42 protein-coding genes (2 of these 42 only partly in view) are annotated in these 57,671 nt (G+C 50.8%); 23 read left to right on the top strand and 19 right to left on the bottom strand.

The window, feature by feature from the left end:
• The 5 genes from JOD20_RS06695 to JOD20_RS06675 form a co-directional block, all read left to right on the top strand.
• On the top strand, positions 1-1,257 hold the 3' portion of the coding sequence (locus JOD20_RS06695; protein WP_204754517.1) for an FHA domain-containing protein. Its footprint begins 1,095 nt before the window's first position; 1,257 of the gene's 2,352 nt are visible here — the last part of the coding sequence; its start codon lies beyond the left edge, outside the window; the stop codon is at positions 1,255-1,257.
• Positions 1,258-1,503: 246 nt separating this feature from the next.
• Positions 1,504-2,478 (top strand): thiamine pyrophosphate-dependent dehydrogenase E1 component subunit alpha, encoded by a 975-nt coding sequence (locus JOD20_RS06690; RefSeq protein ID WP_204754516.1) that lies wholly within the window; start codon positions 1,504-1,506, stop codon positions 2,476-2,478.
• A 49-nt stretch (positions 2,479-2,527) separates the two neighbouring features.
• Complete coding sequence (locus JOD20_RS06685; protein ID WP_204754515.1) at positions 2,528-3,511, top strand: pyruvate dehydrogenase complex E1 component subunit beta; 984 nt, start codon at positions 2,528-2,530, stop codon at positions 3,509-3,511.
• 106 nt (positions 3,512-3,617) lie between these two features.
• Positions 3,618-4,934 (top strand): dihydrolipoamide acetyltransferase family protein, encoded by a 1,317-nt coding sequence (locus JOD20_RS06680; protein ID WP_204754514.1) that lies wholly within the window; start codon positions 3,618-3,620, stop codon positions 4,932-4,934.
• Between the two features lie 132 nt (positions 4,935-5,066).
• A complete protein-coding gene (locus JOD20_RS06675) occupies positions 5,067-5,282 on the top strand; it encodes a hypothetical protein (protein WP_204754513.1) in 216 nt (71 codons plus the stop codon).
• A gap of 90 nt (positions 5,283-5,372) precedes the next feature.
• On the opposite strand, the gene JOD20_RS06670 is transcribed toward JOD20_RS06675, so the two are convergent.
• Positions 5,373-5,957, bottom strand: a complete 585-nt coding sequence (locus JOD20_RS06670; protein ID WP_204754512.1) for a TetR/AcrR family transcriptional regulator — start codon at positions 5,955-5,957, stop codon at positions 5,373-5,375.
• Between the two features lie 66 nt (positions 5,958-6,023).
• Complete coding sequence (locus tag JOD20_RS06665; protein ID WP_204754511.1) at positions 6,024-7,019, bottom strand: aldo/keto reductase; 996 nt, start codon at positions 7,017-7,019, stop codon at positions 6,024-6,026.
• Between the two features lie 149 nt (positions 7,020-7,168).
• Between JOD20_RS06665 and JOD20_RS06660 the strand changes: the two genes are divergently transcribed.
• Positions 7,169-7,675 carry a metallophosphoesterase family protein gene (locus JOD20_RS06660; RefSeq protein ID WP_204754510.1) on the top strand — a complete coding sequence of 169 codons (507 nt, stop codon included), beginning with the start codon at positions 7,169-7,171 and terminating at the stop codon, positions 7,673-7,675.
• Positions 7,676-7,734: 59 nt separating this feature from the next.
• Here the strand turns inward: JOD20_RS06660 and JOD20_RS06655 are convergent, their stop codons facing one another.
• A complete protein-coding gene (locus JOD20_RS06655; protein ID WP_204754509.1) occupies positions 7,735-8,997 on the bottom strand; it encodes an ABC transporter permease in 1,263 nt (420 codons plus the stop codon).
• A complete protein-coding gene (locus JOD20_RS06650; protein WP_204754508.1) occupies positions 8,994-9,713 on the bottom strand; it encodes an ABC transporter ATP-binding protein in 720 nt (239 codons plus the stop codon). The genes JOD20_RS06655 and JOD20_RS06650 overlap by 4 nt, the downstream gene beginning before the upstream one ends.
• Before the next feature lie 366 nt (positions 9,714-10,079).
• Between JOD20_RS06650 and JOD20_RS06645 the strand changes: the two genes are divergently transcribed.
• The 3 genes from JOD20_RS06645 to pyk all read left to right on the top strand — a co-directional run bounded on the left by JOD20_RS06645 (position 10,080) and on the right by pyk (position 13,298).
• Complete coding sequence (locus JOD20_RS06645) at positions 10,080-10,643, top strand: SGNH/GDSL hydrolase family protein (RefSeq protein ID WP_110517158.1); 564 nt, start codon at positions 10,080-10,082, stop codon at positions 10,641-10,643.
• Positions 10,640-11,698: a non-hydrolyzing UDP-N-acetylglucosamine 2-epimerase gene (gene wecB, locus JOD20_RS06640; RefSeq protein ID WP_204754507.1), complete on the top strand. Its 1,059-nt coding sequence runs from the start codon at positions 10,640-10,642 to the stop codon at positions 11,696-11,698. Before JOD20_RS06645 ends, wecB begins: the two co-directional genes overlap by 4 nt.
• Positions 11,699-11,882: 184 nt before the next feature.
• Positions 11,883-13,298, top strand: coding sequence for a pyruvate kinase (pyk, locus tag JOD20_RS06635; RefSeq protein WP_204754506.1), 1,416 nt, complete (start codon positions 11,883-11,885; stop codon positions 13,296-13,298).
• Between the two features lie 55 nt (positions 13,299-13,353).
• Here pyk and JOD20_RS06630 read toward each other — a convergent pair whose 3' ends face one another.
• The 5 genes from JOD20_RS06630 to JOD20_RS06610 all read right to left on the bottom strand — a co-directional run bounded on the left by JOD20_RS06630 (position 13,354) and on the right by JOD20_RS06610 (position 28,050).
• A complete protein-coding gene (locus JOD20_RS06630) occupies positions 13,354-15,471 on the bottom strand; it encodes a hypothetical protein (RefSeq protein ID WP_204754505.1) in 2,118 nt (705 codons plus the stop codon).
• 133 nt (positions 15,472-15,604) lie between these two features.
• Positions 15,605-18,778 carry an Ig-like domain-containing protein gene (locus JOD20_RS06625; RefSeq protein WP_204754504.1) on the bottom strand — a complete coding sequence of 1,058 codons (3,174 nt, stop codon included), beginning with the start codon at positions 18,776-18,778 and terminating at the stop codon, positions 15,605-15,607.
• Positions 18,779-18,840: 62 nt separating this feature from the next.
• The gene (locus JOD20_RS06620; RefSeq protein ID WP_204754503.1) at positions 18,841-22,026 is read right to left on the bottom strand and encodes an Ig-like domain-containing protein; all 3,186 of its coding nucleotides are present in this window, start codon (positions 22,024-22,026) and stop codon (positions 18,841-18,843) included.
• Between the two features lie 62 nt (positions 22,027-22,088).
• Positions 22,089-25,343 carry an Ig-like domain-containing protein gene (locus JOD20_RS06615; RefSeq protein WP_204754502.1) on the bottom strand — a complete coding sequence of 1,085 codons (3,255 nt, stop codon included), beginning with the start codon at positions 25,341-25,343 and terminating at the stop codon, positions 22,089-22,091.
• 67 nt (positions 25,344-25,410) lie between these two features.
• The gene (locus JOD20_RS06610; RefSeq protein WP_204754501.1) at positions 25,411-28,050 is read right to left on the bottom strand and encodes an Ig-like domain-containing protein; all 2,640 of its coding nucleotides are present in this window, start codon (positions 28,048-28,050) and stop codon (positions 25,411-25,413) included.
• Between the two features lie 360 nt (positions 28,051-28,410).
• Here JOD20_RS06610 and JOD20_RS06605 point away from each other — a divergent pair, with 360 nt between their 5' ends.
• The 4 genes from JOD20_RS06605 to JOD20_RS06590 all read left to right on the top strand — a co-directional run bounded on the left by JOD20_RS06605 (position 28,411) and on the right by JOD20_RS06590 (position 31,563).
• Positions 28,411-28,908: a thioredoxin family protein gene (locus JOD20_RS06605; protein ID WP_204754500.1), complete on the top strand. Its 498-nt coding sequence runs from the start codon at positions 28,411-28,413 to the stop codon at positions 28,906-28,908.
• A 65-nt stretch (positions 28,909-28,973) separates the two neighbouring features.
• A complete protein-coding gene (gene rfbD, locus JOD20_RS06600; protein ID WP_204754499.1) occupies positions 28,974-29,825 on the top strand; it encodes a dTDP-4-dehydrorhamnose reductase in 852 nt (283 codons plus the stop codon).
• Positions 29,822-30,769: a glycosyltransferase family 2 protein gene (locus JOD20_RS06595; protein ID WP_204754498.1), complete on the top strand. Its 948-nt coding sequence runs from the start codon at positions 29,822-29,824 to the stop codon at positions 30,767-30,769. The genes rfbD and JOD20_RS06595 overlap by 4 nt, the downstream gene beginning before the upstream one ends.
• Positions 30,770-30,777: 8 nt before the next feature.
• The gene (locus JOD20_RS06590) at positions 30,778-31,563 is read left to right on the top strand and encodes a dolichyl-phosphate beta-glucosyltransferase (RefSeq protein ID WP_204754497.1); all 786 of its coding nucleotides are present in this window, start codon (positions 30,778-30,780) and stop codon (positions 31,561-31,563) included.
• Between the two features lie 256 nt (positions 31,564-31,819).
• On the opposite strand, the gene JOD20_RS06585 is transcribed toward JOD20_RS06590, so the two are convergent.
• The gene (locus tag JOD20_RS06585; RefSeq protein ID WP_204754496.1) at positions 31,820-33,007 is read right to left on the bottom strand and encodes an MFS transporter; all 1,188 of its coding nucleotides are present in this window, start codon (positions 33,005-33,007) and stop codon (positions 31,820-31,822) included.
• 251 nt (positions 33,008-33,258) lie between these two features.
• A complete protein-coding gene (locus JOD20_RS06580; protein ID WP_204754495.1) occupies positions 33,259-34,008 on the bottom strand; it encodes a DUF3592 domain-containing protein in 750 nt (249 codons plus the stop codon).
• A gap of 117 nt (positions 34,009-34,125) precedes the next feature.
• Between JOD20_RS06580 and JOD20_RS06575 the strand changes: the two genes are divergently transcribed.
• Together JOD20_RS06575 and JOD20_RS06570 are read left to right on the top strand one after the other, a co-directional pair.
• Positions 34,126-34,863, top strand: a complete 738-nt coding sequence (locus tag JOD20_RS06575) for a type 1 glutamine amidotransferase (protein ID WP_204754494.1) — start codon at positions 34,126-34,128, stop codon at positions 34,861-34,863.
• Positions 34,864-34,877: 14 nt separating this feature from the next.
• On the top strand, positions 34,878-35,618 hold the full coding sequence (locus JOD20_RS06570) for a phage antirepressor N-terminal domain-containing protein (protein WP_204754493.1): 741 nt from the start codon (positions 34,878-34,880) through the stop codon (positions 35,616-35,618).
• Positions 35,619-36,256: 638 nt separating this feature from the next.
• Here JOD20_RS06570 and JOD20_RS06565 read toward each other — a convergent pair.
• The 4 genes from JOD20_RS06565 to JOD20_RS06550 all read right to left on the bottom strand — a co-directional run bounded on the left by JOD20_RS06565 (position 36,257) and on the right by JOD20_RS06550 (position 43,584).
• Positions 36,257-37,036, bottom strand: coding sequence for a glucose 1-dehydrogenase (locus tag JOD20_RS06565; RefSeq protein WP_420828942.1), 780 nt, complete (start codon positions 37,034-37,036; stop codon positions 36,257-36,259).
• A 72-nt stretch (positions 37,037-37,108) separates the two neighbouring features.
• Positions 37,109-38,323, bottom strand: a complete 1,215-nt coding sequence (locus tag JOD20_RS06560) for a CCA tRNA nucleotidyltransferase (protein WP_204754491.1) — start codon at positions 38,321-38,323, stop codon at positions 37,109-37,111.
• A 73-nt stretch (positions 38,324-38,396) separates the two neighbouring features.
• Positions 38,397-42,626 (bottom strand): S8 family serine peptidase, encoded by a 4,230-nt coding sequence (locus JOD20_RS06555; protein ID WP_204754490.1) that lies wholly within the window; start codon positions 42,624-42,626, stop codon positions 38,397-38,399.
• Between the two features lie 457 nt (positions 42,627-43,083).
• Positions 43,084-43,584: a hypothetical protein gene (locus JOD20_RS06550; RefSeq protein WP_204754489.1), complete on the bottom strand. Its 501-nt coding sequence runs from the start codon at positions 43,582-43,584 to the stop codon at positions 43,084-43,086.
• 451 nt (positions 43,585-44,035) lie between these two features.
• On the opposite strand from JOD20_RS06550, the gene JOD20_RS06545 reads away from it, so the two are divergent.
• The 7 genes from JOD20_RS06545 to JOD20_RS06515 all read left to right on the top strand — a co-directional run bounded on the left by JOD20_RS06545 (position 44,036) and on the right by JOD20_RS06515 (position 52,532).
• Positions 44,036-45,304, top strand: a complete 1,269-nt coding sequence (locus tag JOD20_RS06545) for a M16 family metallopeptidase (RefSeq protein ID WP_204754488.1) — start codon at positions 44,036-44,038, stop codon at positions 45,302-45,304.
• Between the two features lie 71 nt (positions 45,305-45,375).
• Positions 45,376-46,350, top strand: coding sequence for a ribose-phosphate diphosphokinase (locus tag JOD20_RS06540; protein WP_204754487.1), 975 nt, complete (start codon positions 45,376-45,378; stop codon positions 46,348-46,350).
• A 291-nt stretch (positions 46,351-46,641) separates the two neighbouring features.
• Positions 46,642-48,189: an anaerobic glycerol-3-phosphate dehydrogenase subunit GlpA gene (gene glpA / locus JOD20_RS06535; protein ID WP_204754486.1), complete on the top strand. Its 1,548-nt coding sequence runs from the start codon at positions 46,642-46,644 to the stop codon at positions 48,187-48,189.
• Entirely contained in the window at positions 48,186-48,566 is a 381-nt protein-coding gene (locus JOD20_RS06530) for a YkvA family protein (RefSeq protein WP_204754485.1), read from the top strand. The genes glpA and JOD20_RS06530 overlap by 4 nt, the downstream gene beginning before the upstream one ends.
• A 92-nt stretch (positions 48,567-48,658) precedes the next feature.
• Positions 48,659-49,801 carry a tetratricopeptide repeat protein gene (locus JOD20_RS06525; RefSeq protein ID WP_204754484.1) on the top strand — a complete coding sequence of 381 codons (1,143 nt, stop codon included), beginning with the start codon at positions 48,659-48,661 and terminating at the stop codon, positions 49,799-49,801.
• Between the two features lie 134 nt (positions 49,802-49,935).
• Entirely contained in the window at positions 49,936-51,387 is a 1,452-nt protein-coding gene (gnd, locus tag JOD20_RS06520) for a decarboxylating NADP(+)-dependent phosphogluconate dehydrogenase (RefSeq protein ID WP_204754483.1), read from the top strand.
• Between the two features lie 353 nt (positions 51,388-51,740).
• Positions 51,741-52,532 carry an SDR family oxidoreductase gene (locus JOD20_RS06515; protein ID WP_204754482.1) on the top strand — a complete coding sequence of 264 codons (792 nt, stop codon included), beginning with the start codon at positions 51,741-51,743 and terminating at the stop codon, positions 52,530-52,532.
• Positions 52,533-52,638: 106 nt separating this feature from the next.
• Here JOD20_RS06515 and JOD20_RS06510 read toward each other — a convergent pair whose 3' ends face one another.
• Positions 52,639-53,814, bottom strand: coding sequence for an outer membrane lipoprotein-sorting protein (locus JOD20_RS06510; RefSeq protein WP_204754481.1), 1,176 nt, complete (start codon positions 53,812-53,814; stop codon positions 52,639-52,641).
• Between the two features lie 95 nt (positions 53,815-53,909).
• Positions 53,910-54,893, bottom strand: a complete 984-nt coding sequence (locus JOD20_RS06505; protein ID WP_204754480.1) for a tetratricopeptide repeat protein — start codon at positions 54,891-54,893, stop codon at positions 53,910-53,912.
• A 167-nt stretch (positions 54,894-55,060) separates the two neighbouring features.
• On the opposite strand from JOD20_RS06505, the gene JOD20_RS06500 reads away from it, so the two are divergent.
• Complete coding sequence (locus tag JOD20_RS06500) at positions 55,061-57,022, top strand: acetyl-CoA carboxylase biotin carboxylase subunit (RefSeq protein ID WP_204754479.1); 1,962 nt, start codon at positions 55,061-55,063, stop codon at positions 57,020-57,022.
• Positions 57,023-57,072: 50 nt separating this feature from the next.
• Here JOD20_RS06500 and JOD20_RS06495 read toward each other — a convergent pair whose 3' ends face one another.
• The gene (locus tag JOD20_RS06495) at positions 57,073-57,351 is read right to left on the bottom strand and encodes a hypothetical protein (RefSeq protein ID WP_204754478.1); all 279 of its coding nucleotides are present in this window, start codon (positions 57,349-57,351) and stop codon (positions 57,073-57,075) included.
• Positions 57,352-57,461: 110 nt separating this feature from the next.
• On the bottom strand, positions 57,462-57,671 hold the 3' portion of the coding sequence (locus JOD20_RS06490) for a helix-turn-helix transcriptional regulator (RefSeq protein ID WP_204754477.1). Its footprint extends 354 nt past the window's final position; the window shows 210 of its 564 coding nt (coding positions 355-564); its start codon lies off the right edge, out of view; its stop codon occupies positions 57,462-57,464.

The raw sequence follows: 57,671 nt of genomic DNA, 5'->3' as shown, positions 1-57,671 counted from the left end.
GCCTCAAATCCGAATGGGATTATTGCCCATACCGAAACGATCAGTGTGAGCATCCCATCACAAGGAACCCAAGATATTGCTTTGCAGATGAGCGATACTGCGTTGAAAGATGCAGGTAAGTATACATTGCAAGTGTTTGCCTACAGTAGCGAGGGCTTCTTATTTACCAGCCAAGAAGGTAAAACCGAGCTGCTGGCAACCGAAGCCTTTAACCACGTGCCAATTCCAATTACCTTTGAGATTCGCTCTAACCCCGTCGTCGATTATACCCAAGACGCAATTCGGATCGATGACGTTGAAATTGGCGACGAACAAGAAATTATCGATCCAAAATTCACTTTTTATCGCGTGCGCCTGTTACGCGAAAATCTGCAAGTGTTCGAATCAGATCGCTTTCCGCTTGACCCAACCAATCCTAAAATTTCGATTCCTCTTGCGACTATTCCGCAAGAATTAATTCCAACCGAGCAACAAACGACGCTCAACATGCAGATTATCTTGGAAACATCAAACGTTCGGCCAATCGAATCGCCGATCAAGAGTTTCTTGTTTCCCGTCAAACCAAAAGAGCCATTCCTCAAGCGCTATGGTATCTATGTGCTGATCGCGTTGGTGATTATAGCGATCGCCGCAGGCTTCTGGTATCTGTGGCGCAATCGCAAGCCCAAGGCTGGCAATGTGCCAATGCCATACAACCCACCAACCCAAGCCTTTAATCGGATTGATTTGCCTGGCGTAAACCCAGCAGCGCGCCAAAATCCCAACCAACAGCAGCAACAACAGCAACAATCGGCTGTTCGGCCAGCGCCAAATTCAGCAGCAAATCAGCCAGCACGCTATAACAGCCCTGCGTCAAGTACGAACGCCAGCATTCCAACCGCCCATTTCGATGGTGGCATGCCCGATAACGGCGCAACCATGATTTATACGCCGCCAGTGTCGCAAGGCCGCCAGCAGCAATTGAATGTGCGGGTTGTGCAAACACCAGAGCGTAGCCAATTGCAAAATCAAACAATTAGCATGTTCCCATGTACCATCGGGCGCAGCGAAGCCAGCGTGATCATCACCGGCGATAAGTTGCTCTCACGCCAACATGTGGAAATTAGCTTGATCGGCGGGCAATTCTATGTGGCCGACTTAAGCAAGAACGGCTTGTTTATCAACGAACAACGCCAGCAAGCTAATACGCCAATTCAATTGCGCTTGCCTACGACCATTCGGCTTGGTCAAGATACCTATATTGAGTTAAGCCAATAACCAAGGGCAGTTTCAGCAACGAGGGTAGCAGCAATGCTACCCTTTTTGATTGGAGCTAGTGCCAACACTCAACAGTGGTGACAGCGCAAGCGAGGCTTTATGCTATACTTGTCATATAGGCCGTGTCAACGAGGACAACGCCAGTTTTTCCTTGCTTGCCCTTGCCTCGGTCGTTATACCGGGGTTTTTAACTTAACAGGGTTCGACGGACGAACAAAGTAATCCTTCATATGAGGAGTTGCCTTCATGGAGCAAGAACGCGATCAATCGCGATTGTTAGCAATGTATCACACGATGGTTTTGGCTCGTTCGCTTGATGAGCGAATGTGGCAATTGAATCGTCAAGGCAAAGCCCCGTTTGTTATTTCATGCCAAGGTCACGAGGCTGCTCAAGTAGGCGCAGCCTTTGCAATGCGCCCCAAACACGACTGGATCGTGCCATACTATCGTGATTTAGCAATGATGTTGGCCATGGGCATGACTCCGCGCGAAGTAATGCTTGGCTTATTGGCCAAAGCTGAAGATCCCAGCAGCGGCGGTCGCCAAATGCCAGCCCACTATAGCCATCGCGCCTTGAATATCGTTTCGCATTCTTCGCCAACCGGCACTCAAGTCCCCCACGCTGTTGGCATCGCCATGGGCGCTCAAATGCGCGGCGATGATATTGTGGTTTGGACAGCCTTCGGCGAAGGTACCTCATCACAGGGCGATGTCCACGAAGCCATGAACTTGGCTGGCGTGATGAAATTGCCAGTCATTTTCTTCTGCCAAAACAATGGCTACGCCATTTCAGTGCCCCAGCACAAACAAATGGGCGTTGAAAATGTCTCCGATCGCGGCCCAGGCTATGGTTTCCCTGGCATTACCGTCGATGGCACCAATGTGCTCGAAGTCTACGAAGCAATGACTGCTGCGGTCGAACGGGCACGCCGCGGCGATGGCCCAACCTTAATCGAGGCCAAATGTGTGCGTTTGACCGCCCACTCCTCTGATGATAACGATCGCACCTATCGCTCACCTGAAGATATTAAGGCCATGCGAACTCGCGACCCAATCGCCAGCTTCGAGCATTTCTTGCGCGATGAAGGCATGCTCGATGATGCCAAAGTTGCGGCAATTCGGGCCGAAATCAAAGAAGTGGTCAATGATGCAACAGCCTATGCTGAAGCAGCACCCTTGCCCGACCCAAGCACCGTCCAAAAATATGTCTTTGCAGAATAAGGTGGCGGTTGCAAGCAGGCAGTTTCGCTCTGTATCATAGAGGTATCACGTGGCAGAATTAAATCTTTTAGAAGCGATCAACCAAGCGCTTGACCAAGCAATGGCCAACGACGAGCGCGTCTATATCATCGGGGAAGATGTCGGTCAACGCGGCGGGGTGTTTCGGGTTACCGATGGGTTGCACGCCAAATATGGCGAAAAACGGGTGATCGACGCGCCACTCGCTGAATCAATTATTATTGGTTCATCTATCGGCGCTGCAATGTATGGCATGCGGCCAATTGCCGAAATTCAATTTGCCGATTTTATCTTCCCAGCTTTCAACCAAATTATTAGCGAAGCAGCCCGCATGCGCTATCGCTCAAACAATACTTGGGAAGTGCCGCTGGTCATTCGCGCACCGTATGGTGGCGGGATTCACGGCGCACTGTATCATTCGCAAAGCATCGAGGCCTTTTTTACTCACATTCCAGGCCTCAAAGTTGTTGCCCCATCAACGCCCTACGATGCCAAAGCCATGCTCTTGGCCGCAATCGATGATCCCGATCCGGTGCTCTTTTTGGAGCACAAAAAATGCTATCGTTTGATCAAAGGCTATGTGCCCGATGAGCACTACACGGTGCCAATTGGCAAAGCCGATATTGCCCGCGAAGGCAGCGATGTTTCGGTCATCACCTATGGCATGATGCGCCACTACGCAGTCGAAGCCGCCGAAATGCTGGCTGGCGAAGATATTAACGTCGAAGTCGTCGATTTGCGCTCGCTCGTGCCACTTGATCGCGAAACAATTATCAATTCGGTCAAGAAAACTAGCAAAGTGCTGGTGCTCTACGAAGATAATTTGTTCGGCGGCTATGGCGCAGAAGTAGCAGCAATTATCGCCCAAGATGGCTTTGAATATCTCGATGCGCCAGTGCAACGCTTGGCTGGCTTGGATATTCCAGCAATGCCCTACAGCACGCCGCTCGAAAATGAGTTTTTGCCAACGCCCAGCAAAATTGCCGATACGCTGCGCGATTTAGTGAATTATTAGGTAGCGCTCTATTGCCCTCACCCCCAACCCCTCTCCCACAGAGCGGGCGAGGGGAGTCAATAAATCATTAGAGTCCATAGCCTTCGCTAGCATAGAAAGGACTGGAATGTCCGTCGAATTTAAGATGCCAAAACTTGGTGAGAGCGTCACCGAGGGAACGGTTGGCCGCTGGCTGAAGCAGCCAGGCGATACCCTTGAACTGTACGAGCCAATGCTCGAAGTTACTACCGATAAAGTTGATACCGAAATTCCTGCGCCAGTTAATGGCCGCTTGCTCGAAATTCGGGTCAACGAAGGCGATACTGTCCCAGTTGGCACGGTGATTGCGGTGTTGGAAGATAGTAGCAGCGCCACGGTTGCCGCCGATGCAGCGCCTGCCGCTCCAGCGGTAGCAACCCCAACCAGCAGCAACAATGGCGGCAGCAATAGCTTTATGTCGCCAGTGGTTGCGCGCTTGGTTAGCCAACACAACCTCGATATTAAGCAAATTGCTGGCACTGGCAAAGATGGCCGCGTAACTAAGCAAGATGTTGAGCGCTTTGTGGCTCAACGTGATGCGGCGAAGCCAACGCCAGCACCAATGCCAACGCCAACGCCAAGCGCAACGCCAGCCCCAATGCCCGTGATTAAGCCAAGCGCAACTCCAGCGCCCATGCCAACGATCACTGGCAGTTTGCTGGCTAAACCAGTGGCTTATACGCCACCAGCCGCAGCTCCAAGCATCGAGCAATTTGCTGGCGATGAGTTGCAACCGTTGAGCGGCATGCGGCGGGCAATTGCCGAGCATATGGTGCGTTCTAAGGCAACTTCGCCCCACGTTACCACGGTGATGGAAGTTGATCTCAGCACGATCATCGCCCATCGCGAGCAGCACAAGGCTGATTTCGAGCGCCAAGGGGTAAAATTAACCTTTACGCCGTATTTTGTGCAAGCAACTGTGGCTGGGCTGCGAGCAGTGCCAATTGTCAATGCAACCTACACCGATGAAGGCATTTTGCTACACAAAGCGGTTAATGTTGGCATGGCGGTCGCAATTCCCGATGGCTTGATTGTGCCAGTGCTGCATAACGCCGATGAAAAGAGCTTGCTTGGGCTTTCGCGCACGGTCAACGATTTGGCCGAACGCGCCCGAACCCGCCGCCTGACTGCCGATGAGGTCAAAGATGGCACCTTCACGATTACCAATCACGGGGTGAGCGGTTCGTTATTTGCCATGCCAATCATCAATCAGCCGCAATCGGGAATTTTGGGCATTGGCGCAATTCAAAAGCGCCCAGTTGTGGTTACGCTGAATGGCGCTGATGCCATTGCAATTCGGCCAATGTGTTATCTCAGTTTCACCTTCGATCATCGCTTGATCGATGGCGCAACCGCCGATAAATTCTTGGCCACGGTCAAGCAGCAGCTTGAGCAGTTCGCCTAAATCAAAATTAGCCAAAGACGCTGCTCATGGTTATCAGCAGCGTCTTTGAGTTTAAAGCAAAAAATCATTTACACTAGCTAGCTAGCCTGCTATGATAGACACGATACGCCTTTGATTTGGAGGACGCTGCTCATGGCCGATCTCTCAGCCTTTCTTGACAAAGCCTTCGAGAATTCCAGCTTTGAAGAGCTTGCTGAAGCCCCAGTCGATGCCCTCGCCGGAATTAGCAAAAGCGATGCCGAAGCCCTCAAACAAGCCCTTGGAATCAAAACAATTCGCCAGTTAGCAGAACACAAAGTTATCTTGATCGCCCAAGCAATTGCAGGTCTAGCTGCCTCAAAGAAATAGGCTGGTCGCTCGTATCAACAAAAATTGTTTAACCAAAAATGCAGGATGGTGCGCAAAAGCTCATCCTGCATTCGTTATTAACGTTGATGCTTAGCGCACAAGCAAGCCCTTAATCAACAATTCCCAGATTGCCTCAAATTCAGCTGCAAGGCTTGGCTCATTCCACGCAGCCACAAAGAGCGGGTTGTGAAAACGGGCAGTCGCATGCAAAATTGCGGTTGCAGTCGCATGGGCATCATTGACCACAAACTCAGCATTTGCAACCCCTTCATTGACTAATTGCTCGATCTGCGCAATCAAATGGGCCACATGCTGGTCGGTCACTTCGCGCAACCCTTGGACCAAACCACTATAGGTTGCAAAAAGCTGCGGATCTTGACGCGCCCGCTGTTGTTTAGTTTGCATCAAACATTCCAGCCAAGCCCGTAGTTTGGCGACGCTCGGCTCTTGGCGTTGCAATACTTGCGCTAAAGGATTCGAGATTTCAGCCAGCCAGCGTTCGGCAACTGCATCAAGCAAGGCTGATTTGCTGGCAAAATGGCGATAGACGCTGCCATGGCTGACCCCCAGTTCACGCGCAACATCGACCACCGTGGCCTTATTGGGGCCGTAGCGCCGCAGCACATCGACGGTAGCATTCAAAATTCGTTCAGGGGTCAGCATTTCAGTGTTCATACGAGTCCATCCTGTAGCAAAGCGGTTTGTTTCATTTTAAGCGATTGCTACAGCATCGCAAGTGGTTTAGCGTTCGCTATCGAGATGTTGCATCAACGAACTGTTATAGCGCTCGCCTGCCGCAGCATCTTTGGGAATCGCGCGCTCAATCGAGGCCAATTCATCGGCGTTCAAGCCAATTTCAAGGCTGGCCAACGAATCGTGCAATTGATGTAAGCGCCGCGCCCCAAACAAGGGAATAATATCTGCTCCTTGAGCCACAACCCATGCGCTGGCAATTTGCGAAATGCTTGCGCCCTTGGCATCGGCAATCGTTTGCAAGGCTGCCACGAGATCTAAGTTGCGATCAAGGTTTTCGCCAGTAAAGCGTGGGCCATGAGCACGGAAATCTGAGCCAGCCAAAACCCGTTCTTTCGACCAAGCACCGCTCAGCAAGCCACGTGAAAGCACACCATAGGCGGTGATGCCAATGCCTAGTTCGCGACAAGCTGGCAGAATCTCAGCCTCAATGCCCCGTGAAAGCAGCGAATATTCAATTTGCAAATCGACGATTGGATGCACTGCCGCCGCCCGCCGAATCGTCTCCACCCCAACTTCCGATAAGCCGATATGCCGCACATAGCCTTTTTCAATCATCTCGGCGATTGCGCCAATGGTTTCTTCGATTGGCACATCAGGATCAAGCCGCGAAGGCCGATAAATGTCAATGTAATCAGTGTTTAAGCGGGTTAGGGTGTGGGCCAAGGAATTTTTGACCGCAGCAGGCCGTGAATCGTAGCCAAGCCACGAGCCATCTGGCCCGCGCAAAGCCCCAAACTTAACACTCAAAACCACATCGGCGCGTGAGCGTTCGCGCAAGGCTTCGCTAATGAGAAGTTCGTTATGCCCAATGCCATAAAAATCGCCAGTATCGAGCAAATTGATGCCAGCATCGAGCGCTGCATGAATCGTGGCGATGCTCTCAGCCCGATCCGACGGGCCATACATGCCTGACATTGCCATACACCCCAAACCTGCTGCCGAAACCACCAAACCATCTTGGCCTAATTGACGCGTTTGCATCGCCACAACTCCATCAAATAATCAGTAACTAAGTTTGAGTATAAAGTATTAAATGACAGATGTCAATATCTGTCATTTCGATTCTGATGAACAGTTTTTAGCTATGGTATGATGAGCCATAATTCTTGTGGATTGTGGTGAGGTACGCGATGCAACGAATCTGTATTATTTCGGATACTCATGGCAAATTAGACCCACGGGTTGAACAGCTGTTTGTTGGCGCAAGCCGCATTTTGCATGCAGGCGATATTGGGCGGGCGCAACCGCCAATCATCGATCGCTTGAGCGCGATTGCCCCAGTTACGGCGGTTACTGGCAACGTCGATTGGAATACGGCGCTCGATATTTACCCGATTAACACAACCATCGAAGTCCAAGGCATTCGGATTATGCTGCAACACATTGGTGATATTCCCAAGCGCTGGCAGCGTCAATTGCCCCAGCCCATGCCGCAGATCGCCATTTGTGGCCATAGCCATATTGCCTTGATCGAGGAATATCAAGGAGTGCTGTTCATCAATCCTGGTTCGGCTTCGCAGCCACGCGGCCAACTTGGCGAGCCAACCGTTGTATTTTTAGATATTCAGGATAATGGCGAATTTAAGGCCGAGCTAATTCCGCTCAAAATGGCCGAATTTATCAAAAATGCTGATTAAACAACAATCCCCTCGCTTTTGATTAGCGAGGGGATTCTTAGTTGCCACATTGATTTAGTTTATTCGTGGCGCAGCGCTTTGATTGGATCAAGGCGGGCAGCACGGGCAGCGGGATACAAGCCAGCTACAATCCCCACCACCAAACCAAAGCCAATTGCCAAGCCAATCAACCATGGTGGAATGTAGAAGAAATCGCCGCGAATTGGCACTTCTTCGCGTTCGAGGTAAGCAAGCGCAACCCGATTCAGGATGCGGCCAACGCCCCAACCGCCAAGCAAGCCCACAATCCCACCAAAGAGGCCAATCAGGCCAGCCTCGGTCATAAAGAGCGTGCGAATATTGCCGCGCGACGCACCGATGGCTTTGAGTGTACCAATTTCGCGCGTCCGTTCGTAAATCGCCATAATCATGGTGTTCATAATCCCGATGGTAGCGACAAACAGCGCCAAGCCACCAACCGAGCCAAGCATAATATTGATCACCAAGAAGATTTTCGAGGCCAATTCAAGCACGGTTTCGACCGATTGCACTCGAAAGCGTTCGGCGCGCAACTGGGTGGTCAATTGACGGGCTACATTCAAATCTTTGGCTCGAATCAGGGCATAATCGTAGCCTTCTTTGTCGAGCAGATCAGGCTCGTTAAACCACCAAGCCTTGAGTGCAATGCTATCGTTGGGAGTTAATGCAACCAAGTTATTATCGACGCTCGAAACCCCAACCAAGGTATAGTCGAAGCTTTGCGACTCGCCGCGTGGCGTTTCCATAATTAACTGGACTTTTTGACCAATCAAATTATTAACTTCGGCGGTCAGGCCCAAACGGCGCAAGGCCCGCTGCGAAATCACAATTTCGCCATCTTTGGTTGGGCGCAACACTCCGGCCAAAGCGGTTGGCGGCGTTTCAAACGGATTATTGATTCCAATGCCAGGATCAACGCCAACAGCGATAGTTGCTGCTGCATCACCGGGCAACACTAAGCGCTTGGAGATCGATTCGTTAACATCGACAATCGGCGTAACGCTGACAATATCGTCCATTTGTTGCCACTCGGCAATTTTGGCGGGCGAAATCACGACCTCGCGTTCGGGCCGCACATAGCGCGTGTAGGGGTTGCGCTCTGCATCGCGCGGCTGAACCACCACATTTTCTAGCCCAATCGCATCGAATTGTTGTTGGATGACGCGCTGCACGCCAACCCCAAGCGAAAGCATCACCACAATCGTGAAAATGCCAACCGTCACGCCGAGCGAGGTCAATGAAGTGCGAACTTTGCGGCGGGTTAAGTTGCTCCAAGCAGTGCGTAAAATATCGCCAAATGTCATGCTACAGCCTCCGCCGTTCGTTCAATCGTTTCAATTTGTTCAATCTTGCCATCGCGCATATGCACAATCCGATCAGCATACGAGGCTGCATTCATATCGTGAGTAACCATCAACAAGGTTACATTTTGCTCGCGGACAAGCCGTTGCAGTAGCAGCAGCACATCGCGGCCAGTGCGCGAATCGAGGTTGCCGGTTGGCTCGTCGGCCAAAATCAATACTGGATCATTGGCTAAGGCGCGGGCAATTGCCACCCGTTGTTGCTGGCCACCAGAAAGCTCAGCTGGACGGTGATCGGCGCGATCGCCAAGCCCAACTTGCTCTAGCAGGCTTTCTGCTCGTTGGCGACGTTCGCTGCGGCTACGGCCAGCCAACATTAGCGGCAAAGCTACATTTTCCCACGCTTGGTTGGTTGGCAAGAGATTAAAGCTTTGAAAAATAAAGCCAACCCGATCGCGGCGAAAGCTGACCAATTTTTTATCTGGGGCTTGGCCAAGCTCCAAATCACTGACCCAAACCTCGCCTGAACTTGGGCGGTCGAGGCCACCAATCACATTCAATAAGGTTGATTTTCCTGAGCCAGACGGCCCAACCAGCGCCACAAAGGTGCCGCGTTCAATTTCCAGATCAACGCCTGCCAACGCTTGGACAGTATTTTTTCCCATTTGATAGGTGCGTTGGAGCTTGGTAGTTCGAATTAACGAGGTGGATTGACCCATAGCGACTCCTTGGCAAATAAGCTGGCTTAACCATACCATAGGAATATTGGGCTGTTGCGAGCAATTTTATGATCATCTGTGACATGCAAGCCCAAAGCACTCCTAGTGCCAGCAAAATCCAGCACGATCGATTTAATCAATAGCTAAATTAGCCCTTTTATTTCTAGCCATGTTGGCCTATAATCAACGACGCTCCACAAGATTGAAGATAGCTGAGCTTTTTTAATAAAAAATTTAATATCTGGCTAGCTGGATAACGTTTGGGTGTGTTGACGGAGGGAGGCATGCACGATCAGTCCAATCTTGCTTGGATGCCGTAAACCTGATCGCAGCTGGAATTATTCTTTAATTATTAGGTTTATTTGTATGCATTACCAAAATATGTTATGTATTGGCGATAGCCAAACCTTTGGTGCCCGTTCGTATGGTTGTTATCCATTACATTTGGCCCAAATGTTAACCCAGCGCACGCCCTATCAATGGCGCACAATTAATCGCAGCGTTAATGGCTATACTGCGCGCAACCTGTGGTTTAAATTGAATGAAGAAATTGATACGATTAACGATACCTTTCAATCATGTTTATTAATTGGCACCAATGATGTCGGCAATAATACCCCAATCGATCTTTTTGAAGAATATTATCGCCAAATTATTCGCACATTAGTGATTAAAGGCCATAAAGCAGTATTTTGTGGCGAGATTCCGCCAATTTATGCTGATGGGCATATTTTCTTTACCAAAGAAACCGTCGAACGGCGCAAGCAATACAATAGCGTAATCGGCAAAGTGGTGGCCGAATTTAGCAAGGCGATCTGGGTGCCAATGGTTGGCTTGAACCGCGAATGTTATGTCGACCCAGTTCACTTCAACGAAGATGGCAATCGGCGGGTAGCAGAATCGTTCTGTGAGGTGATTGTAAATTTATGAAAATTGGGATTGTGCTTGGCACGCGGCCTGAAGTGATGAAGAATTATGCGATTGTGCAAGCGCTACGGGCAGCAGAAGTGCCATTTGTGGTGCTGCACACCAACCAACATCACGATCATTTGTTGCAAGCAGCGATTTTTGGCCAAATGGGCTACACGCCCGACGAGATTTTTCCTGGCGATTACAGCATTGGCGCAGCAATTGACTGGGTACGCGGCCAAATTCAACGTCATGCAATCAACCTTATTTTGGTCAATGGCGATACGGCGGCGGCCTTGGTTGGGGCGATTGTGGCGGTCTATTCTGATGTTGGTTTGGCCCATGTTGAGGCTGGCTTGCGAGCCTTCGATAAACGCATGTACGAAGAGCGCAACCGGATTATGGTCGATGGCGCAGCCCATTATTTGTTCTCGTATACCCAATATCAGGCCGATTATTTGGCCAAAATTCCCGATTTGCGCGGGCGCATTTTCAACATTGGCAACACGACTGTTGATTTGATTCACGATTTTGCCCATGAACTTACGCCACGCCGCAACGATAACTATGCCTACATCACCTTGCATCGCAAAGAATTTACCGATAGCCGCGAGATGATGCACAGCGTTTTCAGCACAATCAACGAGCTAGCGCTTGAATTCGATGCCATGATTTTCCCAATGCATCCACGCACGCGAGCGGCGATGGAACAGTATGGGTTGAGCATGGAATTGCTGAATCGGGTGCAGGTGATTGATCCGGTTGAGCCATTTGAGTCGTTGGCCTATGAAAAATACGCCAACATTATCATCACCGATAGCGGCTGTATTCAAGAAGAAGCCTACATTTTTGGTGTGCCGTGTGTGACCGTGCGCGACAACACCGAGCGCCCAGAAACCATCGAATCGGGCGCGAATGTGGTAACTGGCTTTGCGCCTGAGGCAATTGTGGCTGCGGTGCGTAACCAGCGCGCCAAAAAAGGCCAGCAATTTGCGGCAGTCTATGGCGAGCGTGGGGTTGGCCAACGGATCGTTGCATGCTTGCAAGAGCATTTTCGCAGCTGGTCAGATTACTAAAATTTAGTAAATTTGACGCAGCGCATCACAAAATAGCTTGCTAGAATCGGCTAAAAACGCATCCCCTGTGGATGCGTTTTCGTTTATAATTGAAGTGAATTGAATTAGTCATCACTTGAGAACTTTAGGTCACTGTTTCGCCAAAGATGCCGACGCGGTGTTCCGCACTTACACGAGGTCATCAATGCGCCGAACCAAGATTGTTGCCACGCTAGGGCCTGCCTGCGACACTGAGGAAAAAATAACAGCGTTGGCATTAGCGGGAATGAATGTTGCTCGCTTAAATTTCTCCCATGGTACTCATAACGACCATTCAGAACGCATTCGGCTGTTGCGTCAAATTTCAATTAAGCTCAATCGCCCAATTGCAGTCTTGCAAGACTTGCAAGGGCCAAAAATTCGGACTGGCAAATTAGTTGATAAACAACCGATCAAACTCACAACTGGCGAAAGCTTTGTGATTACGATTGAAAATGAAGTTGGGCGCGTTGGGCGGGTCAACACCACCTACAAAAACCTCCCCAGCGACTGTAAGCCAGGCGATCGAATTTTGCTTTCCGATGGTTTGATTGAACTGCGAGTGCAAGAGTGTACCACCACTGAAGTCATTACCGAGGTGGTAACTGGTGGGATGTTGCGCGAAAACCAAGGCATCAACTTGCCTGGGGTCGATGTCAGCGCCCCTGCCATGACTGAAAAAGATCGTGAAGATTTGATCTTTGGCTTGCACGAAGGAGTCGATTACGTTGCGATTTCGTTTGTGCGCCGCGCCGAAGATGTGCAATTAGTCAAGCAAGAAATTACTGGCGCTGGCTATCACACGCCAGTCATCGCCAAGATCGAAAAGCCCGAAGCTGTCGATAATATTGAATCGATTGTGGCCGTTGCCGATGGGATCATGGTTGCTCGCGGCGACTTGGGCGTGGAAATGCCGCCAGAAGAAGTGCCATTGATTCAAAAACGCATTATTGCCGCCGCCAATCGGGTGGGGATTCCGGTGATCACCGCAACCCAGATGCTCGAATCAATGATTGTTAATCCACGGCCAACCCGCGCTGAAGCCAGCGACGTGGCGAATGCAATTCTCGACGGCACTGATGCAGTTATGTTGAGTGGCGAAACCGCGAATGGCGCGTATCCAGTTGAAGCGGTGACGATTATGGCGCGGATTGCCGAAGTGACTGAGCGTGGCGCACCACCACGTGATGCTCTACAACGCAACGCTTCGGATGCGCCAGAAACCTATTCGCATGCGATTAGCCATGCTGCCTGCGCAATTGCCGAATCGATCGATATTGCGGCGATTGTGGCCTTCACATCGTCGGGCTTTACCGCGCATTTGGTTGCGCGCGACCGGCCACGAGTGCCGATTATTGCCATGACCCACGAATACGATGTCTATCATCGTTTGGCCTTGCTATGGGGCGTTGAAGCGTTGCTTTGCCCATTCGTCACGCGACTTGACGATTTGAGCAACTTGGCGCGCGCGATTATGATCGAGCGCCAAGTGATCAAGCCAGGCGATTCGGTGGTGATCACTGGTGGACACCCCTTGGCGGTACGTGGCACAACCAACTTCCTCAAGATTCTTTCGATCTAAAAAATGAGCAACAGGCCGTTCGCTAACGAACGGCCTGTTGCTTTAATCGTTAAGCTTAGCGCATAGCAAATGGCGCATAGACTGCATAGGTTGGCGCAACCCAGCCTGGCTCGCCATAATTCCACGCCGCAATTGCTGATGATTCATAGGTATTGCCAACCGTATCAAACACGCCGCTCAAGTACATACGGCTTGGCGTAGCAACCAAGGTATCGACAGAGCTATAGTCTGAATAATCATATTGCTTTTGCACCCCGCCACCGACGCTATTCCAAACGCCATTCCAGCGCAGGATGCCGCGGCTAACCACACCACCAGTTATGCCATTGAATGCGCCAGCAACATATAAACCATCAGCGCCCATTTCAAGGTCATTGATTGGGCCATCAATGAATCCAGCTAAAGCTGACCAGTGTGAGCCATTCCAATAAGCGATTTTATGGGCAGTTATGCCAGCAATGCTGCTAAATGTGCCCGCCACGTACACGCCCTCATCACTAGCTTCAAGCTTTTGAATACCGCTTGCCCCAGTAACGATCGTTTGCCATTGGGTGCCATCCCAGCGGGCCACTTGCGCGCCGTCGCTAATATAGACAACACCATTCAAGGCTTCAACCACAGTCACTTGATCAAATGAGGCTGGCGCAGCAAAGGCTTGCCATTGGCTATTGTTCCAAACAACCAGATTAGCGCTATCTACGCCAGCGAATTGACTAAAATCGCCAGCCACGTAGAGCTTGTTTTGGTCACGTACAATTGATGAGACAGACTGATTGCTAACTCGTGCCCACGTCATTGAAATTGGATTAATGCGATAAAGATCGGTCAATTGCCGTAAGAACATCGTATCGCTGAGCACTTCCAATTGTTGCGCAGACCAAGGACTTTGCCCGACTGGATCATTAAGCAGCGATTGCCAACCAGTTGAAGTATCAAAACGCAATAAACGGCTAGCCCCACCACTCCATATTGCGTTCGATGATGAGTAGGCATAGATGGTTTCATTAACGTTACTGAGGGTTAGTGGACTACTATACAATCCATTCTGAGACATCGCTTCCCAATGATCAGTCCGCCAGACCAATCGATTTGTACCAAGGTACGGGTTATTGATTGCAATATCGCCTAAAACGTACATTTCAGCGTCAAATTCAATCAAGGTATATTTTGGTAACTCGATCCAGCTATAATTTTGATTAACTGCTTCAGCTGCAACCGTCCAACTTGTCCCATTCCAAGCAAACAATGACACACCCGTACCGATTGGGCGACCCAAGGCATACAGACCATCACCGCGCATGAGCACACTTTCAATCTGATTACTAATTCCATTGCCAAAGGTGTTCCAGGTTGTGCCATTCCAGGCGGCAACATTGTGCATGTTGAGGTTGGTGGTTGAGGTAAATGCGCCACCAATTATCAATTGATTATTAACAAGCTGGAAATCCATCACAGGACCAGTTACCCCGCCACCAACATCGTGCCATTGGCTGCCATCCCAACGCACAATTCCACCTTGATGTTGAGCGTTAATTGGCTTAATTGAGCCACCAGCATATAAGCCATCAGCAGCGCTGAGCAAATTGAAGGCAACCCCATCGAAACCAGTGCCAACTTCATTCCATTGGGTGCCATTCCAACGGGCAATATTGTGGTAGGCTTGGCCATCAATGACCAAGGGATAGCCGCCTAAATACAGCTCATTCTGATAACTCGCCAAGGTTATACGGCTGTACTCATTGACCACCGTGGCTAATGCAGTCCAAGTCGTGCCATCCCAATAAGCCAAATCAACGTCTTGGCCAGCAAGTTTCAACATGCCAGCTACATACAGTTTACCTTGATGCCCCGTCATAGACTCAACGTAGCCACCAAGAGTCCCTAACTTCAACCATTGACGGCCATCCCAATAGACAACGCCACTGGTATCGGTTATCGCATTGATACTGCCATGAACGGACGAAGCATAGAGCGTATCATTCCACACCACTGGTCTGGTCAGTGCAAGATCATATGGGTGAGCGCCAAAGCCAGCAAATTCGTTGCTCCACGAGCCGCCATTGTCGGCTTCGCTTGGTTGCATGGCTTGGGCTGGGCTGCTTTGGGCGCTCATCAACCAACTACATAAGGCCAAAATGCCCAAAACACTTCCCCAACGTCGAATAGTTCGCATCAGTAGCTCCTCTCGATTATAAGTATTAACCCGGTGCTGAAACTCGCTGCTTCAGCACCCATAGCAGGATCAGCGGCTCACCGCAGGCCAATAGATGAGCACCCATCAGCGAGTGCTTGACGCTAGATCCCGGTTATTTGCTGGTATAGGGCAAGAAAAGTTGATAGCGGGCACTATTGATGGTAATCGTTCCCTGTACCACCCCACCATGACCATCATTGAGGGTATAGTTAATGGTGGCGGTAAATGGATAGCTATTTGGCGCACGATAGCGTAGTTGATTAGCGATTATGTCGACTTCACCAGCCGTAGCACTCGCATCAGTAATTATTAACGCATCGCCATTTAAATCGTTGGCCTGCGTCAAAACATCAATCGTGGTTGTGCTCTGTGGTTGTACAGTCAGCGTCATTGGGCTAACGGTTGGCACATGATTCAGGACATTAACCAACACGAAGCCTGAGGCTATAGTCCCGCGGGTCACATTGCGCACCGTATACGCTACTGATACGACACCTTGAAAGTTAGATGCTGGCAGATAATGCACTTGGTTGCCGCTAATCGTGGCCGTGCCATGGGCAGGTCTGTTGACTGAGACCAGTTGCAGCGGCTCGTTATTGACTGCCCAATCATTGGTCAAGACATCAATGTTGACCGCATGCGGGCGATAGGTGGTGGCGTTGTCATTCACCGCAATCACACTTGCATTGGTGCTGTATAGCTTAATCCGCGCAGTTTGTTGGCCGCCATGGCCATCACTCACCGTATAGGTCAGCGTATCGGTAAAATATTGCTGTTGCGCAGGAGGGAGATAGCGCAACATATCAGCCTCAATCCGCACGGTACCGCTCACAGCGCTGGCTTGGGTGATTGTCAAGGTATCACCATTTAAATCAACCAGCCCATTCAGGGGGAAAAAGATCGTTTCAGCAGCTGGCTGCACCTGCCGCTCTTTGTCGGCAATGAAGGGAAAGTGGTTCCAGACCTGCACCCGCACTTGGGCGGTGGTCGTGACCGCATTAATCGGGTCGCGCACGGTGTAGGTCAGGGTATCAGTGCCTTGAAATTGGGTGGCAGGCGTGTAGAACAGTTGCGTGCCGCTGATTACCGCCGTCCCATTGCTTGATGTGGCAACACTCACCAATTGCAATTGGCTTGGCTGATCGCTCCAATCATTGGCCAGCACATTGACCGTGACCGGCTGTGGGCGATAGGTAATCGCATAATCGGTTTTGGCGCGAATCAAGGGTTCATTGCCATACTCCCAAGCCGCAATCAAACTTGATTCATATTCGTTGCCAACTTGCTTGATTGGGCCATGCAGCAGCATACGGGTTGGGGTTGCGGCAAGCTGCATAACATAGCCCGATTGAACACCACCATTAAGCCCATGCCATGCGCTGCCATCCCAGCGTAGAATGCCTATGCTCACAATCCCATTGGTCAAGCCATGGAACTTGCCGCCTACATACAGGCCATCGACTCCCATTTCAAGGTCATTGATTGGACCATCGATCATAGCGGGCAAGCTAGACCATACGCTGCCATTCCAATAGGCTATTTTGGCGGCATTCACCCCAGCGACGCTGCTAAATGTGCCAGCGATGTATACGCCATCAATGGTTGGCTCAATCTCGCTAATATTCGTCACATTGGTGGCGATGGTTGTCCACTGCGTCCCATCCCAACGGGCGAGTTGGCTGCCATCGCTAATATACACAGCATTGGCATCGGCTTCGACGATCGTGACCCAATCGAAGCTAGCAGGCGTATTCAGGGCTTGCCAGTGCGTACCATTCCATGTTACAAGGTTGCGCGCCGTCACCCCATTGAATTGCTCAAAATCGCCAGCAGCATACAACAGATTATTGGCTTGGGCCAAACTATAAACAGAAGTCGTGATTGGGCTAACAGGGTTCCAAGCAGTACTGACTGTCTGAAACAGTTGCCGATTTGAAACCCCAAAAAAAGTTTGCTGATATTTTTCAAGCTCTTCAAAAGGACTATTTGGGATTTCATTTGAGAATTCAATCAGCGATTGCCATTGATTTTGGGCATTCAAATGGGCCAACTTCGCTGCGCCAGTACCCCAATATAGTTGGTTCGATGCAACATAGAGATCTTCGCCAGCGGTTGCCAACGCTCCATAACTTGTCACTGCAAGGCCATTGGGAGTCAGCGATTGCCAACGATTATCGTCCCAAACCATGGCCGCATCGCCCCACGCAAAGCTTGTTGCTGGCCCATTCACGAAAGTCATTGGGCCGAACGCCAATAAGCGTTGCTGGTAATTAACCAAAACTGCATCGGGATAGCGGACCAATGAAGTATTCCATGTGCGCATATTTGCGAGGGTTGTCCACTGGTTTGTATCCCAGCGCTGCAAATGAAAATGTGGAGAGCCTTGATAATTCGATGATTTACTCAGGGCATACAACTCGCCATCAACCATGGCAACACTATGGGTTGGGTTATTAATCCCCGTACCAAAGGTATCCCAGCTCGTGCCATCCCAGGCAGCAACATTCTTCAGCGTTGGCTCAAGCGTCGCGGTAAATTCGCCGCTCACATACAGTTGATTATTGGCCCATTCCAAATCGAGCACCAAGCCACGCAACCCGCCACCAACGCTTTGCCACTGGCTGCCATTCCAATGAATGAGGCTCGTATTTTGGCCATTCAAGCTGAATACACCACCCAAATACAAGCCATCAGGGGTTGAGAGCACGCTAAAAGGCGCACCTTGCACACCAGCGGCAGCAGCATGCCACTGCACACCATCCCAGCGCGCCAACGAGCCATAGGCTTGACCATCAATCAGCAAGCTCGAACCGCCAACATAGAGCTGATCGGCGTGCACAACCATATTCAAAAAGGTATTTTGGTTAAATTGATAGGGCAAGGCCGTCCATACGTTGCCATCCCAATAGGCCATGCGAATACTTTTACCACCAAGAGTAAAATTGCCTGCGACATACAGCCGACCAGCATAGCCAACCAAGGAATCAGCTAGACCCTTTAAGCCCTCAAGCTTTACCCATTGTTCACCATTCCAAGCTGCAACGCCCACTTGTGTGCTATTGAGATCAAAAAATGCTGAATAGAGGGTGTTATTCCATTCAATTGGGCGAATCGGAATAGTGCCAGTTTGTTCTTTAAACGGCCCAGCAAAGGCTTGGCTCCATGTACCAGGGCTGCTTGATTGTTGCGGTTCGACGGCAGCAACGGGTGCTGCTGGTTGTTGGGTCATGCTCACACCAAGTACAATCAGCATATACAGACTGGCCATTTTTTGCAGCTTCGACATCGACATTCTCTCCTTGGTTGGATGCGCAGCGGCAAGCATCTGTTGCTTGCCGCTCGCTTTGGTTATTTGCTGGTATAGGGCAAATAGAAATGATATGGTGCGCCATTGACGACAATCGTTCCGACTTGAGAGCCACCATGACCATCGCTAATGCTATAGGCTATTGTTTCAGAGAATGGATACATACTTGGCATGGTATAACGTAGCTGGTTATTAATAATTGCAACCTGACCATAGGTCGTAGTGGCATTGGTGATCGTCAATCCATCGCCATTTAAATCGACTAGCCCTGCCAACACGTCAAATACCGCCGTGCTATTGGGTTTAAGGGTCGCCATCAGTGGGTTCGGGGTTGGCATATGATTCTGCACCGTCATTGTCAGCGTACCCGTGGCGTTAATCCCACGCAGCGGGTTGCGGACGGTATACGTTACTGCTTCAGTGCCTTGAAAATTCGTTGCTGGCAGATAGTGGACTTGATTGCCGCTGATCGTGGCCGTGCCATTGACAGCTGTACTTACCGCAATCAGTTCTAATGGCTCGTTGTTAACCGTCCAATCATTGGCTAACACTGCCACGCTCACCGCATGCGGACGATAAGTTGTCGCCTGATCGGCAGTGGTTGTGACGGCAATTGCGGTACTGCGCAGCGTCATCCGAGCGGTTTGCTGCCAACCATGGCCATCACTCACGGTATAGGTCACCACATCGCTAAAATGCTGTTGATTTGGCGGCATGTAACGCAATTGATTATTGACAATTGCTACTGTGCCACTAACAACACTGGCGTGCGTGATCGTCAAACTATCGCCATTCGCATCGACGAGATTTGCCAACGGATTAAGCACCGTTGTGGTGAATGGTGGCACTTGGCGCTCTTGATCAACCAAGGTTGGGAAGTGGTTCCAGACATGTACCCGCACCGGTGCCTGCGCCGTAACCGCATTGCGCGGGTCGCGCACGGTGTAGGTCAGGGTATCGGTGCCTTGGAATTGGGCAGCAGGCGTATAGACAATGCTAGACCCGTTGATCGCTACTGTGCCATGGCTGGGCGTGGTCACACTTACCAGTTGCAATTGGCTCGGCTGATCGCTCCAATCATTGGCCAGTACATTGACCGTAACCGGCTGTGGCCGATAGGTAATCGCATAATCAGCTTTGGCCTTGATCAAGGGTGCGTTGCCATATTCCCACGCTGCAATCATGCTTGATTCATATTGATTGCCAACCCGTCGGAAATCCCCATAGAGAAACATGCGGGTTGGGGTTGCAGCAAGCTGATACACGGTACCAGCTTGATTCGACACCGAATCAACTTGAACACCACCGCCAACGCCATACCACGTCGCGCCATCCCAGCGCAGAATGCCTTGGCTCACAATCCCATTAGTTATCCCACTCAAATTACCAGCGACATACAACCCATCGGCCCCCATTTCGAGATCGTAGATCGAGCCATTGACCACGCCGGTTAACCCTGACCACGTGCTGCCATTCCAATAGGCGATTTTGGGCGCGCTTACGCCAGCGACGCTGCTAAATGTACCAGCGATGTACACCCCATCAGCGGTTGGCTCAATCTCGCCAATATTGACCACATTGGTAGCGAGGGTCGTCCACTGCGTCCCATTCCAACGGGCAATTTGGAAGCCATCACTGATATAGACCGCATTGCCATGCGCTTCGACAATCACAACCCGATCAAAACTAGCAGGTGTATTCAAGGCTTGCCATTGGCTGCCATTCCACGTCACAAGGTTGCGTGCCGTTACGCCATTGAATTGCTCGAAATCGCCAGCAACGTACAACAGATTATTGGCTTGCGCCAGCGAATGAACTGTTGCCGTGACCGCTTGCGTCCACGTGTTGTTGTCAGCTTGATACAGCGTCGATTGGTAGAGACCAAAAAAGGTTTGCTGATACTTCTGAAGCGCCTCAACATTAGAAAGATATGGTTGATAGCTATGCGCAACCAACGATTGCCAGTGATTGCTGGCATCCAAATGAGCTAAGGTCGACCAACCTGTCTCCCAATGCATTCTATCGGAGGCAGCATACAGCGTTTCATCAACTGTGGTTAAGGCTACATGCGGCGCAATCAATCCATTGGGAGTCATCGATAGCCAGCGCTCACCATTCCAGCGCAAAGCCGAATCGACTCGCGTTTGCTGGTTGGAATTGGGAATAGCTTGCACCGAACCCAGTGGCCCAAATATCAATAATTCTTGGTTGTAATTCAACAGCACCGCATCAGGAAAACGGTTCCAATTATATGTCCAATTGGTTCGTGCAGTCAGGGTTGAGAGGGTTGTCCACTGGGTTGTATCCCAACGATGCAACTGAAAATTGCCAACCTTGCTCAGCGCATATAATTCGCCATCGACCATCGCCAAATTATGGGTTGGGTTACTAATTCCATTCCCAATGCTATTCCAAGCAGTCCCATTCCAAGTTGCGACATTTTTGATTGATGGTTGGAGCGTCGAGGTAAATTGACCGCTGATATAGAGCTGGTCATTGAACTCTTTGAGATCGAAAACCCAACCATAGAGGTCTGCCCCAACCACGTCTAGTTGGGTATCGGTTAGCCGCAAGACACCACTTCGTTGGCCATTCATGGCAAATACACCATGGATATAGAGGCCATCAGGGCGGGATAAGAACCCAAGCACCATGCCTTGCATATTGTCAATAACAGTCTGCCATGTGGTTCCATCCCAACGGGCAGCAATGCCATGGGCTTGGCCATCAATCGTTAACAAATAACCACCAACATAGAGTTGATTCTCGTGGCTGGCTAAATTTAAGTAAGTCCCAAGATTAAATTGATAGGGCAAGGCTGTCCACACGTTGCCATCCCAATAGGCAATATTGACATCTTTGCCGCCAAGCTTCAAGCGCCCAGCAGCATACAGCTTATTTTGATGCACCGTTACCGAATCAACGAACCCATCAAGGCCAGCGAGTTTCAACCATTGCTGGCCATTCCAGTAGCCAACCCCTGTATCAGTCCTATAATTCGTGGTAGCGAGAATTCCAGCATACAGCGTGCCATTCCATTCAATTGGACGGCCCGGCATATAGCCAGACTCCTCTTTCCATGGTGAGGCAAAGGCTTGGCTCCATGTGCCAGGGCTGCTTGGTTGTTGCGGTTCAACGGCGGCAACGGGTGTAACTGGTTGTTGAATTATGCTCAAGCCAAGCACGATCAGCATACACAGGCTGGCTATTTTTTGTAGTTTCGACATCGACATTCTCTCCTTAGGTTTATGCTGAGCGGCAAGCAACGGATGCTTGCCGCTCGCTGGAGTTATTTGCTGGTATAGGGCAAGAATACTCGCTGATAGGTTCCACTATTGACGGTAATCGTTCCTGTGCGCGAACCACTATGATCATCCATTACGACATAGCTAATTGTGTCGGTAAATGGATAATTGATTGGCGCTGTATAGCGCAGTTGATTATTGACCACCGCCACTGTTCCAAGCTCGGCACTTGGATTTAAAATGACTAATGGATCACCATTCAGATCGATAGCATGCGCCAACACATCGACAATTGTTGTGCTATTGGGTGCAACCGTCAGCGTTAGTGGAGCAACCGTAGGCACATGATTCTGCACCTCGATGATCAACGTTCCAGTTGCAGTTACGCCACGGGTGGGGTTGCGCACGGTATATTCCAAAATAGCGCTGTCCTGTAAGGTGGTGGTTGGTTGATAATGCACTTGGTTAGCGCTAATTGTTGCTGTGCCATATACAGCATGCACATCAATCAGTTCGAGTGGCTCGTTATATAACGACCAATCATTGGCCACTACATCGACAGTTACCGCATGGGGACGATAGGTCGTGGCGTGATCGGCATGGGGGAAAATGATAACGTCAAGGCTGCGCAGCGTCATCCGGGCGGTTTGCTGCCAGCCATGGCCATCACTCACCGTATAGGTCACCACATCGCTAAAATATTGTTGATTTGGTGGCGTGTAGCGCAGGTTGTTATTAACAATTGTCACCGTGCCACTCAGCACGCTTGCTTGGGTAATGGTTAAATTATCGTTATTTGGATCAAATACATCACGCAATGGATCAAGCAGCGTATCAGTAAATGGCAGAATTTCTCGCTCCTGATCACTAAGCGTTGGAAAACCATTCCAAACATGCACGCGCACCGGTGCCTGCGCCGTGACCGCATGGATCGGGTCGCGCACGGTATAGGTGAAGGTATCAGTTCCTTGGAATTGGGCAGCAGGCGTATAGACAATGCTAGACCCGTTGATCGCTACTGTGCCATGGCTGGGCGTGGTCACGCTCATCAGCTGCAATTGAGTGGGCTGATCGCTCCAATCATTATCCAGCACAGCAAGCGCAACCGACTGTGGCCGATAGGTAATCGCATAATCAGCTTTGGCTTTGATCAAGGGTTCGTTGCCATATTCCCACGCCGCAATCTGGAAGGATTCATATTGATTGCCAACATGGCTGAAACTCCCCTGCATCAGCATGCGGGTTGGAGTTGCAGCGAGGCTATAAACTTTGCCAGGATAGGTAGACACTATGCTCGCTTGCACCCCACCAGCGAGACCATGCCAGGCAGCCCCATCCCAGCGCAGAATGCCACCGCTCACAATCCCGTTGGTCAAACCACGAAAATTACCAGCCACATACAACCCATCAGCGCCCATTTCAAGGTCATGAATCGTGCCATTGATCTCGCCCGTTAAGCCCGCCCATGTGCTGCCATTCCAATAGGCAATTTTCGGGGCGCTCACTCCGCCGACACTGCTAAATGTGCCAGCGATATACACGCCGTTGGCAGTTGGCTCAATCTCACCAATATTAACCACATTGGTCGCAAGCGTCGTCCACTGCGTCCCATCCCAACGGGCGAGTTGCGTACCATCGCTGATATAGACCGCATTCCCATGCGCTTCGACGATCGTGACCCGATCAAAACTGGCAGGTGTATTCAAGGCTTGCCATTGCGTGCCATTCCAGGTGACCAAGTTATGCGCCGTTACCCCATTGAATTGCTCAAAACTACCAGCGACATACAACAGATTATTGGCTTGGGCTAAACTCGTAACATAGGCATTACCAGCGGAGTTCCATGTATTGTTGCCCGCTTGATACAAGTTATTGTTATAAATACTGAAAAAGCTTTGTTGATACTTTTGCAGCGCTTGAGGATTACCCAAAGCTGGTTGATAGGTATATGCAACCAACGATTGCCAGTGATTTTGCGCATTCAAATGGGCTAAAGTGGCCCACGCAATATTCCAATGCATCTTGTTGGCGAGGGCATAGAGATCTTCGTTATCCGTGGTGAGAACGACACTTGGTCCCTCATTCCCATTAGAAACAATCCCGCTTGGGGTCATTGATAGCCAGTATGCACCATCCCAACGCAAGGCCCAATCGCCCCACGTATACAGGCTGGAATTGGCAATAGCTTGCGATGACATGAACGGCCCAAAAGCAAACAATTGCTGATTGTAATTGAGCAACACCGCATCGGGTAAGCGCAACCAACTCCCATTAAGGCTTTGTTCTTGCATGGTTGAGAGGGTTGTCCACTGGGTTGCATCCCAACGATGCAACTGAAACCGCGCAGGATTAGGATAATTGTATGATTTTTTGCTGAGCGCATACAACTCGCCATCAACCAGCGCAAGATTGTGTGTCGCGCTGACAATCCCCGTACCAAAGGTATTCCAACTGGTACCATTCCATGCGGCGATATTCTTCATGGTGGGCACAAGCGTTGAGGTAAATTGACCACTGATATAGAGTTGGCTATTGGCCCATTCCAAATCAAAGACTAAGCCATAAACTCCGCCGCCCACATTCTGCCATTGGCTCCCGTTCCAATAGAGCAAACCAGTGCCTTGGCCATTGAATAAGAACGAACCACCTAAATATAAACCATCGGGCCGCACCAGCATATTGAACACAACGCCGTCGATGCCCGCAGCCGCAGCGTGCCACTGCAGACCATCCCAGAGTGCTAAGGCTCCATAGGCTTGGCCGTCGATCACCAGATTATCACCACCAACATAGAGTTGACTATTGTAGCTGGCTAAATTTAAGTAGGCAGCGCCGTTAAATCGATGGGGCATCGCCGTCCACATGTTGCCATCCCAATAGGCAAGGTTGATGTCTTTGCCGCCAAGCTTCAAACGTCCCACAGCATAAAGGCGGTTTTGGTGTACCGCAACCGAATCAACCAAACCGGTTAATCCATCAATTTTCAACCATTGCTGGCCGTTCCAGTAGCCAACGCCTGCATCACTAGCGTTATTGGCAAGCGAGAGAATGTTTGCATACAACGTGCCGTTCCATTCAATTGGACGGCCTGGCATATAACCATAATTGCTTTTCAAGGGCGAGGAAAAGGCTGCACTCCATGAACCAGCACTGCTTGATTGTTGTGGTTCAACGGCGGCAACGGGTGCAACAGGTTGTTGCGGTTCGACGGCAGCAACGGGTGTAACTGGTTGTTGAATTATGCTCAAGCCAAGCACGATCAGCATACACAGGCTGGCTATTTTTTGTAGTTTCGACATCTGCATTCTCTCCTTAGGTTTATGCTGAGCGGCAAGCAACGTGCGCCTACCGCTCGATCTGAATTGATTATTTGCTGGTATAGGGCAAATAGAGCTGATAGTTGCCACTTTGGACCACAATCGTTGCCACACCTGAACCGCCATGGCCATCGCTAATGCTATAGCTGATCGTCGCGTTTGATAGTGCGCGATCTGGCGCACGATAGCGCAGTTGATTATCGATTATGTCGACTATACCAGCAGTAGCACTTGCGTTAGTAATCGTCAATTGATCGTTATTCAAATCAACCAGCCCTGCCAAAACATCAATCGTGGTTGTGCTCTGTGGTTGCACGCTGATCGTAATTGGGCTAGGGGTTGGCATATGATTCTGCACTTCAATCGTTAGATAGCCAGTGGTAGTAATGCCACGCAATGGATTACGCACGTGATAGCTCACGGTCGTTGTCCCCTGAAAATCGACGTTTGGCGTAAAAAGCAGTTTGGTTCCGCTAATCGTAGCTGTACCATCGCTACTTGCGGTAACTAATGCAAGCTGTAATGGCCCATTATCAATCGTCCAGTCATTGGCCAGCACATCAACGCTGACCGGCTGTGGCCGATAGGTAGTGGCATGATCAGGCGCAGCTATAATTGGCTGCGTAGAGCCATAGTTCCAAGCAGCAATCTTGGCTGATTCATAGCGCTTGCCAACGCTATCGAAGCTACCAACCGCATACATTCTGCTTGGCGTGGCGGCTAAGTGGGTCACGTTGATTGGAATTTGTGGCGTATAGCGATATTGCACGCCACCGCCAACACTCTGCCAAACGCCATTCCAGCGCAGAATGCCTGGGCTAACTACGCCATCGGTAATGCCGCTAAACGAGCCTGCCACATACAAGCCATCATGCCCAAGCTCAAGATCGTTGATTGGGCCATTGATTACACCAGTTAAAGCTGACCATTGCGAGCCATTCCAAGCAGCGATTTTTGCTGCATTCACCCCAGCGATGCTGCTAAATGTGCCAGCAACATACACGCCGCTTGCGCTTGGCTCAATTTGGGTAATCTGATTAACTCCAGTTGCCAGCGTTTGCCATTGCGTGCCATCCCAACGAGCCAGTTGTGAGCCATCGCTAATATAGACATGGTTGCCGTAGGCCTCGACGATTGTGACTCGATCAAACGCTGCTGGCGCATTCAAGGCTTGCCATGTTGTGCCATCCCAAACTACAAGGTTGTGAGCGGTCACAGCATTGAATTGCTCAAAATCGCCAGCCACATATAAGCGGTTATTGGCTTGGGCCAGCGAATGAATTTCAACAGGTGCAAGCAACTCAGCCGTACCACTAACAACCCGAAAAAGTCCACTTTCGATGTTTGCAAATAGTTCTGTTTGGTAAGTTTCAGCCTCAAAAGCACGATACCCTCCCAGCGAATTGGGCGGCAATACGGTTTGCCAAGTTTGCCCAGCTACAAATGTCGCCAATGTTGCTTGGCCATTGCCCCAATAAAGATTCGTGGCCGCGGTGTAGACCGTTTCGCCGCTCGTGGCGAGCATAGTCGGCTGTTGGTCACGATCCTTAACCAGTAGTCCATTGGGAGTCATCGATTCCCAATGCTCACCATTCCACGCTAATGCCATCGAACCTTGGCTCAATTGAGTAGGGCTAGGATAAGGAAATGTGATCGAGCCAAAAGCTAACAGTTGATCTTGATAGCTCAATAACCCAACATCAGGATAACGAAGCATGTCTATTGCCGATATTCCTACAGTCGTGGTTGCAAGGCTCTCCCAAGCGCTGCCATTCCAGCGTTGCAGTCGATGTCCAGCGCTCGTATCATGCGTTCGGCTAATCGTATACAGCGTATCATCTAAGAATGCAATACTATGCACTTGGTTGCTAATTCCATTACCAAAGCTATCCCAACCGCTGCCATTCCAGGCCGCAATATTGTTGATTGCAGGATTAAGCGTTGAGGTAAACATGCCGCCAACATACAGCTGATCATTGGCCCATTCGAGATCAATCACTAAACCCGTTAATGGGCTACCAACCTCGTGCCATTGGCTGCCATCCCAACGCATCACACTTTGGCGTTGGCCATTCTCAGAAAATAGTGTTCCACCAACATACAAGCCATCGGGGCGCACAAGTGTTGTGAGGATCATGCCCTGCACGCCAACATCGACATCGTGCCATTGTGTGCCATCCCAACGCGCCAAATGCTCAATCGCTTGCCCATCAAGCGTAAATGGATTGCCACTCGCGAGATATAGTTGGTTGTTATAGCTTGCAAGCGTCACGGATAGGCTATAAGAAATCTGGTTGGGCATGGCCGTCCAAGTGGTTCCATCCCAATAGGCCATACTGATTGGCGTACCTGCTAAATTCAATTTGCCATAGGCGTAAAGCTTATTTTGATGCCAAGTTATGGCAATCGCGCGGCCTTCGAGGTTGCCGATTTGGAGCCATTGCTTGCCATTCCACGCAGCCACACCATGGTTATACATGCCTGAATACAGGCTGTTATTCCATTCGATTGGGCGTAGCGGATAATCATTCATCTCGGAGCGGTCATAGACCGCAAATTCATCGCTCCAAGTGCCTTCAATTTGTGGTTGATTGGTTGATTGCGGAATCTGAGGTTGTTGGGCGGTCGCCGCAGGGACAATCGTACATAATCCTAAACATAATCCAACGATCAAACGCTTCAGGTTCATCTCCATCTCCATATAACTGCATAAAGGTAGCCATTAGCAACGGGTTGGTTTAGACCACTAGGCTAAACCAGCAGGCCGCTGGTTAAGTTCAGTTTGCGCGCGACAATGCAAAGAGATTATAGTTTAGGGGAAATCTCTCACGTTTAAGCATAGCAACTTTAGGCTAAAGCAACAATGGGTCAAAAGGTGTATCAGCAGGTTAGGGTTACCCCAATCTATGGGTGAGTTTGGGTGGAGCATGGCGCTGCAAATTCAAAAGAAACCGCTATAATAAGGGCAGCTTTAAAGTACTGTTGATTGTTGCGTCCCGAGAGCAAGCTCGAAGCAAGCATAAAATCACAACCGTTGAGGAATTAATACATGACAGATTCGCTCTTTGATGCAGAACGTGATCCGTTTGCCGATATGCGCAACGCTTTAGAAACTGCGCAACGTGAACGGAAAAATATTTTAGTCGAGCTTGGTGGCGATTGGTGTATTTGGTGTCATCGCTTAGATGCGTTTATCAATGCCCATCCCCAATTGCGCTATTTGCGTGACATCCATTATGTTGCGGTCAAAGTTTTAGTTGGCGATGATGAGCAAAAAAATAAAACCTTTTTAGAACATTTGCCAGGCTTCGATGGCGTACCGCATATTTTTATCTACAACAGTCGCGGCCAATTGCTGTGCTCGCAAGATACCAGCGTTTTAGAAGAAGGCGAAAGCTACCACTTTGGGCGCGTCCGCGAGTTTTTGAGCCGTTGGTCTGAGCCGCGGCTAACACCCTACGATGCCTTAGATACCGCCGAACTCAAACGCTTGGTCGAGCACTATTATTTTGGTGAAACTGCCAATCGTATCACCCCAAGCGCCTAAACAAGCCCAATTTAATTGACGAATGCGAGGGCTTGTTCTACCATGCGCCGCGCAAAGGAGTTTATATGCGTGTGTTGATCCTTGGGGCAAGCGGCCAACTTGGCAGCGAGCTGACCAAAACGTTTGCCGACCATCAATTATTCGTACCCAGCCACCAAGAACTTGATTTAAGCCAGCCAGCAGCGCGGGCAGCGATTAATCAGCTTGCGCCAGATTTGGTCTTGTTGCCAGCAGCCTTCACTAATGTCGATGGCTGTGCGCTTGATCCTGCGCGGGCCTTTCGCGAAAATACGCTGGGGCCAAAATATGCAGCCCTTGCCTGCCGCGATCGCGATATTCCGTTGGTCTATGTCAGCACCAACGAAGTATTTAGTGGCAATAGCCAACAAGCCTATAGCGAGTACGATCAGCCAGCGCCAATTAATGCCTATGGGCGCTCAAAATGGGGCGGCGAACAGGCAGTTTTGCAGCATGCGCCGAATGTTTTTATCACGCGGGTTGCTTGGTTGTTTGGCGGCCAACGCAACTTTGTGCGTACCATCGCCCGTTTAGGCCGCGAACGACTGCAAACCGGTGAACCATTGCGGGTTGTGACCGACGAGGTTGGCACGCCAACCCATGCCGCCGAGGCCGCGTGGGCAATTCGCCAATTGGTCGATAGCAATATTCCTGGGATTTATCACGTCGTCAATGAGGGTGCTTGTTCGCGCCATGAACTGGCTTGTGCCGTCTTGGCAGCAGCAGGCATCGACCTGCCAGTTGAGCCAATTAGCTCAGCAGAATTTAGTCGCCCAAGCAGCCCGCCGCCTTTTTCTGCGCTCAGCAATAATGCAGCAGCAGCCATGGGCATTCGCTTGCGACGCTGGCAAGCAGCGGTTATTGCCGCAGTCGCAGCCATCGACGAGCCAACTGAATGAGCCACAACATCGACATTCTGATACCCAATTATAACGGCGCGCAGTTATTAGTAGCCTGCCTCGATAGCTTACGCCAACAAACCCGCAGCGATTTTCTAATCACGGTGATTGACGATGCCTCGCCAGATGGGAGCGTTCCCGCTTTGCAGGTTGCCTATCCTGAGGTTAATTGGCTAATTCAGCCGAGCAACCAAGGGTTTGTGGCCGCAGTCAATCGTGGGTTTCAGGCCACCAATGCGCCGTGGGTCATTTTGCTCAACAACGATACCGAAGTTGGGCCAGATTTTGTTGCTGCATTAATCGATACGCTTGAGCGTTTTCCAGCCTACGATTTTGCCGCCGCCAAAATGCTGCTCTACAGCCAACCAGACCATTTGCACACGACTGGCGATGGCTACGATTGGAATGGCGTGCCATGGAGTCGTGGGGTTTGGCAGCCAGATCATGGCCAGTATGATGCAATCAGCGAGGTTTTTGGCCCCTGCGCTGGCGCAGCAGCCTACAAACGCAGCAGTTTGCAACAACTTGTCGATACCGCTGGCAACTTGCTCGACCCATTGTTGGTGATGTATTGCGAGGATGTCGATCTTAATTTACGCGCGCGGCGGGCTGGGATGCGTACGCTGTTTGTGCCCCAAGCGCGCGTCTTGCACCACCTGAGCGCAACTGGTGGTGGCGTGCGAGCCAGCTATTATTGTGGCCGTAATTTTATTGTGCTTTGGCTGCGACATATGCCAATTCAAGCTTGGCCGCATGCCCTTCCTGCCTTTCTCTGGTCGCAACTCACGATTTTTGGGCAAGCACTCCGCCACTGGAGGGGAGAGGCCGCCCGCGCTCGCTTACGTGGGCAATGGGCTGGGTTGCGGCTCATTCCGCGCATTTGGCGTGAACGAAAGCTAGCCACAGCAGAAGCACAGCGGCTGCTTGCTTGGCTTGGACGATAGGAGTCCCCATGGCCCCGTATCTTTCGGTGGTAATTCCGGCCTATAACGAAGCCCGCCGACTACCGCAAACCCTTCCTGTAGTTTTGCAATTTCTCAACGCCCAACCATGGTCATGGGAGTTATTGGTGGTTGATGATGGCAGTAGCGATCAAACCGTGGCAGTTGCAGAAGCGGCATGCAGCGCCTATGCCCAAGCACGGGTGATTCAAAATCCACATCGCGGCAAAGGCTACACCGTGCGCACTGGCATGACCCAAGCCAGCGGCGAGTATGTGCTCTTTTCCGATGCCGATTTGGCAGTACCGATGCAGGAATGGCCCAAACTTGAAGCCAAACTGCAACAACAGTATGATATTGTAATTGCCTCGCGCGAGGGCGCAGGGGCCAGCCGCATCGACGAGCCATTTATGCGCCACCTGATGGGGCGAGTGTTCAACCTGATTGTGCGAATTTTGGGCATTGGCAAGTTTCAAGATACCCAATGTGGCTTTAAGGTTTTCAGCCGCGAAGCCTCGCACGATGTTTTTGGCCGCATGCGCTTATATGACGATACGACCGAAGCGCCCAAAGGTGCTGCCGTCACTGCCTTTGATGTTGAGGTGTTGTATTTGGCGTTGCGCCGTGGCTATAAAATTGCCGAAGTGCCCGTCACATGGCGTTATGGCGAGGAAACCAAGGTCGATAATATTCGCGATTCGTGGCGCAACCTGCGCGATGTGATCAAAGTGCGCTGGAATGCACTCTCTGGTCAGTATCGCGATGTGAAAAATAAGAACATAGAGCATAGAGCATAGAGCATATTTTTTAACCACGAAGAGCACGAAGAGCACGAAGGCCAGAGGCTATTGGCTATCGGAACATTGGTTAGGATTCAAATCAATCTCCGATAGTCAATAGCCTCTAGCCAATAGCCATCCTAAATACTCTGCGCCTCTGCGTTAAACCAATGTCTGTTTGATCTCCTCCACGTTCAATTCATCCTTCATCCCTCATAATTCATCCTTCATCCTTTCGATTCATCCTTCATCCCTCATAATTCATCCTTTTCCCCTAGCCAATCGTCGTTGTACGTTCAGGCTCTGGCAAGCGCACCGTAATAAAGAAGGCAGGCAAGAGCAAGCCAATTGCTGCAATCATCGCCCACGTTGGCGAGGCTAAGTCGGCGAGGCTACCAATAATTGGGTACAGCACACCCGAGGTTCCCCAAGCAAAGCCCATCATCATGGCGCTTGCGGTTGCAATATGCTGCGGCGCATATTCTTGGGCGGTCACAATCGAAACCGGAATATTCGCCATCACCATCGCCCCAACCACCGCCGTCAAGGGGTAATACCACCAATCCAAGGGCGACGACAAGACTAAGCCAATAAAGAGGGGAATCGTGCTCAAAATGCTGGAACGCAGCACCACCGTGCGCCCAATTCGATCTGAAATTCGCCCGCCCACAATGCCACCAACCGCCGAAGCAATATTGAATACCGCCAAGGTTGGGCCAACATGGGCATCGGCCATTCCCTGATCAAACCTATCCCGCAGCATAAAGCCCAACAAACTGCTATATGAAACGCTCGAAAGCGAACGTAGCACACTCATAAACCAGAGCCAACGCAATGGCCCTTGAAACACGCTGATATAATCGCGTAGCGTTTTTGGTTGGCTGCGATTTTGGGCCGCCGAAGGAATAATCAAAAAGGTTATAACCCCAATCAGAATGCCAGCTGGCAGCAAATAGGGCAAGCTATTCAAATCAAACTGGGCAACAATCAAGGGACCAAAGGCCATGCCCAACGTTCCACCAGCAGAGAAGATCGAAACAAACAAACCACGTTGATTAGGATTCGCGCCCATAGCGATGTAGGCCGCGCCAGCAGGGTGAAAAATTGCGCTGCCCAAACCGCCAAGCATAATCAACGCACCAAGCATAAAAAAGTTGGGCATATAGCCAATCAAAGTTAGGCCAACTGCCGTCAGCACCGGGCCAAACGCCGCCAACCAGCGCCGATCAACATAATCGCCAACTGCGCCAAGCAATGGCTGAAGCATCGAGCCAGCAAACGATAAAATCGCCACCAAAATCCCAGTTTGGCCAATCGACACCTGATAAGTATCGCTAATGCTTGGCAGCAATGGTGAGAGCAATGAAGTCCACATATCATTCATGGCGTGTGAAAATGTCATCATCACCATGACCGAAAGGCCTGTCAGAGCGACAGCCTGCCCACTTGTCCGCGTTGCCATGCAGCCTCCAAAGCGCCTATGAAATTTCCCGCATATTAGGATAAGTATATAGCAGATCAGGGCGTTGGCATCAGGCTTTGGAACTGATTTATCACGCTTGCAGTGGAATCCCCTCACCCCCCAGCCCCCGCTCCCACGAAAACGCGGGCGAGGAGGAGCAGCCGTTTTTAACCACGCATTGCGGCAGAACCGCCATAAAAAAGCCCCTCGCCCGCCACGTGGGAGCGGGGTTGGGGTGAGGGGAACCCAATTTACAACAGCGTGAAATTCCGCTCATCAGCAAACATCACCACAATTGGCGTGTTGGCTGGCGGCGGCGCTGTGTTGCGTAAATCGTTGCGAATCGCACTTTGGGTTTTGGTTATTCCTACGCCATAAGGCGAAACAAAATAATATTTAACTTCTAAATTCCAATCGCCATCGCCATCTTTTTCAGCGCTAGCATTAATAATTTGCCCAGGCAGCATTTGGCCCCGTGCACGCAATGCCTTAGTCAAACGCCATGGCCGAATCACAAAGAAGATTAACGCAAGCCCACCAAACAAACTAAACATCACTGCAAACGCCAGCTGCATCAACACATTATTCCAATTCACCAGCGCGCTTAATTTGGAAACCTCTGGATTGGCAGGGTCATAGCGAACTGCAACCGCAGCACCTTCGCTCAACGTGTTATAGGTTTCTTGATTGATGATATGGCTTGATTCAATGGTACGACTAGCTCCATTGAACGGAGCCTCAAAGCGATAAGCGACAAAATAGCTTGGATCATCGCCACTATTCTCGATCCTCAGCTGGGTGATCGTTGCTTGGGTATCATCGCCATTGATCAGCGCTTGAGTAGCGCCAACATCACGCAGCAAAAAGCCCAAAGCGATACAACCAACCAGCAAAAACGGCAGACTAAACAGCAACATAAACCAAACAAATTTACCGCTGCCATAGGGTTTTTGGCGCGTCACAACAGCGGCATTCTTGGGATTAAGTAAAAATGGGTGCATAAATTATCCTTTGAACAGTACAACATCAAACGCAGGTAACAGTTATACGCGATGAGTATCAAGGTTTTGTTAAGCAGCCGAGCGTAGTACAATGAGCACGAATACGTGGAGGATGCGATGTACAACCTGACAATTGCTCATCTTTACCCTGAACAGATGAATATTTATGGTGATCGTGGCAATATTATCACCTTACGCCAGCGCTGTGCATGGCGCGATATTACAACAACCCTGATTCCGGTGATGCCTGGCAGCAGCATCGATTGGCAAAGTGTCGATTTGGCATTTTTTGGCGGGGGCCAAGATAGTGGCCAAGCATTAATCGCTGCTGATTTTGTTGAGCAACAAGCAGAGCCATTGCGCCGCGCTGCCGAAACTGGCATGGTGTTGTTGGCGATTTGCGGTGGCTATCAACTGCTCGGCCATTATTTTTTAACCCATACTGGCGAGAAATTACCAGGCATCGGCTTGTTGGATGTGCATACCGTGGGCAGCACCCAACGCCTGATTGGCAATTTGCTGATCGAGGCCAATTGGGGCACTGGCAGCCAAACGCTAGTTGGCTTCGAAAACCATAGCGGCGGCACCTTCCTTGGATCGGGGGTTAAGCCCTTGGGCAAGGTGCTGGCTGGCCATGGCAACAATGGCAAAGATGGCAGCGAAGGCGCGGTTTGGCAAAATGTGATTGGCTGCTATATGCATGGCTCGTTGCTGCCCAAAAATCCCCATTTTGCCGACCATTTGCTTGAGCTAGCGCTGCAACGGCGCTATGGCTCAAACGCCACCCTCAAGCCACTTGATGACCAGTTGGAACTAGCCGCACACAACACCATGCTCGAACGCCTCAAGGGCTAGCTAAAAGGATTAATATGCAACATTTTTATAATAGCGAGCTAGGCCAGATTCTCGCGCTTGATCCCAACCAAACCTATGCTTCGATTCCGGTGGTTTGTGCCATGCTGGAGATTCCGCATGCGCCACAACTCAAGCGAATCAAAGCGCATGCCACCTTGGCAACGGGCTTACGCCAACTGAGTGTACCCAATCTCGATGGCGAGGATGAGCGCCAGCCATGTTTACGCATCGATCTGATTCCCTTGTGGGTGGCAGGGCTTGATCCCAAGAGCGTGAGTGCTGAGGCTGCGCCAATTGTGCAGGCCTTGAGCAGCGAAATGGCATCGGTGCTGTGGCAGAGCTTTCGCCCGCAAGGCTTTGAAACCAACGACCAACTATTGCCCAACCGTTGGGAGCAAACCCAAGCCGAAGTGGCCTATCGTGGCGCGCTGGCCGTCGCCAACCTAACCCGCGAGCAGATGTTGCTTGAGCGTCAGCTCAGCGCCGATGTTGAAGCCCGCGAAATGGGCGGCATGAGCGCCGAAATCGAGGCCAACGCAGTGTTATTGGCCCGAACGGTGCGGCGGGTAGCCCAAGTGGTGGGCGAACGCTCGCGCCGCAACGAATATCCGGCGATTTTCGATGGCTTGTATCGCCAATGGGGTATTACAACCTACCGCCGCATGCCCCAAGCTCGGCTTAGCGAAGCCTTGGCCTGGCTCGAACGCTGGTATGGCGATGCGCTCGGCGAGCCAGAACCAATGCCCGATATTTAGTAAGGATGAAGGATGAAGGACGAGGGATGAAGGTTCACAGAACAGAGAACAAATCAAAAGCCAAAAGAGTAGCTTTAAACGCAGCGGCGCAGAGTGACCGAATTACGAGGTATAAAGGATGAAGTAGGGGTTAGGGGCGAAGAGTAAAGGCAGAGGGATGAAGGATGAAGGATTGAAGTAGGGGTTAGGGGCTATGTGTATTGATCCATTGGAGTGGCAATCATGTTCCCTCACCCCCCAACCTTACAAGGGTAGGTTTTTAACAACTGTGAAAGAATACGCCATGGTTAAGATCCCCTCACCCCCCAGCCCCCTCTCCCACTGAACGCGGGCGAGGGGGAGCCGTCGTTTTATATCGCGCATCGCGACAGAACCGCACGATTAAAGCCCCTCGCCCGCGCACGGGAGAGGGGTTGGGGTGAGGGGATCTTAACAACCTACCCTTGTAAGCACCCCTCGCCCACTGAACGCGGGCGAGGGGGAGCTGGCGTTTTGTATCACGCATCGCGACAGAACCGCACGATTAAAGCCCCTCGCCCGCATTTTCTTCGTACTCTTCGTGTCCTTCGTGGTTGAAATATTATCCCAACCCCCTGATCTCTGCCCTATGTTCTATGCTCTCTGTTCTCTGTTCTCTATTAGCCCAAAATCCCGCCAACAAGGCTGCCGCCATCCATAGTCAGTACAGTGCCGCTGGTAAAGGCGGCGGCATCGCTGGCCAGATATAAGGCAGCGGCGGCAACTTCATCGACCGTGCCAATGCGGCCTAGGGGTGTGCCAGCCACAATTTTCTGATTCAGATCCTCGTTATCCCACAGCGCTGAGCTAAATTTGGTTTTGATCAAGCCTGGAGCCAACGCATTAACCCGAATATTGAACGGGCCGAGTTCTTGAGCCAACTGCTTGGTCATGGCAATCACTGCTGCCTTGGAGATGCTGTAAATTCCCATTGCGGTCGCTGGTTGCAGGCCTGCCACCGAAGCCACATTGATAATCGAGCCGCCGCCTTGGGCTTGCATGGCCTCAGCCGCCGCTTGGATCAGCCAAAAATAGCCCTTAACATTGACTTCGTAGGTTTTATCCCATTGGGCAGCATCGGAGTTGAGCAACGGGCCAAAATGCGGATTAGTTGCTGCATTATTGACCACAATATCGATTCGGCCCCATTCGGCCAAGGTTTGGGCGACCACCGCTTGCACTTGCTCGCGCTTGCCAGTGTGGCAAGCTAAGGCCAGCGCCGTGCCACCAGCTTGATTAATGCTATCGGCGACGGTTTGCAGGCTTTCTAATTTGCGCGCGCAAACCACAACCTTGGCTCCTGCTTGGGCAAAATGGTGGGCAATTGCCTCACCAATTCCCCGTGATGCACCAGTTACGATTGCCACCTTGCCACTTAAATCGAATGTCGTCATTGGCATTACTCCTAGTTCAAGGGCGATTCTACTTGGGCCGAAACAGCTGCCAATCGCCTTGGCTCATCCACATCTATCTTAGCAAAGATTCGGATTTTCAGCTGCAAATTGATCAAGTTGGCGCTCGCGCGCAGCGGCAAGCAGCGTTTTATACTCTGGGCCTGGCTTAATGCCTTGGGCTTGCAAATCATGCCCACTTAGCTGGCTGGCAATTGGCCGCAACACCTGCAAGTAATAGCCAAACTGTTGTTGAACGAGGGGCGTTTGGGCACTGGCCCAAACCTGCAAAACCAACGGCTCAAACGGGCTAAGCCAGCGATCAAGCTTGCCCGCTGAGAGCGTGGTGTTTAGCAGCGGAGCAGCAGTATTCGCCAATTCATGCCATTGCACAACTGCTTGACGAATCGGCTTGGGCAGACCAAAGCGCTTGGTTTGGGCTTGGGCAACACTTGGTTCAAGTTGGCTCATCAACAGCAACCAGCCAATTGCCAATTGCTCGTTTGGCAAATTTGTAAGCAAGCGTTGCGCTTGTTGATTGAAGGCAGGTGGCCAAGCACAGCCAAATAGTTGTTGCAACACGCCCCATTCATCAGCCAAACTTAACGCTTTGAGCGCACTTGGCTCGCTTAAAAGCAAGCCCAATTCATTCCACAAACGGGCGGGCGTGGTCTGATCAAGCCATGGCAAGCCTTGTTGCAACAGCTCGGCGGTGGTTGGCTCAAGTGTAAATTCTAAGCGGGCTGCAAAACGCACGGCCCGCAAGATTCTGGTTGGGTCATCGATAAAACTGCGCTCATGCAAGACCCGAATCAAACCATGCTGAAGATCAACCAAACCATTGTGTGGATCAATCACGCTTGTCGGCTGGTTGACCAGCTGCAAGGCCAAACAGTTGATGCTAAAATCGCGCCGCGCCAGATCGTCAGCCAAGCTAGCAAAGCTCACAACTGGCAAGGCCGCAGGTTGGGGATAGTGCTCACGGCGGGCAGAAATCAGATCCAAGCTGACCAGCGCGCCAGCATCCAGCCAACTCAGGGTTGCGGTACCAAATGGCGGGTGAGTATGCAGCTGATCAGGCCAGACTGCGGCCCAAGCCTCGGCCAACGCAATCGCATCGCCCTCGACCACAATGTCTATATCGCCAACTGGACGCGCCAGCAGCCAATCGCGAACGCAGCCACCAACCACATAGCAGGCCAAACGCTGCTCGGCTGCATAGTACATCAGCCAGACGATGCGTTGCTGCAATGGGGCGGTAGCTTGGCTGAAAAACGCTGTAAGATCATACAACATTGAGCGATCTCAAATAAAAAAATGCCCTCACTCGCAAGGAGTGAGGGCATTGTAACCGACAATTGGTCAAAGCTTACGACTTGCTAACCAATGGCAAGAACATCTTGAACACTGCTTGAACTGCTTCGATTGCGACTTCAACACTACCAGTGTTGCGATCTGAAGCCGAGCTATATTCAAAGCTGTTGGTCAAGGTGCCAGCTTGGGTTGCGCGAGCGCGGTAGCTGATGGTTACAGTACCTGGTTCGCCAGCGCCAACCGAAGTACAGATGGTTGTGCCTGCGGTTGGAACGCGAGCGCTGGTTGAGCTATCATCACTATGGTAGTAAGTTGCACCCAACGTACCATCGTTATTTTCGATCCCAACTGCAACACCATCAGGGAAGGTGGTTAAGTTGCCAGTGAGCGTACCATAGACGGTACAGAACTCTGATACTTCACCATCAGCGCGGGCATAATTGGTAAAGTTAAGGTTCGAAGTGGCTGAACCAAATTGTTGAGCACCTTGGTATTCGATTGCGACATAAGGTGCGGTAGGCTCGTTTGGATTGACCCCATCAACAATCAAGACATAGAACTCGCCTGCGCCTGGATCGGATGCTGAGGTACCGTTCAAGTCCAAGTCAGTCCACAAACCTGAGTACGTTCCGTTAGGAGCGGTTGGATCAGGCATTTGCTGTGCGGTGAACAGCTCATCGTTGGCCCCAACCTCGGCAAGGTGCAAGGTACCATTTGAGCTAATCAGCACGTCGCTGTGATTGACATCAAAGGCGCGAATATTGAATGGTGCAATATCAAAGCCAATGAGTGCTTCATCACATGAGGCGAATGGAGCTTCGGCACAAACGGCGGTAGCGTTCGCATCGGCTGAAACATCGAAGTTATCGAATGCTATGCCACCGTTGCGGCTATCGCTGAAGGTATAGCCTGTTTCAGCACCTTCGACCACGCCGCTCCAAGTGATGGTGCGGGTTGCAGCGTTGTAGCTAGCGCCAGCAGGCAAGCTGCTTGCATCTAATTCCAAGCCGACAGGCAAGGTGTTGGTAATGTAGAAGGTATCGTCCATCGCGGCAGCGTTGGAAATCGTCAAGGTATAGGTGACGTATTCGCCAACATCAACCGTTGTATCGCTCACATTGACGCTCACTTCTGGCTCCAAGACTTCGAGCCGGAAGGTGGTGCGGCCAATGCTACCTGGGTTGGCTGGGCTGGTGCCAAGGTCAAATTCGCCGAACCAAACATCACCAGCTTCGAGAGCTGGCTCGTCCCAGTAAATATCAACGCTGAATGGAGCGCTGCCTGAAACGTTGGCTGGGCCAACAACATCCCAGTTACCAAGGTTGGTGGTTGGAATATAGTAGGCTTCGAGCGTAATTGGATCTGGAGCATTGACTGATTCGGCCCAGTTTTGCACCAAGATAATATAGGTTCCTGCAGCTGGGTTAGCCAACGTGAAGGTTTCTAAGGCTGATGGGGTCGTTGCGGTACCAATTTCTTCGCTTTCTTGAGGAATGCCATCGCCGTTGGTATCGCGGAAAATGTACATGTCGACATCTTCTGAGGTCGTTTCAGCGATGCGGGCGGCAAATTTGCTTGCGCCAGCAGGAATCACAAACGATTCGTAGAAGGTACCATCATTGATGTCATCATAGACTGAACCGTCATCGCTGTCACCAGTGATAACTTCAGTAACCTGCAGACCTTTGGTCAAACCAAATTCGCGGATGGTCAAGTTGGTAACATTGATAGCGTTATAGCCACCAACAGTCACCTTGCCACTATCGCGGCGGGTGGTTGCCGAAGCGTTAGCGGGCACGCCACCTGAAGTTGCCTTGACTGCAATTGGGAAGTGGACGGCTGGTGCGCGGTTGGCTGATTCAGTCAAGCGCAATTCACCAAAGATCCAGTTGCCATTGATTGGGCGGCCAGCAACATTAGCCTTGATCGTGATGGTTCCGGTTGCACCTGGAGCCAAGTTCAAGCTCGCAGGAGTTGCAGTAACCGTGACTGGCGAGGTTGAACCGCTAACCGTCCAGGTTGTTGCAACACTCAAGGTATTCTTGACAGTCCGCGTCCACGTACATTCAATTGCACATGCGTCGTTGGCGGCGCTGGCAATGTTCAAGGTTGCAGGGTTGCCACCAGCTGATGGATTTGCTGCAACGAAGTTTGAAACAGTTTCGTTCAGCACCAAACCAGCGCTGAATACTTTGGTCAAATCGACGCGACCAGCACCCATGTTGAATGGATCAGCTGGGGTTACGCCATCTGGCTTGACAACGCTGGTCTTAGCAGTCGTCATCAAGGCCGATTTGATTTCAAATGGAGTCCAAGTTGGGTATTTTTGGCGCATCAAGGCGGTCACGCCAGCGTTGTGCGGGCTTGACATTGAGGTACCACCGATAACTTGGAACAATTCGCCATCGACGAAATCGTTGTCCCAAACATCAGCAGTATGGCCTGCGTTAACATCAACCCCAATCAAGGTTACGTCTGGTTTGATCAAGTTTTTGACTGGCGAAGGACCCATTGAGCTGAAGCCAGCCATCTTATCGCCAGGGCCAGTAACTTTGACCCCACCATCGGCTTTACCGGTGACGGTGCCTGATTGAACGTAGGTTACCAAAGCTTCGCCAGCTGCACTTTCCAAGGTTGCGTTCTTTTCGAGGTGAACACAGACTTTGGCGCAGTAGTCAGCAACAATCCCTTGGTTGTCGGTAGCGTTAACGATAATCCCGCCACCAGCGCCGCCAGCAAACACGTTGGCGTATTTGAGCACGCGGGCATTGTTACCACGGCGACAAATCACAATATCGGTTGCTTGGAAGGTGCCTGGGGCATAGGGCGATACACACAAACTTGGGGCAACAGTTTCACCTGCTTGGGGTGGAGCCAATTTGATTTGGCCAGTAACTGAGCCTGGGTAGAGTGACGCACCAACCAATGGGGTTGGAGCAGCACCAGTGCCACCGCTTAAGTTGCTAATATAGCCTTTGAATTCGCGAGCTTGGGTGCTAGCAGCAACGGTGATCAACCATGGTGAGTTGTGAGCAACACTACCAACGGTACCAGCGTTACCAGCTGAGGCGCTAACAACCACGCCAGCAGCGTTGGCGTTACGGAACGCAACTTCAACGCCATCAGTCCATGGTGAGTTGCCGCCGCTGATCGAGTAGTTCAACACATCAACGCCGTCGATCAAGGCTTGGTTGATAGCTGAAACTGAGTCGCCACCGTTACAACCGCCGTCTTCAGTATCGGTTGGATCTTCTTCCCAACAGACTTTGTAGGCGATAATGCGGGCGCGAGGTGCAACACCTGAAACGGTGCCGAATGGTGAAACGGTGCCACCGTTACCGCCAGCAGTTGTAGCGGTGTGGGTGCCGTGACCGCTTTGGTCCATTGGTGATTTCGCTTCACCAGGGTTAGCAATCCCACCGCCGTTGTACCACCAAGCCCCAATCAGCTTGTCGTTACAAGCGCCAAAGCTGTTGTCTGGTGATACTTGATTCGCAGGAGGATTGGTAGCACAAATCCCTTTGTAGCCACCTGGCCATGCGCTGTAATCGCCACCAACTGGTGATGGGTCGCGCAATGATGGGTGGATACCAGTAGTGGTAAAGGTGCTTGAAGGGTTGTAGATACCGCTATCGATAACCCCAATCACAATGTTTTCACCAGCATTGGTGCCAGTGTTGCCACCGCCAAGATTTTGCCAAAAGCTAACAGTGCCAATAAATTGGTTGCTGCTATCGGTATCGAGCTTTTCGACTGGAGCAACTTCAACCGAAGCAACTTCAGGGTGATTGCGCAATACGGTAATTGCTGAAACATCAACTTCCAAGAACATCCCGTTCAAGGCTACTTGATAATCGGCAAGTTGCTTGATTTGGTTTGATTTGGCTTGGACATCTTTCAGGAAGCTTGCATGCTTGCCATCGAGATACTTCAAGTAGGCTTGGGAATCAGCCGTCTTGACATCGAGTTTGTTACGGCCAGTTTGCGCATTGGCAGTGGCCTTCAAACCATTAACGTCGCCAGCATAGGTTGCCAACGGAGCTTCATGGAACTGAACAATAACTTTAACCGAGCCAGACTTGGCAAATTCACCATACAATGGGGCAAGAGTGGGTTTGTTTGAACGGTTAGCAGTGCTTTGATTCACTTGCAGCGAATCAGTTGCCGTTTCGACACTGGGCTTGAGGGGTTCTGCTGCCCGCGTGACGTTGTTAGCGCTTAAATTGCCCGCTAACATGGTTAACAACGCTAAGACCGTTGCTAAACGAGTGTAACGATGTTTCACTACCAGTTACTCCTTCAGCTATATCGAATTCAGACCTGGGCGAGTTGGGAATACAACGACGAAAATCAACCTCCTTATCGACAGTGCCTTAATTCGCATATCAATCTATAGCCTGAACCAAACCCATCTAAAACAGAGTTTGGCAGATGATTGCAGAGAGAACCCCGTGGCTGAAAATAGTACAACCGATGTGGGGAGAGCTTGAAATTTCACGCCTATATGGCGCTGATTGGGACTAAAAAAGCGGGACTAATTGGTGATTGTCGATATGATGCGCTGTATTATAACACACTCTCTCTTTGATGAAGAACTGATTAAGGGGTGATTATTGGGTTAATCGTAGTGTATCCATTTGGATGACCAATCAACCATCGATCGGACATGACACCTATGCAGCCCTGTACAACTGCACTTGGCTATCAAAATGAGTATGCCTGCTCACGACGACCTGCTATCGTTATTCTGCTTCGAGTTGCGCACACGGAATGTTAACATCATAGAAATTCCGCAGATAGGTGACACCAAACTCCTCCATCCGTGTGATTTTTTCACTGGTTGGATTGCCAATCACGAGCATATACATACCCGGTTCGAGGTCGGGAAGTGTCCAGTCGTACTGCTGTGCGGGATCGCTGACTCGAAGCACAGCCGCTGTGGGAGGATTCCAGACAAACCGTTGTGGTGGCTTATCGGTATACAGCGGACCTTGCACAATGAATGAGCGCTGCGCAACATCAAGATCGATGTTGCCTGCTTGCAAGGTAATCTGAAGGGTGATTGATTCATGCAAATCGAAACAGTTCTTTGCAAGATAGACTTTTGCGGCATCACCAAAATAATTCCCTACATCGTTAAGGTAATACGTTATTGGCCCAATGGTTGGATCAGGTTGGTGTGGTGCGCACGCCGCCAAAATCAGCACCAACCCGCAAAGAACTAAGCACAGATAACGTTTCATACCAACCCCCTTTAGCCAAATCTCAGCAAGCCGCCAAATATCGCCATCGAGCAATGCGCTTTGCACACGCTAATTCAGCCTGAACGAATTGCGCTATGGATTAATTGATGAGCACAGCGATTACTCTCTTTCACCCATAACAATAACGGTGTGTTTGAGAGGAGAAAGCATTTTTGCGAAGGAGGGATTAATGCAAAAAGGGAAATTGCGCAGCTGCTCTTCCATCTCAACGACGATTATACAATCTCGTTGTGCGCTTTATCGAGGGGAGGTTATGCCCTGAACTTCTAGAGATAGGCATCAGGTGCAAGGTCATGCACCCAATCAGCCATTACCAGTAACCCCTAGCCTAACCCACCAAAAGAGCTGTTTCTTGGCACAAAATGCCGTGTTATGATTAACCTAAACCATTGCGAAATGTGATGATTTAACCAGGTTTTAGGAGTACGCCATGGCCCCTGTAAAAGTAGTTTTGCCAAATGGTCTGCGGATTTATACCGATGAAATGCCTCATACCCATTCGGTTTCGATGGGTATTTTTACCCAAGTTGGTTCGCGCTACGAAAATGCCCGCCTAACTGGGATTTCGCATTTTTTAGAGCATATGTTTTTTAAAGGCACCGCCAAATATCCCACTGCCAAAGATTTAAGCGATGCCATCGAAGGCATTGGCGGCTATATCAACGCCTCCACATCCTACGACACAACCTGTTATTACTGTAAAGTTGCCAATATTCATACCGAACGTGGCATCGATGTATTAACTGATATGCTCAACGCCGCCTTATTCGAACCCAAAGAAATCGAAAAAGAACGCGGGGTGATTCAAGAGGAAATTAAAATGTCGCTCGATGTGCCCGCCCAATGGGTGCATCAGTTGCTCGATGAATTAATGTGGGGCGATCAGCCAATTGGCCGCGATATTGCTGGCACGCTCGAAAGCGTTGGGTCATTTACCCGCGAGGATCTTTTAGCCTATCGCGATCAACATTATGTCGCTGGCAACACGGTCATCTCCTTGGCTGGCAACTTTAATAGCACCGAAATTGTCGATCGCTTAACCAGCCTCTTTGGCAGCTATCGCAGCCTTGAAGTGCCCAAGCCAATTGCAACCAATAGTTTTGGTAATGCTCCGGTTGTGCATTTGCTGAATAAACCGACCGAACAAACCAATTTTGTGCTCGGGTTGAAGTCGTTTGGCTATGGCGATAGCGACCGCTGGGCCTTGAGTGTGCTCGATAGTATCCTTGGCGGCGGCATGTCGTCACGCTTGTTCCAAGAAATTCGCGAAGAACGTGGTTTGGCCTATAGCGTCGGCTCCTACACCGCCGAATACGACGACGCTGGCAAGTGGATTATCTATGGCGGCGTGGAGGTCAGCAAGGCCGTCGATGCAATTAGCGCGGTCGTCGAAGAGTTGCGCAAATTACGCGATAACGGGGTGACACCAGCAGAATTGCACCGCATCAAAGAGCAAGTTAAAGGTGGCATGTTGCTTGGGCTTGAGGATACATGGTCGGTTGCCAATCGCAATGCCCGCCATGAGCTACGCTACGGCGAAGTTATTCCCGTTGAGCAAATTGTTGCTTGGATCGAAGCCGTAACCTTGGAAGACATTCAACGAGTGGCGCAGCGCCTAATTCGCCCAGATAACTTATACTTAGCAATCATTGGCCCGCATGCCGAGGCCGCTGAGTTTGAACACGCTATTACGTTATAGCACATCGCCGCAAGTCGCTGGTTGGCAATGCTGCCAGCCAGCCTGGATTGTAAGCATAAGGAGAACACCGCGTGAGCCGTTTTGATGAAATGCGCATTTTTAGTGGGTCGGGCAACCCAACCCTGGCGCAGGCGATCAGCTCGTACATTGGCATCCGCCACGGTGAACTGAGCATCCATACTTTTCCTAATGAAAATATTTTTGTCAAAATTGAAGAGAGTGTCCGCGAACAAGATGTGTTCGTGGTGCAATCGTTAGGTTCTCCGCTTAACCACCTGATTATGGAAATGTTGATTATGCTCGATGCCTTCAAACGGGCTTCTGCTGGTCGCATTACCGCTGTCATTCCCTACCTCGCCTATAGCCGTACCGATAAAAAAGACCAACCGCGCGTGCCAATTACCGCCCGTTTATTGGCCGATTTGATTGTGGCCGCTGGCGCACAACGCGTCCTAACCCTCGATTTGCATGCAGGCCAGGTTCAAGGCTTCTTCAGCGTTCCAGTCGATGAAATGAGCACCATGCACTTGCTGACCAACGAAGTCAAATCGTGGGGCTTGGAAAATGGCATCATCGTTTCTCCAGGCTTGGGCTTTGCCAAAAAAGCCCGCAACTTTGCCGAAGCTGTCAATATGCCCCTTGCCTTGGTCGAAAAACGCCGGATCAATCATCAAGATGGTTCGGTTGGCCATTTGGCAATTTTAGGCGATGTTGCTGGCCACGATTGTGTGATCGTCGATGATGAAGTTGCGACCGGCCATACTATGATTCGAGTTTCGGAGCTGTTGATGGAACGCGGCGCACGTTCAGTCCGCGCCTGCTGTATCCATCCATTGCTCTATGGCGATTCAGTTGAGCGGCTCAAAAATAGCCCAATCGAGCGCTTCGTCACCACCGATACCATCACCTTGCCACCAGAAAAACGCTGGCCCGCCTTGGTGGTTAAGTCGGTTGCACCGCTCTTGGGCGAAGTCATTCAACGGATTCACACTGGGATTTCGGTTGGCGCTATGTTCCCTGCTGGCCCACAAATTGGCCGCTGGTAAGACTTAAGTGTAATGGTTCATTAGCTTGGCAACCGTGTTCCCTCACCCCCGCGCCCACGAAAACGCGGGCGCGGGGGAGCGCCCGTTTTCACCACGCCGTGCGGCAGAACCACGGGATTAAAGCCCCTCGCTCGCCACGTGGGAGAGGGGTTGGGGTGAGGGAATCAGGCGGTGGTTAACCTGATGTACCATTACACTTAATTAGCCAATTAATCTGCTTCGCACGAAGATTTAACGCGCTTGCTGCTTTAAATCTTCGTGGTGTTTAAACTGGTACAAGGATGTTCGATCATGGCTAGTTCAACTGATGTTTTAGTGATTGGCGGCGGCGCAACTGGCACTGGAGTTTTGCGCGATTTGGCAATGCGTGGATTGCGCTGCATCTTGGTCGAACGCCGCGATTTGGCCGATGGCACAACCGGACGCTACCACGGCTTACTCCACTCTGGGGCACGCTATATTGGCCGCGACCGCGAAGCCGCCCGCGATTGCGCAATCGAAAACCAGATTTTGCGCCGCATTATTCCGCATTGCATCGAAGATACCAGTGGCTATTTTGTGTCAACCCCGCACGATCCCAAACGCTATGCTGAGGAATTTTTGGGCTTGTGTTTTGCCGCAGGCGTGCCCGCTCAACAAGTGCGGGTCAGCACGCTCTTGCAACGTGAACCAGCGCTCAATCGCGGCATTTCGCACGCATTCGAGGTTGCCGACGGTTCAGCTGATGCCTTTTTGACCGTCGAGGCCAATGTGCGTTCAGCGCGTGAGTATGGCGGGCAGACCTTACTCTATCACGAAGTTGTTGATTTAATCGTCGAGGCAGGCACGGTAGTTGGCGCTCGCTTGCGCAACAATTTAACTGGCGAGGAATTTAATCTAGCTTGCAGCGCAGTGATTAATGCTGCTGGGGCTTGGGCTGGAAAAATTGCCGCAATGGCTGGAGTTGCAGTCGATATTGTGGCCGGCAAGGGCGTGATGGTGGCCTTCAATCATCGCCTCGTCAATAGCGTCATCAATCGCTGCAAGCAGCCTGGCGATGGCGATATTATTGTGCCAGTGCGCACAGTGTGCGTTGCTGGCACCACCGATGAAAGCGTGCCCGACCCCGATGATCGCTCGATGCTGGCCCATGAAATTGCCACCGTTTTAGATGAAGGCGAGATTTTGATTCCTGGCTTGGCTCAGGCCCGCATGTTGCGCGCATGGGCTGGCGTGCGCCCACTCTATCGCGAACAAGTTACGACCGACGATCGCGAACTAAGTCGCGACTTCAAGGTGCTTGATCACGTCCAACGCGACGGCGTGGCTGGCTTCGTCTCAATCGTCGGCGGCAAATACACGACCTATCGCATGATGGCCGAACGCACGGTTGATGTGGTTGCCAAGCAACTTGGCAATAGCAAGCCATGTCGTAGCGCCGATGAATCAATTCCAGCGCCCGATCAGCGCCGCTTGTTTACGGTTGGCGCACCACTCGCAAGCATCGAAGCCGAACAAAGCTATGGCGATTTGATTTGTGAATGTGAATTGGTGACGCGCCAACGGCTGCTCGATGCATGGCAAGCAGGGGCAACCAGCATCGACGATTTGCGCCGCGATACACGCATCGGCATGGGGCCATGCCAAGGCGGATTTTGCACCATGCGCACTGCTGCGTTGGCCTACGAAGCCGAAGTTGCCGAGCCACAACAGAGTGTTGCGGCCATTGAAGATTTTCTGCAGGAGCGCTGGCGAGGCATTCAGCCAATTCTCTGGGGCGATCAGTTGCGCCAAGCACGGCTTGATGAACAGATTTACCTCAATTTGCTGAATGTGCAGCCTGAGGCAGGCCAAGCATGAAGCAACAGTTTGCTCGCTGGCAACAGCAAGCGCGTCACCTCAAACAACAAATAAGTGTCTTGCTGCTTGCATGGCGCGATCCACGAGTGCCGTGGTATGCCAAAGCCTTGGCGCTTTGCACGCTGGGCTACGCATTCAGCCCCATCGATTTGATACCCGATTTTATTCCAGTTTTGGGCTATTTGGATGATTTGTTGCTCCTGCCGCTTGGGATTATGTTAACAATCAAACTTATTCCAGCAGAAGTTTGGCACGAATATAGCCTCAACGTTCAACAAAGCCAAGCCCAAACGAAGCCCGTGAGTTATCTTGCTGCGAGCTTGATTATTGGGCTATGGCTTGGCGCAGCGTGGCTCTTATTTCGCAGCATATGGTAATTAACTATTCAATCAAAAGTCGCTTAACGAAGCATAAAAGCAATGCTATACTAGGGCACGAAGCAAACCCAACAATCAACGAGGGAAGAACAATGCAAATCGCCGCATTATTAAGCGAGGCTGGCAACGCCTTGCGTGCAGGAGATCGCGCCAAAGCCAAGCAATTGGCTTCGCAAGCCTTACGCCTTGATAGCAAACACGTTGAAACATGGCTGTTCTTGGCTGAGGTTGTCGAAGCGAGCGAGCAAAAACGCGATTGTTTCCAACGGGTTTTAGCGTTCAATCCGACCAATGCTGCGGCCAAACAAGGCTTGCAGTTGCTTGATGCACCAACTGCCCCAGCAGCACCGCCCGCAGTTGCGAGCGTTGAATTGCCAAAATCGGCGTGGTTTGGCAATCAAGCGGCTGCATCACAGCCAACCAGCAGCACTATCGCCACGCCACCACTCCCGACCAGTGCGTCGAGCACAGGCATTCGGCCATTGGCTCAAGCATCAACGCCATCGTTAGCAGAATTGAGCAATCTGCCAGCCAGCATGCCTGCTGCGCCAAACTACGCTCAGCCAATCCAAGCTGGCTACCCGCAAACGAACTATAGCCAACCGAATCAAGCCACCGTACCAGTAAATAATCATCATCAAGTTCAATCACAATCAGGCCAAGTAGTTTATCCACACATCAAGCCAAGCTACAATGCTACGTTATTAAAATCGCTAGTGTTTACCGTTATAGGCTTGTTCATGTTTTGTTTTGCGGTCAATGCTTTTTTTGATTTAACCAAAGAACCACCACCAACGCCAAAGGTCAGCGCCCAAGATCGCACCACGGCATTCATAAATGAGACAATTAATTTCTTAATCAATCCGGATTTTTATAATCGAAGCAAACAGAAACCATTAGTTGAGCCTTTTCTAAATAACTACTTTGTTGAAGAGGAACGCCTCAATGACGGTAGAATGGGCCATGGACTACTCAATAAGTATAATAATAGTGATGGGAGCAACGATCTGCTTGAAGCCTTACCTTTTATTAAGGAAACGTATGTCACCCCAATTCAATATCAAGTAGTTTCGCAAACCAACGAAAAAGTTACGCTAAAATTGCTGAGTGGGGATGCAGTAATTGTCTATCATAATGGCAAATTTCGTACTTCAGCACTCACAAAGAGTTTTGATACATTTACGTGGGTCAATCGCGATGGCATCTGGTATCTTGCTGCAACAACTGAGCCATAAAATCGCTGATTAGGTTATTTATCTCAGAAATATTGGTATAGAATAGAATAAGCTGTTACTCCGCCCCAATGCTGTGGCTGGTATAGTTAAGCGAGAGAGTCGAAGGCCATTCTTTGTGCGGAGGCTTAGAACTCATGGATGCAACAGCCGATATTGGCTTAATCGGATTGGCCGTCATGGGCCAAAATTTGGTCTTGAACATGAACGATCACGGCTTTGTGGTCGCTGTCTATAATCGTACCACCAGCAAGGTCGACCAGTTCCTGGCCAACGAGGCTCAAGGCACGAACGTGGTTGGAGCACACTCGTTGCAAGAGTTGGTTTCCAAGCTCAAACGCCCACGCCGGGTTATGTTGATGATTCAGGCTGGGAGCGCGGTCGATGCCACCATCGATCAGTTGGTGCCATTGCTCGAACCAGGCGATATTATCATCGATGGCGGCAACTCGTTGTTTAGCGATAGCAACCGCCGCACCGCCGACCTCGAAGCCAAAGGCTTGTTGTTCATTGGCACTGGGGTTTCTGGCGGCGAAGAGGGTGCGCGCCATGGGCCTTCGATTATGCCTGGTGGTTCGCCAGCAGCATGGCCGCATGTCAAACCTATTTTCCAAGCTATCGCTGCCAAAGTTGATGATGGCTCGCCATGTTGCGATTGGGTTGGCGAAGGCGGCGCAGGCCACTTCGTCAAAATGGTGCACAATGGCATCGAATATGGCGATATGCAATTAATCGGCGAAACCTACGACGTTATGCGCTCGTTAGGCCTCAGCGCCGATGAGATGAGCACAGTTTTTGGCGAATGGAATGAAGGCAAGCTCGATTCATATCTGATCGAAATTACCCGCGATATTTTGGCCTTCCGCGATACTGATGGCGCGCCGCTGGTCGATAAAATTTTGGATAGCGCAGGCCAAAAAGGCACCGGCAAATGGACGGTCGTTTCAGCTTTAGATAATGGCATTCCATTAACGTTAATTGGCGAAGCCGTGTTTAGTCGCTTCTTGTCGGCGCTCAAAGCCGAACGAGTCGAGGCAGCCAAGGTGCTCAGCGGGCCAGCCGAACAACCAACTGCCGATCGCACGGCCTTGGTCAACGATCTGCGCGAAGCCTTGTATGCAGCCAAAATCGTTTCGTATACCCAAGGCTATATGCTGATGCGTGCTGCCGCCAATGAACAAAGCTGGAACCTGAATTATGGCGGGATTGCGCTGATGTGGCGTGGTGGCTGTATCATTCGCTCAGCCTTCTTGGGCAAAATCGAAGAAGCCTATCGCAATAATCCTGAATTGGTGAATTTGTTGCTCGACACCTATTTCAGCAACGAAGTGCAGCAATCGCAGGCAGCATGGCGACGAGTGATTGCTCACGCGGTCACTGCTGGCATTCCAGTTCCAGCCTTGTCGAGCGCCTTAGCCTTCTTCGATGGCTATCGCACTGGCAACTTGCCAGCCAACTTGTTGCAAGCCCAACGCGATTACTTCGGCGCTCACACTTACGAACGAGTTGATGCAGAACGAGGCAAGTTCTTCCACACCAACTGGACTGGTAAAGGCGGCACAACCACTGCCGGCACGTACCAAGCATAAATAATTATGAAGGATGAAGGATGAATTATGAGGAAGCCATTTCCTTTAATAACGATTCATCCTTCATTCCTTATTTTCGCCACCGATTGTCACCAATTATTGGGATTGAACTATTGGCTTTCGGCCATTAGCTATCGCTTTTTGCTTTTTATCCCTCATCCTTTTCAGATAGTATTTTCATCCTTCATTCCTCATCCTTCATCCTTTGTATCGTGCTTTCATCCTTCATCCTTTTCAGAGGGTTGGAACTTAGATGCTATGATTCGCTTCTATCGATAAAAATAGCTATCGCTAGCCAATAAAGTGTTCATCCTTCATCCCTCATACTTCATCCTTATTCAAGGGGGTTATCTATGGATTTAGGTTTAGCCGATAAAGTGGCATTCGTAGCGGCTGGTAGCCAAGGCTTGGGCCATGCAGCAGCCTTGGAATTGGCCCGCGAAGGAGCAAAAGTTGCGATTTGCGGACGCAATCAGGCCACATTACAGCAAACTGCCGCTGCAATTCAGGCCGAAACCAACAGCGAGGTGCTCGCAGTTGTCGCCGATGTAACTGATCCAGCAGCAATTCAAAACGCAATCGCGCAAACCGTAGCCCATTTTGGCGGCTTGCACATTTTAGTGACCAATGCAGGCGGCCCGCCACCAGGCTACTTTGATAATCTCGATGATGCAGCGTGGGAACAGGGCTGGAATTTGAGCTTTATGAGCGTTGTACGATTGATTCGGGCAGCCTTACCGCATTTAAAAGCTGCTGGTTGGGGCCGAATTATCACCATCACCAGTGCTACCGTCAAGCAACCAATGGATGATCTGCTGATCTCCAGTGCGATTCGGCCTGGCGTGGTGGGACTCGTGCGCTCGTTGGCAACCCAGCTTGGGCCAAGCGGGATTACGGTCAACAACCTTGCCCCAGGCTTTACCTTGACCGAACGGGTAAGCGAAATTTTTGCCGCGCGCTCGGCTAGCAAAGGCACAAGCTTCGAGCAAGAAGCGGCGGGCATTACCAACAACACCCCAGTTGGTCGCATGGGCCAGCCCGACGAGATTGGAGCCTTGATCGCCTTCATCGCCTCAACTCGCGCTGGCTATATCACGGGCCAAACATTGTTGATTGATGGCGGAGCTTATCGCGGCTTAGCCTAATTTCAACGTGTATTGGATGTTAGGATTAACCAAATTCAGCCAACGATCAAAAAAGGCGTGCCCAACACATGGTTAGGCACGCATTCGGTTTTAGAGTAATCGAAGCTTACTTGAGGCTTTCAGCAATCTTAGTGGCTTGTTCGCCATCGATATTGCCAGTGATTACAAAGGTTACATCGGCTTCTTGCCAAGTCAAGACAACCCCAACATTGCCACGGCCTTCAATCAAGGTGCCTTGAACGCCACGAACGGTTACTGCCGTGCCGCCACGTTCGATCTTGGCATCTGGATCATCGCCTTTGGCTTGAACCAAGGTCCATTCGAGGTCTGCGCCAGCGTAGGTTTGGATCACCGTGGTGGCTTTGGCAAGGTTCAGCAGTTGAACATCGCTCAAGTTTGTGCCCAAGGTTTCGCTAGGAGCCAACAGGTTGAAGCCTGCTTGCGCCTTGGCTTGATCCAAGGTCAAATCGGTGGTTGGTGCAGCTTGTTCCATTTCCTTGATCATATCGGCAATTTTGACGACTTCAGCACCGGCTGGTGGCTGAGCACTGAATACCGCTTTGTCGATGCCCTTGTTGATTTCGAGGGTTTCGGCAGCAAAGCTCACATTGCCCATATCTTTGGCATCAAGCACAAACTTGACAGGCATCCAATTGGTATCTTCGAGCCATACGTTAATATCAACCAAAAGATCAATTGGCAATTGTTGTTGGGTATCTGCCTTTGGCGCAATGCTTACTTTATAGGTATCAAAGCCAGCAACTTTTTCTTCGCCCAAGATGGTGATCGTCAAGGCATCCAAGCCTTTTTCAACCACACTTTGCAATTGACCAAGCATTGCGGTTTGGTCCATGCGACCGCGACCGCCTTGGCCTTGCTCTTGATCTGGTTGGCCCATTTGCGATTGGCTCAACTCAGCAGCGGTACCAACATACACTTTATTTTCAGCAGGCTCGTATAACCAGCCTTGGGTGCCATCGCTGACGACTTCAACGCCAACCATTTTGGCATCGTTGGCATCGAGGATTTTGGCGCGGAAGGCTTTGATTTCATTGCCATCAGCATCCTTGTTGCCAGTTTTGCTCGACCAAACTTCGGCCTTCATAAAGCCGGTCGCTTGATCCGAGGTGTAGTCGACGCGCATTACCGCATGAACATCGTTGGTATTGGCTTGGCCTTCTCGAATTTTGGTAACGATGTTTTCAGCAGTGATGGCTTCTTGACCACAGCCTGCTAACACCACTGTTAACGCGAGCATCAAGCTCCACATTCGCTTGAACATTGGGTCCTCCTAGCAGTATTGAACGGTTTTATAGTAGCACGGCCCTTGGGTACAAACTAGGTCAGCGATGTAATAAATTGATGAACAGCTATTAACTACCAAAGCCATGCCCCAATTAAACTGACTGCCCAGACGCAAAACCAAATCAAGGTGGCTTGGGTCATTTTGGCCGTCGCAATCCGATCAAGGTCGAGGCCAGGGATGGCTGGTCGCAAGAGTTGGGTCATCAAATTAAACACGCTCCAAGCCACAATCAATAATTGGGCCAAGCGCAACACCGCCAACCATGGCTCGCCCCACCAAACGCCAATTAATCCCACGCCAATGCCTGCAATCAACAGCAAACTACTACGCCAAAGCATGGCGCTTAGCAAAGCCAAATAGCTGGTGCGGCCCAAGGTTTCGTGCTGAATGCGGCTTTGGTTATTGAGTAACAGCCACCATGCTGGCAATTGAATAATGGCAATAATTAGCCCAAGTTGTAATACAACGCCAACCGCCTGAACAACGCTTTGTTCGGCCAAATTTGGTGCACGCAACAAAAGCATATGCACAGCAATTAGCCCAGCCCAAAGCCCAATATAGCCCCACGTTACCCGCTGGTGGCCTTGCAACACCCCATGCACCGCACCCGATTCGATCATCGATTCTGGGCGTGGGCGCGGCATAGCAGCCGTGCGGGCACGTGGTTTTGGCTTGGGTGCTTTTGGGGTTGGCGGCGCTTGATCTTCAAGCCGCACAGTTTCGCTGGGAAGCCGCACAGTTTCACTAGGAAGTGGCACGGTTTTGCTTTCCAAAGGTTGGGTTTGGTTGCGAAAGCGCTGCTCGGCGAGATCATCAAAATCTTCTAGCGCCGAAAGCGCCAGCTGATTATCTGGGTTAATTGCCAGCACGCGATCCAAACAATAGCGCATTTTATCGGCGGAATCGACCACGCCGCTGAGCCAAAGCCACGCTTGCTCATGGTTGGGATCGCGTTGCACAATACTGCTTAATAATTTTCGCGCTTGCTCAATCTGGCCTTGATTCGCTGCTGCTTTGGCCGAGCGCAAGAGTTCATCAATTGATTGTTCGGTCATACTGCTTCCTCAATATTAACAAGCCTATTTTAACCGAGGTTCGCGACACACCGCACAAGCAGTAAGGGCGGTATAATGGAGCCAACCACTGATCAACGCTATCAATGGCTGCATTTGTCGTGAACGATGCAAGCAACTGCCTGCATCGCTAGTGCGGAGTGTCAACGGTGACCTACTTCGACTCTTTGTTAATTGCCAATCGAGGCGAAATCGCGGTGCGGGTGATTCGGGCTTGTCGCTCATTGGGCATCGAGGCAATCGCCGTGTATTCCGATGCCGACGCGCGCGCCTTGCATGTTCGCGAGGCCGATCGCGCGATTCGAATTGGCCCAGCCGCCGCTGCTCAATCGTATTTGAATATCGAGGCGGTGCTGGCCGCTGCCCAACAAACTGGGGCGCAAGCAATTCACCCAGGCTATGGCTTTCTTTCAGAAAATGCCAATTTTGCCCGCGCCTGTAGCGCCGCAGGCATCGCCTTTGTTGGGCCGCCCGCCGCCGCAATTGAGGCTATGGGTTCGAAAAGCGCCGCCAAACGGCTGGCCGAATCGGTTGGCGTGCCCACGGTTCCAGGCTACAACGGCGATGATCAAAGCGAACAACGCTTGCTCGCCGAAGCCGAACGGATTGGCTTTCCCTTGCTAATCAAGGCCTCAGCAGGCGGCGGTGGCAAAGGCATGCGCAGCGTGCATAGTGTGGCTGAATTTTTGCCAGCCTTGGCAGCGGCCCAACGCGAAGCCCTCGCAGCCTTTGGCGATCAGCATGTTTTATTGGAAAAGCTGATCGAACGCCCACGCCATATCGAGTTTCAAATTCTCGGCGATCAGCATGGCACAATGCTGCATCTTGGCGAACGTGAATGCTCGATTCAGCGTCGCCATCAAAAGGTGCTCGAAGAATCGCCATCAATCGCCTTAACCCCTGAATTACGCGCCACGATGGGCGCAGCAGCAGTGCGCTTAGCCCAAGCTGTCAATTATTCCAATGCTGGTACGCAAGAGTTTATGCTCGATGCAGATGGCAAATTTTATTTCCTCGAAATGAATACCCGCCTGCAAGTTGAGCATCCCGTGACCGAATTGGTAACGGGCTTGGATTTGGTGCAATTGCAAATTGCAATCGCCGCTGGCGAACGTTTGCCCTTTGATCAAGCGGCAATTCAGCAAAATGGCCATGCGATTGAAGTGCGGCTGTATGCTGAAGATCCAGTGCAAATGTTGCCCTCAATTGGCCAATTAACCAGCTACACGCCGCCAGAAGGCCCTGGTATTCGGCTTGATACTGGGGTAACGGTCGACGATCATGTGACGATTAATTATGACCCAATGCTGGCAAAATTGATCGTTTGGGGCGAGCAGCGCCAACAAGCAATTGCCCGTTTGCGCTATGCGTTGCAACATTTCGAGGTAGCGGGAGTTACCACCAATATTCCCCTGCTGCAAGCAATTATCAACACGCCAGCCTACCACGAAGGCGCAACTACCACCGATTTTCTGCAAACCCACGCAATTGGCGAGCAATTGCAACAGCGGCAATTACCACCCAATTTGGCCTTAGCAGCCCGCGCCTTGTTTGATTTGGAGCCTGATCCTGCCGCTGCTTTAGTTGCTGACCCATGGAATGTGCCATGGCGCGCTGCGCAGATGCCCCATCATTTGCGTTACCAAAGCGCCGAACAAACGCTTGTGCTCAAGGCGCAGCCGCAAGCTCCCCAACAATGGCTGATGACAATCGGCGACGAGCAATTTGAAATCGTCGTCCTGCGTCGCCATCTCAATCGTATGGTTGTGCGGGTTGCCGACCAAATTTATCAAGCCCAGCTTGAGCAGCAAAGTTTGGTTTGGCAAGGCGTTGGCTATCAGATTGCGCCTGCGCCAGCACCCAGCCTTGAGCAACAGCGTGGCCACAAAGGCGATGCCAGCCTTGAAGCGCCCATGCCCGGCACGATTATCAAACTCCTCGTCGCCGAAGGCGAGCACGTCAGCGCTGGACAGCCATTATTAATTATGGAAGCCATGAAAATGGAGCATACCGTGACCGCGCCCCATGCTGGCATCGTCGCCAAATTGCCCTATCGTCAAGGCCAACAAGTCAGCGGTGGCGTAGCCTTGGCCGAAATCAGCGCCGAATAGCCAATAGTCAAATAAAGCAATACCTTTGGATTAATTTAAAAGGTGTTGCTTTATTTTTTGGGTGGTACGAGCACGTTAAATTCGCGAAAACGACATTGCACTGGTAATTTACCACCAGTTACAATCCCCACATCAATTCGCGAATGGCTCAAACGCGGTATCTTTCCGTGCCATACGAATTGATCATTAATAAAAAAATGGTGCTCTTCCCCCAATACAACCATCGATAACGAGTTTGGTTGACGAATGTTAATTGCTGGATGAAGACTGCGATCACAATAGACCGCCCAATGATCGCCGCCATTACGGGTTTCGCAAATAGAAACCATGCCTATATCATCGCGAATGCGAAACATCCCATGGCTCAAATCACATATTTCTTCAAAAAAGATACAATATCCATCTTCTTCATTATTTGCAGGCGTTAATCGTTCTGCAATCAGCGAAACATAATAATTTTCGGGCGTAAAACATGGCGAATCGCACCAAGATAGACATTTGTGTGAAAATGGCTATAGGCAGTCAATTGATAGCTCTTGTCGACAAATGCGCGTTCCAAGCGACAAACCCCATCATCGCGCCAACCAAGCCCCCAATAATGCCCATTCTGCGTAAAATCATCGTAAAAATAAGGCTGCCACGTCGCCTT

The sequence above is a fragment of the Herpetosiphon giganteus genome, from assembly GCF_016907925.1.
GTDB lineage: Bacteria > Chloroflexota > Chloroflexia > Chloroflexales > Herpetosiphonaceae > Herpetosiphon > Herpetosiphon giganteus.
This window is presented reverse-complemented; position numbering and strand designations above follow the sequence as displayed.

Bases quoted from the DNA above. Each gene is read 5' to 3' on its own strand.
- JOD20_RS06680 (WP_204754514.1), top strand. From the start codon at position 3,618: ATGTCCGTCGAATTTAAGATGCCAAAACTTGGTGAGAGCGTCACCGAG.
- JOD20_RS06515 (WP_204754482.1), top strand. From the start codon at position 51,741: ATGGATTTAGGTTTAGCCGATAAAGTGGCATTCGTAGCGGCTGGTAGC.
- JOD20_RS06585 (WP_204754496.1), bottom strand. From the start codon at position 33,007: ATGGCAACGCGGACAAGTGGGCAGGCTGTCGCTCTGACAGGCCTTTCG.
- JOD20_RS06610 (WP_204754501.1), bottom strand. From the start codon at position 28,050: ATGAACCTGAAGCGTTTGATCGTTGGATTATGTTTAGGATTATGTACG.
- JOD20_RS06620 (WP_204754503.1), bottom strand. From the start codon at position 22,026: ATGTCGAAACTACAAAAAATAGCCAGCCTGTGTATGCTGATCGTGCTT.
- JOD20_RS06570 (WP_204754493.1), top strand. From the start codon at position 34,878: ATGCAACATTTTTATAATAGCGAGCTAGGCCAGATTCTCGCGCTTGAT.
- JOD20_RS06655 (WP_204754509.1), bottom strand. From the start codon at position 8,997: ATGACATTTGGCGATATTTTACGCACTGCTTGGAGCAACTTAACCCGC.
- rfbD (WP_204754499.1), top strand. From the start codon at position 28,974: ATGCGTGTGTTGATCCTTGGGGCAAGCGGCCAACTTGGCAGCGAGCTG.
- glpA (WP_204754486.1), top strand. From the start codon at position 46,642: ATGGCTAGTTCAACTGATGTTTTAGTGATTGGCGGCGGCGCAACTGGC.
- JOD20_RS06665 (WP_204754511.1), bottom strand. From the start codon at position 7,019: ATGCAAACGCGTCAATTAGGCCAAGATGGTTTGGTGGTTTCGGCAGCA.
- JOD20_RS06550 (WP_204754489.1), bottom strand. From the start codon at position 43,584: ATGAAACGTTATCTGTGCTTAGTTCTTTGCGGGTTGGTGCTGATTTTG.
- JOD20_RS06615 (WP_204754502.1), bottom strand. From the start codon at position 25,343: ATGTCGAAACTACAAAAAATAGCCAGCCTGTGTATGCTGATCGTGCTT.
- JOD20_RS06605 (WP_204754500.1), top strand. From the start codon at position 28,411: ATGACAGATTCGCTCTTTGATGCAGAACGTGATCCGTTTGCCGATATG.
- pyk (WP_204754506.1), top strand. From the start codon at position 11,883: ATGCGCCGAACCAAGATTGTTGCCACGCTAGGGCCTGCCTGCGACACT.
- JOD20_RS06675 (WP_204754513.1), top strand. From the start codon at position 5,067: ATGGCCGATCTCTCAGCCTTTCTTGACAAAGCCTTCGAGAATTCCAGC.
- JOD20_RS06590 (WP_204754497.1), top strand. From the start codon at position 30,778: ATGGCCCCGTATCTTTCGGTGGTAATTCCGGCCTATAACGAAGCCCGC.
- JOD20_RS06565 (WP_420828942.1), bottom strand. From the start codon at position 37,036: ATGCCAATGACGACATTCGATTTAAGTGGCAAGGTGGCAATCGTAACT.
- JOD20_RS06560 (WP_204754491.1), bottom strand. From the start codon at position 38,323: ATGTTGTATGATCTTACAGCGTTTTTCAGCCAAGCTACCGCCCCATTG.
- JOD20_RS06495 (WP_204754478.1), bottom strand. From the start codon at position 57,351: ATGGTTTCTATTTGCGAAACCCGTAATGGCGGCGATCATTGGGCGGTC.
- JOD20_RS06630 (WP_204754505.1), bottom strand. From the start codon at position 15,471: ATGCGAACTATTCGACGTTGGGGAAGTGTTTTGGGCATTTTGGCCTTA.
- JOD20_RS06525 (WP_204754484.1), top strand. From the start codon at position 48,659: ATGCAAATCGCCGCATTATTAAGCGAGGCTGGCAACGCCTTGCGTGCA.
- wecB (WP_204754507.1), top strand. From the start codon at position 10,640: ATGAAAATTGGGATTGTGCTTGGCACGCGGCCTGAAGTGATGAAGAAT.
- JOD20_RS06510 (WP_204754481.1), bottom strand. From the start codon at position 53,814: ATGTTCAAGCGAATGTGGAGCTTGATGCTCGCGTTAACAGTGGTGTTA.
- JOD20_RS06575 (WP_204754494.1), top strand. From the start codon at position 34,126: ATGTACAACCTGACAATTGCTCATCTTTACCCTGAACAGATGAATATT.
- JOD20_RS06580 (WP_204754495.1), bottom strand. From the start codon at position 34,008: ATGCACCCATTTTTACTTAATCCCAAGAATGCCGCTGTTGTGACGCGC.
- JOD20_RS06670 (WP_204754512.1), bottom strand. From the start codon at position 5,957: ATGAACACTGAAATGCTGACCCCTGAACGAATTTTGAATGCTACCGTC.
- JOD20_RS06660 (WP_204754510.1), top strand. From the start codon at position 7,169: ATGCAACGAATCTGTATTATTTCGGATACTCATGGCAAATTAGACCCA.
- JOD20_RS06650 (WP_204754508.1), bottom strand. From the start codon at position 9,713: ATGGGTCAATCCACCTCGTTAATTCGAACTACCAAGCTCCAACGCACC.
- JOD20_RS06595 (WP_204754498.1), top strand. From the start codon at position 29,822: ATGAGCCACAACATCGACATTCTGATACCCAATTATAACGGCGCGCAG.
- JOD20_RS06690 (WP_204754516.1), top strand. From the start codon at position 1,504: ATGGAGCAAGAACGCGATCAATCGCGATTGTTAGCAATGTATCACACG.
- gnd (WP_204754483.1), top strand. From the start codon at position 49,936: ATGGATGCAACAGCCGATATTGGCTTAATCGGATTGGCCGTCATGGGC.
- JOD20_RS06625 (WP_204754504.1), bottom strand. From the start codon at position 18,778: ATGTCGAAGCTGCAAAAAATGGCCAGTCTGTATATGCTGATTGTACTT.
- JOD20_RS06530 (WP_204754485.1), top strand. From the start codon at position 48,186: ATGAAGCAACAGTTTGCTCGCTGGCAACAGCAAGCGCGTCACCTCAAA.
- JOD20_RS06645 (WP_110517158.1), top strand. From the start codon at position 10,080: ATGCATTACCAAAATATGTTATGTATTGGCGATAGCCAAACCTTTGGT.
- JOD20_RS06505 (WP_204754480.1), bottom strand. From the start codon at position 54,893: ATGACCGAACAATCAATTGATGAACTCTTGCGCTCGGCCAAAGCAGCA.
- JOD20_RS06545 (WP_204754488.1), top strand. From the start codon at position 44,036: ATGGCCCCTGTAAAAGTAGTTTTGCCAAATGGTCTGCGGATTTATACC.